This window comes from Enhydrobacter aerosaccus (assembly GCF_900167455.1).
Taxonomy (GTDB): Bacteria; Pseudomonadota; Alphaproteobacteria; order Reyranellales; family Reyranellaceae; genus Reyranella; species Reyranella aerosaccus.
Genome location: NZ_FUWJ01000011.1, coordinates 163593 through 217445 on the forward strand (window position 1 = coordinate 163593; position 53853 = coordinate 217445).

The 53853-nt window shown below is 65.1% G+C and carries 49 protein-coding genes (1 of these 49 cut by a window edge); 24 read left to right on the forward strand and 25 right to left on the reverse strand.

The window, feature by feature from the left end; genetic code table 11:
- Positions 1-748, forward strand: the 3' portion of a protein-coding gene (locus tag B5D62_RS27175) for an SGNH/GDSL hydrolase family protein (protein WP_085937198.1). The gene continues 353 nt to the left of window position 1, outside the view; 748 of the gene's 1101 nt are visible here — the last part of the coding sequence; its start codon lies off the left edge, out of view; the stop codon is at positions 746-748.
- Between the two features lie 66 nt (positions 749-814).
- On the opposite strand, the gene B5D62_RS27180 is transcribed toward B5D62_RS27175, so the two are convergent.
- From B5D62_RS27180 to B5D62_RS27195, 4 genes are all read right to left on the reverse strand, one after another.
- Positions 815-1576 carry a TorF family putative porin gene (locus tag B5D62_RS27180; RefSeq protein ID WP_170921164.1) on the reverse strand — a complete coding sequence of 254 codons (762 nt, stop codon included), beginning with the start codon at positions 1574-1576 and terminating at the stop codon, positions 815-817.
- 76 nt (positions 1577-1652) lie between these two features.
- Positions 1653-2618, reverse strand: a complete 966-nt coding sequence (dctP, locus tag B5D62_RS27185) for a TRAP transporter substrate-binding protein DctP (protein ID WP_085937200.1) — start codon at positions 2616-2618, stop codon at positions 1653-1655.
- 341 nt (positions 2619-2959) lie between these two features.
- Positions 2960-3955, reverse strand: coding sequence for a Bug family tripartite tricarboxylate transporter substrate binding protein (locus B5D62_RS27190; RefSeq protein ID WP_085937201.1), 996 nt, complete (start codon positions 3953-3955; stop codon positions 2960-2962).
- Between the two features lie 86 nt (positions 3956-4041).
- The gene (locus B5D62_RS27195; protein WP_085937202.1) at positions 4042-6882 is read right to left on the reverse strand and encodes an ATP-dependent DNA helicase; all 2841 of its coding nucleotides are present in this window, start codon (positions 6880-6882) and stop codon (positions 4042-4044) included.
- 69 nt (positions 6883-6951) lie between these two features.
- On the opposite strand from B5D62_RS27195, the gene B5D62_RS34100 reads away from it, so the two are divergent.
- A complete protein-coding gene (locus B5D62_RS34100) occupies positions 6952-8106 on the forward strand; it encodes a sterol desaturase family protein (protein ID WP_085937203.1) in 1155 nt (384 codons plus the stop codon).
- Positions 8107-8108: 2 nt separating this feature from the next.
- Positions 8109-9341 (forward strand): flavin monoamine oxidase family protein, encoded by a 1233-nt coding sequence (locus B5D62_RS27205; protein ID WP_085937204.1) that lies wholly within the window; start codon positions 8109-8111, stop codon positions 9339-9341.
- Here the strand turns inward: B5D62_RS27205 and B5D62_RS27210 are convergent.
- Positions 9338-10465 carry a YbfB/YjiJ family MFS transporter gene (locus tag B5D62_RS27210; RefSeq protein WP_085937205.1) on the reverse strand — a complete coding sequence of 376 codons (1128 nt, stop codon included), beginning with the start codon at positions 10463-10465 and terminating at the stop codon, positions 9338-9340. The two genes, B5D62_RS27205 and B5D62_RS27210, sit on opposite strands and share 4 nt — an antisense overlap.
- An 81-nt stretch (positions 10466-10546) precedes the next feature.
- On the opposite strand from B5D62_RS27210, the gene B5D62_RS27215 reads away from it, so the two are divergent.
- The 3 genes from B5D62_RS27215 (at position 10547) to B5D62_RS27225 (ending at position 15267) form a co-directional block, all read left to right on the forward strand.
- Entirely contained in the window at positions 10547-12148 is a 1602-nt protein-coding gene (locus B5D62_RS27215; protein ID WP_085937206.1) for a lysine--tRNA ligase, read from the forward strand.
- 19 nt (positions 12149-12167) lie between these two features.
- Positions 12168-12932 carry a hypothetical protein gene (locus B5D62_RS27220; RefSeq protein ID WP_218191343.1) on the forward strand — a complete coding sequence of 255 codons (765 nt, stop codon included), beginning with the start codon at positions 12168-12170 and terminating at the stop codon, positions 12930-12932.
- Between the two features lie 85 nt (positions 12933-13017).
- Positions 13018-15267, forward strand: coding sequence for a xanthine dehydrogenase family protein molybdopterin-binding subunit (locus B5D62_RS27225; protein WP_085937207.1), 2250 nt, complete (start codon positions 13018-13020; stop codon positions 15265-15267).
- On the opposite strand, the gene B5D62_RS27230 is transcribed toward B5D62_RS27225, so the two are convergent.
- The 8 genes from B5D62_RS27230 to B5D62_RS27265 all read right to left on the reverse strand — a co-directional run bounded on the left by B5D62_RS27230 (position 15264) and on the right by B5D62_RS27265 (position 23407).
- Positions 15264-16871 (reverse strand): ABC transporter substrate-binding protein, encoded by a 1608-nt coding sequence (locus B5D62_RS27230; RefSeq protein ID WP_419188822.1) that lies wholly within the window; start codon positions 16869-16871, stop codon positions 15264-15266. The two genes, B5D62_RS27225 and B5D62_RS27230, sit on opposite strands and share 4 nt — an antisense overlap.
- A 96-nt stretch (positions 16872-16967) precedes the next feature.
- On the reverse strand, positions 16968-17933 hold the full coding sequence (locus B5D62_RS27235) for a tripartite tricarboxylate transporter substrate binding protein (RefSeq protein ID WP_085937209.1): 966 nt from the start codon (positions 17931-17933) through the stop codon (positions 16968-16970).
- The gene (locus tag B5D62_RS27240) at positions 17902-19062 is read right to left on the reverse strand and encodes a CaiB/BaiF CoA transferase family protein (RefSeq protein ID WP_085937210.1); all 1161 of its coding nucleotides are present in this window, start codon (positions 19060-19062) and stop codon (positions 17902-17904) included. Before B5D62_RS27240 ends, B5D62_RS27235 begins: the two co-directional genes overlap by 32 nt.
- Complete coding sequence (locus tag B5D62_RS27245; RefSeq protein ID WP_085937211.1) at positions 19062-19799, reverse strand: FadR/GntR family transcriptional regulator; 738 nt, start codon at positions 19797-19799, stop codon at positions 19062-19064. The genes B5D62_RS27240 and B5D62_RS27245 overlap by 1 nt, the downstream gene beginning before the upstream one ends.
- Positions 19796-20683: a CoA transferase subunit A gene (locus B5D62_RS27250; protein WP_085937212.1), complete on the reverse strand. Its 888-nt coding sequence runs from the start codon at positions 20681-20683 to the stop codon at positions 19796-19798. Before B5D62_RS27250 ends, B5D62_RS27245 begins: the two co-directional genes overlap by 4 nt.
- A 3-nt stretch (positions 20684-20686) precedes the next feature.
- Positions 20687-21838, reverse strand: coding sequence for an acyl-CoA dehydrogenase family protein (locus tag B5D62_RS27255; protein ID WP_085937213.1), 1152 nt, complete (start codon positions 21836-21838; stop codon positions 20687-20689).
- Positions 21839-21848: 10 nt separating this feature from the next.
- Complete coding sequence (locus B5D62_RS27260) at positions 21849-22661, reverse strand: CoA-transferase subunit beta (protein WP_085937214.1); 813 nt, start codon at positions 22659-22661, stop codon at positions 21849-21851.
- Positions 22662-22750: 89 nt separating this feature from the next.
- The gene (locus B5D62_RS27265; RefSeq protein ID WP_085937215.1) at positions 22751-23407 is read right to left on the reverse strand and encodes a TetR/AcrR family transcriptional regulator; all 657 of its coding nucleotides are present in this window, start codon (positions 23405-23407) and stop codon (positions 22751-22753) included.
- Positions 23408-23492: 85 nt separating this feature from the next.
- Here B5D62_RS27265 and B5D62_RS27270 point away from each other — a divergent pair, with 85 nt between their 5' ends.
- The 3 genes from B5D62_RS27270 (at position 23493) to B5D62_RS27280 (ending at position 26395) form a co-directional block, all read left to right on the forward strand.
- Positions 23493-24404, forward strand: coding sequence for a sterol desaturase family protein (locus B5D62_RS27270; protein WP_218191344.1), 912 nt, complete (start codon positions 23493-23495; stop codon positions 24402-24404).
- 61 nt (positions 24405-24465) lie between these two features.
- Positions 24466-25191, forward strand: a complete 726-nt coding sequence (locus B5D62_RS27275; RefSeq protein WP_085937217.1) for an SDR family oxidoreductase — start codon at positions 24466-24468, stop codon at positions 25189-25191.
- A gap of 124 nt (positions 25192-25315) precedes the next feature.
- Positions 25316-26395 (forward strand): hemerythrin domain-containing protein, encoded by a 1080-nt coding sequence (locus B5D62_RS27280; protein WP_231714954.1) that lies wholly within the window; start codon positions 25316-25318, stop codon positions 26393-26395.
- A gap of 64 nt (positions 26396-26459) precedes the next feature.
- Here B5D62_RS27280 and B5D62_RS27285 read toward each other — a convergent pair whose 3' ends face one another.
- From B5D62_RS27285 to B5D62_RS27305, 5 genes are all read right to left on the reverse strand, one after another.
- Positions 26460-27266, reverse strand: coding sequence for a Crp/Fnr family transcriptional regulator (locus B5D62_RS27285; RefSeq protein ID WP_218191345.1), 807 nt, complete (start codon positions 27264-27266; stop codon positions 26460-26462).
- Between the two features lie 29 nt (positions 27267-27295).
- Positions 27296-28438 carry an L-dopachrome tautomerase-related protein gene (locus tag B5D62_RS27290; protein ID WP_085937219.1) on the reverse strand — a complete coding sequence of 381 codons (1143 nt, stop codon included), beginning with the start codon at positions 28436-28438 and terminating at the stop codon, positions 27296-27298.
- 146 nt (positions 28439-28584) lie between these two features.
- Positions 28585-28800 carry a YMGG-like glycine zipper-containing protein gene (locus tag B5D62_RS27295; RefSeq protein WP_085937220.1) on the reverse strand — a complete coding sequence of 72 codons (216 nt, stop codon included), beginning with the start codon at positions 28798-28800 and terminating at the stop codon, positions 28585-28587.
- A gap of 117 nt (positions 28801-28917) precedes the next feature.
- The gene (locus B5D62_RS27300) at positions 28918-29508 is read right to left on the reverse strand and encodes an NAD(P)H-dependent oxidoreductase (RefSeq protein ID WP_085937221.1); all 591 of its coding nucleotides are present in this window, start codon (positions 29506-29508) and stop codon (positions 28918-28920) included.
- A gap of 37 nt (positions 29509-29545) precedes the next feature.
- Positions 29546-30403, reverse strand: a complete 858-nt coding sequence (locus B5D62_RS27305; protein ID WP_085937222.1) for a branched-chain amino acid aminotransferase — start codon at positions 30401-30403, stop codon at positions 29546-29548.
- A gap of 251 nt (positions 30404-30654) precedes the next feature.
- Between B5D62_RS27305 and B5D62_RS27310 the strand changes: the two genes are divergently transcribed.
- The 10 genes from B5D62_RS27310 (at position 30655) to B5D62_RS27355 (ending at position 41739) form a co-directional block, all read left to right on the forward strand.
- Entirely contained in the window at positions 30655-31026 is a 372-nt protein-coding gene (locus B5D62_RS27310) for a YXWGXW repeat-containing protein (protein WP_085937223.1), read from the forward strand.
- A gap of 188 nt (positions 31027-31214) precedes the next feature.
- Positions 31215-32732, forward strand: coding sequence for a UxaA family hydrolase (locus B5D62_RS27315; RefSeq protein ID WP_085937224.1), 1518 nt, complete (start codon positions 31215-31217; stop codon positions 32730-32732).
- Between the two features lie 228 nt (positions 32733-32960).
- A complete protein-coding gene (locus B5D62_RS27320; RefSeq protein ID WP_085937225.1) occupies positions 32961-33167 on the forward strand; it encodes a cold-shock protein in 207 nt (68 codons plus the stop codon).
- A gap of 138 nt (positions 33168-33305) precedes the next feature.
- Positions 33306-34706, forward strand: coding sequence for an amidase (locus tag B5D62_RS27325; protein WP_085937226.1), 1401 nt, complete (start codon positions 33306-33308; stop codon positions 34704-34706).
- A gap of 92 nt (positions 34707-34798) precedes the next feature.
- Positions 34799-36874 (forward strand): adenylate/guanylate cyclase domain-containing protein, encoded by a 2076-nt coding sequence (locus B5D62_RS27330; protein ID WP_085937227.1) that lies wholly within the window; start codon positions 34799-34801, stop codon positions 36872-36874.
- On the forward strand, positions 36871-37578 hold the full coding sequence (locus B5D62_RS27335; protein ID WP_085937228.1) for a 50S ribosomal protein L11 methyltransferase: 708 nt from the start codon (positions 36871-36873) through the stop codon (positions 37576-37578). The genes B5D62_RS27330 and B5D62_RS27335 overlap by 4 nt, the downstream gene beginning before the upstream one ends.
- A 1-nt stretch (position 37579) precedes the next feature.
- Positions 37580-39265 carry a transporter substrate-binding domain-containing protein gene (locus tag B5D62_RS27340; RefSeq protein ID WP_170921165.1) on the forward strand — a complete coding sequence of 562 codons (1686 nt, stop codon included), beginning with the start codon at positions 37580-37582 and terminating at the stop codon, positions 39263-39265.
- Positions 39262-39885: a hypothetical protein gene (locus B5D62_RS27345; RefSeq protein WP_085937230.1), complete on the forward strand. Its 624-nt coding sequence runs from the start codon at positions 39262-39264 to the stop codon at positions 39883-39885. The genes B5D62_RS27340 and B5D62_RS27345 overlap by 4 nt, the downstream gene beginning before the upstream one ends.
- Positions 39882-40871: a tripartite tricarboxylate transporter substrate binding protein gene (locus B5D62_RS27350; protein ID WP_085937231.1), complete on the forward strand. Its 990-nt coding sequence runs from the start codon at positions 39882-39884 to the stop codon at positions 40869-40871. The genes B5D62_RS27345 and B5D62_RS27350 overlap by 4 nt, the downstream gene beginning before the upstream one ends.
- 4 nt (positions 40872-40875) lie before the next feature.
- The gene (locus B5D62_RS27355; protein ID WP_085937232.1) at positions 40876-41739 is read left to right on the forward strand and encodes an SDR family oxidoreductase; all 864 of its coding nucleotides are present in this window, start codon (positions 40876-40878) and stop codon (positions 41737-41739) included.
- A 59-nt stretch (positions 41740-41798) separates the two neighbouring features.
- Here the strand turns inward: B5D62_RS27355 and B5D62_RS27360 are convergent, their stop codons facing one another.
- Complete coding sequence (locus tag B5D62_RS27360; RefSeq protein ID WP_085937233.1) at positions 41799-42791, reverse strand: sugar-binding transcriptional regulator; 993 nt, start codon at positions 42789-42791, stop codon at positions 41799-41801.
- A gap of 125 nt (positions 42792-42916) precedes the next feature.
- Here B5D62_RS27360 and B5D62_RS27365 point away from each other — a divergent pair, with 125 nt between their 5' ends.
- Both B5D62_RS27365 and B5D62_RS27370 read left to right on the forward strand, forming a co-directional pair.
- Positions 42917-44140, forward strand: a complete 1224-nt coding sequence (locus B5D62_RS27365) for an ABC transporter substrate-binding protein (RefSeq protein ID WP_419188823.1) — start codon at positions 42917-42919, stop codon at positions 44138-44140.
- Positions 44141-44147: 7 nt separating this feature from the next.
- Positions 44148-45194 carry a uroporphyrinogen decarboxylase/cobalamine-independent methonine synthase family protein gene (locus B5D62_RS27370; protein WP_170921166.1) on the forward strand — a complete coding sequence of 349 codons (1047 nt, stop codon included), beginning with the start codon at positions 44148-44150 and terminating at the stop codon, positions 45192-45194.
- Between the two features lie 35 nt (positions 45195-45229).
- Here B5D62_RS27370 and B5D62_RS27375 read toward each other — a convergent pair whose 3' ends face one another.
- From B5D62_RS27375 to B5D62_RS27395, 5 genes are all read right to left on the reverse strand, one after another.
- Entirely contained in the window at positions 45230-46177 is a 948-nt protein-coding gene (locus B5D62_RS27375) for an alpha/beta hydrolase (protein WP_085937236.1), read from the reverse strand.
- Between the two features lie 56 nt (positions 46178-46233).
- Positions 46234-47205 (reverse strand): Bug family tripartite tricarboxylate transporter substrate binding protein, encoded by a 972-nt coding sequence (locus B5D62_RS27380; protein ID WP_085937237.1) that lies wholly within the window; start codon positions 47203-47205, stop codon positions 46234-46236.
- A gap of 67 nt (positions 47206-47272) precedes the next feature.
- Positions 47273-47800, reverse strand: a complete 528-nt coding sequence (locus B5D62_RS27385; RefSeq protein WP_085937238.1) for a chromate transporter — start codon at positions 47798-47800, stop codon at positions 47273-47275.
- Entirely contained in the window at positions 47797-48381 is a 585-nt protein-coding gene (locus tag B5D62_RS27390) for a chromate transporter (RefSeq protein ID WP_085937239.1), read from the reverse strand. The genes B5D62_RS27385 and B5D62_RS27390 overlap by 4 nt, the downstream gene beginning before the upstream one ends.
- Positions 48382-48461: 80 nt before the next feature.
- Positions 48462-49118 carry a glutathione S-transferase family protein gene (locus B5D62_RS27395; RefSeq protein ID WP_085937240.1) on the reverse strand — a complete coding sequence of 219 codons (657 nt, stop codon included), beginning with the start codon at positions 49116-49118 and terminating at the stop codon, positions 48462-48464.
- Positions 49119-49203: 85 nt separating this feature from the next.
- Between B5D62_RS27395 and B5D62_RS27400 the strand changes: the two genes are divergently transcribed.
- The 3 genes from B5D62_RS27400 to scpA all read left to right on the forward strand — a co-directional run bounded on the left by B5D62_RS27400 (position 49204) and on the right by scpA (position 53379).
- Entirely contained in the window at positions 49204-50415 is a 1212-nt protein-coding gene (locus tag B5D62_RS27400; RefSeq protein ID WP_085937241.1) for a polyhydroxyalkanoate depolymerase, read from the forward strand.
- 49 nt (positions 50416-50464) lie between these two features.
- Positions 50465-51115 carry a LysE family translocator gene (locus B5D62_RS27405; RefSeq protein WP_085937242.1) on the forward strand — a complete coding sequence of 217 codons (651 nt, stop codon included), beginning with the start codon at positions 50465-50467 and terminating at the stop codon, positions 51113-51115.
- A 107-nt stretch (positions 51116-51222) separates the two neighbouring features.
- Entirely contained in the window at positions 51223-53379 is a 2157-nt protein-coding gene (gene scpA, locus B5D62_RS27410; RefSeq protein ID WP_085937243.1) for a methylmalonyl-CoA mutase, read from the forward strand.
- Positions 53380-53485: 106 nt separating this feature from the next.
- On the opposite strand, the gene B5D62_RS27415 is transcribed toward scpA, so the two are convergent.
- Positions 53486-53853: autotransporter outer membrane beta-barrel domain-containing protein (locus tag B5D62_RS27415; protein WP_139374117.1), on the reverse strand; the 368-nt coding region annotated here is incomplete at its 5' end.

Here is a 53853-nt window from a genome sequence, read left to right on the forward strand (position 1 = left end):
CGGTTTGATGGCCTGCGCTATCCGCAAGCACGGGAAGGCACTGTGGAATCTCGGCGTCGCGTCCTACAGCCCGGTGATCTATTTCCGCAAGATCCGTGCGGCGGCCGAGAAGCTCGGCGTGCAGCCGCGGGAAATCTACGTCTTCCTCGATCTTTCCGACATCGACGACGAGGCCAATGTCTATCGCGTCTGGCCGGACGATACCGTCCACTTCGCCAACGAACCTGTTCCGCCCGATGGCCGCAGCCGCAACATTCCCTACAAGGGCCCGCCCTTCGATCTCGGGCGGTTTCTGCTCGCCAACTTTGCCAGCGTGCATTTCGTCTACGACCTGTTCCTGATGTCGCCCTTGAGCGAGCAGTTGTCCTTCGGCCGCAAGCGCGCGCGTTGGAGTCTCGATCCGCACCTGATGAAGGCCTGGGGCCAGCGCGGTCTCGACAGCGCTGCCCGCAATCTCGACCGGATCGTCGAGATGTGCCGAGACTGGCAGTGCCGCATGACTCTGGTCGTGTATCCGTGGCCGGACAACATTGCCGCCCATGATCGCGACAGCGTCCAGGTTCGTTACTGGCGCGACTGGGCCGCGCTGCGCGGCGTGCGCTTCATCGACGGCTTCGCGCCTTTCTTTGACGAGCCCGCCGAGTCGGCCCTGCGCCAATACTATATCCGAGGCGACGTCCACTTCAGCGAAGCCGGCAACCGCCTAGTTTACGAGACCGTGAAGAAGGCCGTGGGCGATGATTGGTAAAACGGCAGCCGCGCAAGAGTGTCGTCCCGAATGCGGCGAAGGACTCCGTCGACCCAACGCGCCGCTCTAGAAGACCTTCGTCACGGACACGAACACGCGGCTGTCGCAGTAGTTGGTGTTGTTGCAGGCGGCATATCCGAGATTGGTGCCGGTGTAGGCAATCATCATGTCGGGTCCGAAGGCCGAGGTGACGAAACCGATTTGCCAATACCAGTAGTCGTTGACGGAGATCCCGTAGGGCAAGGGATTCTGAACCTGGTAATTGCCCAGTGACACATAGCCTTTGAAGATGAAGCGGCCGTCGACGTTCAGGAACGGCAACGGCACCGACAGCATGCCGCGCTTGTTCCAGGTCTGGCCGCCATTGCCGAAGGAGTTGGGGCTGTAGAGCACGCGGCCGTTGAGCGTCGCCCAATCGATGTCGTAGTCGATATTGAGAACGACCGCGCCGTAGTTATAGCCCAGCGTGTCGGAGAAGCCCGGGTAGCTGACGCGCAGATAGCCGAGATCGAGCTTGACCTTCCTGTCCAACACCAGCGCCTTCACCCCTGCCGTCGTGTCGATCTCGACGCCTTGGCCGGCGATCAGAGTGGTGTTGCTGCCCCAGCCGGAAAGATAGATCCAGACCGGGAAGCGCTCGATCAGGTTGGGCGTCCGATAATCGAGCCCTGCCTGAACGGCGGGCCCGCGCCCGGACGCCGAGACGCCGGCATAGGAATAGTCGGAAGTGACCGTGAAGTTCGCGTTGAAGGTGCCGCCGAACGGTGCATGCCAGCGCTCGGCGTCCTCGGCGCAGGCGCTGGAAATATGGGCCGTCGCCAGAACCACGGCCGAAGCAGCCCTGAGCACAGTCCACACAGAAGAAGAATAGAGCGCGCCTCCACCCCGTGCCAGCGCGCGCCGGTCACGGTGTCATGCGGATGCGTCGGATCATGTCCTGCAGAGCGGGCGTGCTTGCCTCCTTGTCATAAATCGGTACGGCGGCCTTAACAAACGAGTCCCGGTCAATGTCCGAGACGAGCTCGACGCCCGTCACCCGCGCGATGCTGTCGCGCTGTGCTTCCTGTTCGTCCCAAAGCCTGCGGAAGACACCGACTGATTCTCTTGCGGTGGCGCGCAGGGCGGCCTTGTCGCCGTCCGACAGCTCTGCCCAGGTCCGCTTGGAGAAGATCAGCACGCTGGGTGTCGCCGTGTGCTGAGTCAGGCTGAAATACTTCGCCGTCTCGTAATGCCGTGACGCCACGAAAGCCGGCCAGTTATTTTCGGCGAGATCGATCGCGCCGGTCTGGAGGCCGAGTGCGATCTGCTCGTATGGCATCGGGATCGCGACCATGCCCGGGACTTTCATCAGAGAGACCCAGAGGCCGGCTTGCGGCACGCGTACCTTGAGCCCGGCCAGATCCGACGCCTTGCGGATCGGTTTGCTGCCGTAATAGGAGCGCGCGCCCGTGGGGTAGAAGCACAACCCGACGAGGTCGAAGCGATCGAGGGCCGCCAGCAGATCCTGGCCGACCGGCCCGTCGAGTACATGCTGCATGTGGTCGGTCGAACGGAACAGCGCGGGGAGTGCCGGCACGATGGCTTCGGGCATCAGGTTGCTGAGCGAGGCGAGATTCACGCGGGCCATGTCCAACGTGCCGTTGCGCACGGAGGCTATCGTGAACAGTTCGGAGCCGCGATTGTCGGCCCCAAGGGTGCGGATCGACTGTCGACCTCGTGTCCGTTCCTGCAAGCGCTCGCCGAGATAAGCCACTGCCTGCACCGTCGGATGATCCGCGGCGTAGACATCGGCCGAACGCAGATCCTTGGCCTCTGCGCTCGCACTCCATTGCAGAGTGGCGGCCGCAATCAACGCGAGACTCGAACGCATGACCTGGTCCTCGACGGGTACTCGGACGAACTCCGGAAACCTTAGGCCGACGGTCTGTGCAACGCGACGACCCAGTCACAATTTGCAGTCGCGGAAGTGTACCGATTGTAGTCGATGGTCGGCGGATTCCATAGGCCGGTGCGTCGCGCCTCTGGCACCCTTGCCGTTGGTGACCATAAGTCGTTGGCGACCATAATAGGTCCGATGCCAGCCCGCATTTAGAGTATCGGCATGATCTGCTTGCGGATGCTGCTCTCGTTTTTTTTCCGTTTATTTAACGGAAAGGACCCTCTGCGGGGGCGATGGCGATGTTCTTTCCAGTGAGGGAACGCCGCCGTGATTTACTCCACCTTGGCCCCGGAGGCCTTGATGATCGGGGCGAGCCGTTGCGCGTCCTCGGCGCGGTAAGCGGCGGTATCGGCGGGATTCATCCAGAAGGCCGTCGCACCTTGCTGATCGAACGCGGCCTTCACTGGGGTGCTGTCAAGTGCCTGCCGGGTGAGGGTGGCGCATTTCTCGACCATGGCGGCCGGCAGGCCGGCGGGGCCGCAGATGCCGCCCCACGAGGTGATCTCGAAGCCGGGCAGGAACTCGCCCATGGTCGGGATGTCGGGTACGGCGGGATGGCGCTGTCGCGAGGTCACGGCAAGGGCGCGTACCTTGCCGCCGCGCATCAGGCCGAGAGGGCCCGGGATGTTGTCGAACATCATGTCGACCTGGCCCGCCAGCAGGTCCTGGTAGGCAGGCGCGCTGCCGCGATAGGGCACGTGCAGCAGATTGACGTGAGCGAGCTGCTTGAAGATCTCGCCGGTGATGTGCGGCGTGGTGCCGGCGCCCGAGGAAGCGAAGGAGTACTTGCCCGGGCTCCTTTTCACGAGCTCGATCAGTTCCGGCACCGATTTGGCCGGCAGGTCGAGGCGCACCATCAGCATGTTGGGCACCGCCCACATCATGGCGATGGCGGTGAAGTCCTTCTCCACGTCGAACGGCAGCCGGGCATAGAGCGTGGGCGCGATCGATTGCGAGGCGATGGTGTAGAGGCCGATCGTGTAGCCGTCGGGTGGCGCCTGGGCGATCGCCTCGGTGCCGATATTGCCGCCCGAGCCCGCCTTGTTGTCGACGATGAACTGCTGACCCGTGAGTTCGGAGAGCTGGTTGCAGACGATGCGGGACAGCGTGTCGGTCGGTCCTCCAGGCGGGAAGACATTGATGTAGCGGACCGGCTTGTTGGGCCAGTCTTCGCCGGCACGGGCGAGGCCCGTCGCGAGCATCGGGGCGGCGAAGGCGCCGCCGGACAGAACGAGCGCACGACGGCGCCCGAGGTTGCGGGTCATCATGCTGGACGTGCCTCCCAGGGCTTATCGTTGGGAGGCATTTTATGCCTCGGCCGTGCGTCGCTCCAGCGTGCCCCGCGGCAAAGACCTTACGCATCGTCCAGGAATGCGCGGACAGCCGCAACCGCCTCGGCCAGGCCGACACGATCTATGGGCACACCCGATGGGAAGGCCGTCAGCAGGCGCGAGGGCAGGCGGGAGTCGAGCATCACGAACACGCCGCGATCGTCGGCGCGGCGGATCAGGCGGCCATAGGCCTGCTTCAACCGCAACCTGGCCAGCAGGTCGTCATAGGCGTTGGCGCCGGCGCCCGCCGCCTTCCAGGCGGCCTTGCGCGCGCGATGGAGGATGTCGGGCCGCGGCCACGGCACGCGGTCGAACACGATGAGGCGCAAGGAACGGCCCGGCACGTCGACGCCGTCGCGCACCGCATCGGTGCCGAGCAGGCAGGAATGCTCCTCGGCCCGGAAGATGTCGACCAGCGTCGCCGCATCCATCCCGCCGACATGCTGGGCGTAGAGCGGCAGGCCGGCTTCCTCGAGCGCCGGTGCAATGCGCTGATGCACGGCGCGCAGTCTGCCGATGGCGGTGAACAGGCCCAGCGCGCCGCCGCCGGCGGCCAGGAACAGCTCGCGGTAGGCCGAGGCTACCTGCTCGGCATCGTCGCGCTTCACGTCCTTCACGATCAGCACCCGCGTGGCGCTGGCATAATCGAACGGCGAAGCCATCGCGGCCCGCATCGCCGGCGCGAGCAGGTGCCGCGCGCCGGTGCGCGCCTCGGCTGCGAACCAGTCGGCGGGAGCCTCATGGGAGCGCGCAACTCCCATTGCGCTCATGCTTCCCAACGTCACTGGAAGGCCGCGCTCTGCCGAGTCGTCGTTTGCGGCGGCGGGCACGCCCAGCGAATCGCGCAGCGTCGCCGACGTGATGACGGCCCCGTGCGCGGGCTTCAGCACCGAATTCACGAACGGCTCGGTGGGATCGAGATAATGCCGGTACATGCCGACATCGGTCTCGCGGTTCTGGCTGCGCTCGATGGCGAACCAGTCGACGAAGGCGGGATCGGCGTCGTTGTGCAGGCCGCGCAGCATGGACCGCCAGGCCTCGAGCGTCAGCTCGCAGCGGTTGGTGAGCGAGCGGGCGACGCCCTCGATTCGTCCCCGCTGGCCGGAGTCGAGTTCGTCGGCCTTGGCCTCCAACTTGGCGCGCAGCGCCGCGCGCAGCTTGCGCACCGGGATCAGCATGTCCTCGAACAGCTTGGCCAGCGCGTCGGCCGCTTCGAGCAGGCCGGGATTGAGCGGGCGGATGTCGCATTCCATGCCGAAGCCCTGATCCTCCCCCGCCGCCCGGGCGCGTACCTGGATACGCACCAGCGCCAGGAACTCCTCGGCCGGCCCCAGCACCGTGCCGTCGGCGAGCCGCGTCTGCCAGTTGGGCGCGGGCAGGCGTCGTGCCAGGTCGAGCAGGCGGCGCAGCGCATTCTGCGCCTCCTCGTCCTCGCCCAGCAGGTCCTGGATGCGCCGCTCGAGGCCGCGCGCGCGGCTGCCGCGCCGGCCTTCGGCGCCCAGGATCCAGCGCCGCAGGTCGGAGCCCTCGACGCCGCTGAGATGCGCGCCGAAAGCGCCATCGGCAGCATCGAACAGGTGATGGCCCTCGTCGAACACGTAACGCAGCGGTCGCGTCGCATCGTCGAGCCCGCCCATCGCCGCCTGCACCATGACGAGCGCGTGATTGGCGATCACGATGTCGGCTTGTCGCGCGCGGCGGATGGTGCGCTCGACGAAGCACTTCTTGTAGTGCTCACAGGCCGAGTAGATGCATTCGCCCCGTCGGTCGGCCAGGCGCGAGATACGGCTGCGGCCCAGCAGGTCGAGCAGCCAGGACGGCAGATCGCCGCCGATCATGTCGCCGTCGCGCGAGGCCAGCGCCCAGCGCGCCAGCAGGCCGAGGCCGACCGCATTCTCGGGCACCAGGCCGGTGCGCAGCACGGCTTCCTGGAAGTTCAGCAGGCAAAGATAGTTCTCGCGGCCCTTGCGGATCACGACGCGCCGGCGCTTCTCGGCCGAATCGCGATGGAGCCGGTCGAGCTCGCTGTCGATCTGGCGCTGCAGGTTGCGGGTGTAGGTGGCGATCCAGACGGGCGCACCGTTCTTCTCTGCCCACAGCGAGGCCGGAGCGACATAGCCCAGTGTCTTCCCGACGCCCGTGCCGGCCTCGACCAGAACGACCTTGGGCTTGTCCTCTTCCTCGCGCGGCGCGAAGGCCTCGGAGGCGGCAGAGGCATAATCGCTCTGCGTCGGTCGCGCCTCGGCCATATTGGGCCCGGCGGCGATCATCTGTGCCAGCCTCAGCCGTGCTTCGCGCGGTTCGACCGGCTGCGAGCCGGGCGGCGTTGGCGGCGGCGGTTCCTCCCAGGCCGGCAGGCTCTTCCAGATATCGAGGCCGGCGCCGAGCCGCGGCTTCCTCGCCGGCTCCGGATCGAGACCCAGGGCCGCGAGCACCTGCTTACCCCAAGTCCAGTCGCCTCGCGCCATCGCCAGCGCCGTGTCCTTGAGATCGGGAGAAGCGAAGGCGGCCATGTCCTCCAGGGCGTCGAGCAGCGCCTTCGCTGCCTCGGGCAGGCGGGCGAGTTCATCTTCCGGCGTGACTGGAACCGCCAGATCGAGCGCCTCGCACAGGCCGCGCACCGTCGGCAGGCAGAAGGTGGCTGGATGGACGAAGGCGTAGAGTTCCAGCAGGTCGCGAGCGGCGAGGGAATCCAGGCCCAGCCGCGCCGCCGTCGCCGGAGCGTGGCAGACGAGCGGAAAGGTGCCACCCGCGCGCAGCCCTGCCTCCGGTCCGATGATGCGCTCGATCTCGCCGTCGTTCGACAGCCACAACGCCCCGCGCGCGGTCGCGAGCAGGGCGGGCGAGGGGAGGAATGGCGGCATTGCCCGGCTCAATACCACACCCTTTTTGTCCGATGCAGCGCGCGCCGGTTGCAACTACACTCACGCGTCATGAAGCCGCCGCCCCCGGTCCTTGGCAAGTCGACCGCCATCTTCCGCCAGTCCGGCGCCTTGCGGCCCGGCTATGGCAAGATCACCGGGGTGATCGCCTTCGCGCTGTCGGGCATGGCAGTCCTGGCGGTCCTCGCCTTTCACTTTCCCGAGTATCTGACGACACCGGACTTGCGGAAGAAGTACGACGTCAATGTGCTGCGCGAAATCATGCTGGTGGGCATGGTGATCGCTGGCGGCTTGGCGATCGCCAACCTGATCCGGTGGCGCAATCGCTGGCTGAACGGAACGGCGCTGGTGCTGCTGGCGATCGCCGTCGCCTTCGGAGGACATCGCGTACCGGTCGGCGACTTTCCCGACAACACACCCTACATCGGCCTCGATTGGTTCCTGCTGGATCTCCTGGGCTCCAGCATGGTGTTCATCCTGATCGAGAAGATGTTTCCCCTGCATCGGCAGCAGCCGGTGTTCCGACCGGGCTGGCAGATCGACTTCACGCATTTCATCGTCAACCACCTGCTGGTGGGTCTGGCGCTGGTGATCGTGAACTTCGCCATCCATCGCCTGTTCGGATGGCTGGTTTGGCCGCCGTTGCAGAAATGGGTCGGCGGGCTCCCCTTCTTCGCCGAGCTGTTCCTGGTGCTGCTGGTCGCCGACCTGGTGCAGTACTGGACCCACCGTGCCTACCACGAGATTCCCGTTCTGTGGCGCTTCCATGCCGTGCATCACAGTGCCGAGTACATGGACTGGATGGCAGGGTCGCGGCTGCACCTGTTCGAGCTGCTGACCACACGCGTCTCGATCCTGGGCGTGCTCTACGTGCTGGGCTTCACCGAAGCGTCGATGAACGTCTACATCGTGATCGTCGGCTTCCAGGCCGTCTTCAACCATGCCAACGTGGCCCTGCCCGCCGCCTTCGCCCGCGCGCCGCTCAAATGGCTGATCGTGACGCCCGACTTTCATCACTGGCACCACAGCTCCGAGCGCGAGGCGATCGATCGCAATTACGCGGCGCATTTCGCCTTTCTCGACTATCTCTTCGGGACGGCGGTGAAATCCGATCGGCGCTTCCCGGGCAAGTATGGCGTGCTCGGCGACTACATGCCGGCAAGCTATCTGCGCCAACAGCTCTTTCCCTTCACCTGGAAGCATTGACCGTGCGCCGCCGCGGGCTGCTGACGGCGGCGGCCCTTGCTTTTGCGCCAGGAGTTTCGCGCGCAGCCGGCCTCGACGTCGCGATCGTCGGCGCCGGCCTGGCCGGGCTCACGGCAGCCAAAGCGCTGATGGCGGCCGGCAAGAGCGTGCAGGTGGTGGAGGCGCGCGATCGCATCGGCGGCCGGACTTATACGGATGCCAGCCTCGGCTTCGCCTTCGACATGGGCGCGGCGGGACTCATTCCCAACAGCCCGCTGGCCCAGGCGCTGGGCGTCACGGCGGCGCCGCCGCCGGAGGCTGGTGCGATCCTGATCAACGGCAAGGAGCTCGGCCCCGAAGAGTATGCGCGCTACGAGAAGGTGGCCGCGGATCTCGCCAAGAAGGTCGAGGAGGTGCATAGGGCCCTACCGGGCGCCGATCCGCGCCAGATCCTGACGCCCAAGGAGCCGCTCGAGCAGGTCGCCTTGGCCGAGCTGCTACGCCGGCCGCCCTTCCTGGGTGAACAGGATGTGCCGCAGGGCGTTGGAGTGCTGGTCGCGCACTGGGGAGCGGCCGTCCCGGTCAAGCTCGGCGCGCGGGTCCTGCGGCTCGATTCGACCGGTCGACTGGTGAGCTTGGTCACACCGGCCGGCGAGATCGCGGCCCGGGCTGCCATCGTCACCGTGCCGGTAGGCGTGCTGGCGGTGGGCGATGTCGGCTTCGCGCCGCCGCTCAAGCCGGGCAAGCGGGCCGCGATCGCCGCCCTGTCGATGGCCCGTTATGACAAGGTGGCGGTCGGCTTCTCGCGGCGCGTGATCGACGCACCGGCCGACGCCCGCATCACGGCGCTCACGCCCAAGGGAAAGGTGGTGCGGGCGGAAGTGCGGCCGGGGGATCGCGAGGGGGCGATCGTGTTCGCCGCGGGGGACGAGGCGCAGGAGCTTGAAGGGCTTGGGCCCACGGCGGCCGGCGCCTGGGCATTGTCTTCGCTCGCCACTGTCTTCGGCAAGGAATTGCGCTCGACCTTCATTGGCGCGCGCTCGACGCGATGGAGCGAGGATCGCTATGCCCGCGGCGCCTGGTCGGTGGCACGCCCCGGCCCCGAGGGCCAACACGATCGTAGCGTGCTGGCGCAGCCGCACGAGGGACGCATCTTCTTCGCCGGCGAAGCAACCGATTCGGGTACGCTCGCCGGCGCACATGCCTCCGGCTTGCGGGCCGCCAATGAGGCCCTGGCTCTCCTCGACAAGCGCTAACGCTTGATCGCCACGCACAAGCCGGCTGCGACCACGAGTGCAGCGACGGCGCACCAGGACGGGCCGGCCAGGCTGCCGGTGAGGTCGTAGATATAGCCAGCGAAGGTCGGCCCCAGGATCTGGCCGGCGCTGAACGAGGCGGTCATCAAGGCGATGCGGCCGCGCGGATCGCCCTCGCCCTCGCGGGCGGCAATCAGACCCAGCGCGGTCAGGCCCATGAAGGTGCCGCCGACGAAAATGGACGAGAGGACGACCGTAGCCGCGGTGATCCACAGCGCCGAGGCCGCCACGCCGATCGCCTCGACGATCGCGGCCACGGCGAAGGTGGCGAGGATGCCCCAGCGCACGCCGAGCCGGGTCCACAGGGCGACCGAGGGTGCGGCACTCAGGCCGAACATCACCCAGATATAGGGTTCGAGGCCCGCGATTTCGGCCGTGCCGCGCACCATGGCGACGATGAAGGTCGCCGTGATGATGTAGCCGAAGCCAAACAATCCGTAAGCGGCGGCCAGCACGAGGAACCGTGTGCTCAGCCTGGCTGGCCGATGCGGTTCCGTCGATCCGGCGGCACGGGCAGGGTCCGCGGGCACCAGCGCCACGACAGCGAGGCTCGCCAGGAGGGCGAGCGCGGCGCTGGCGAACCACATCGCCCGCCAGTCGCTGGAGGTCGAGACCAGCGCCGCCGACAGGGCGATGCCGGTGCCGACGCCGGCAAAGTGCAGGGCGGAGAGGCCGCTGCGTCCCGCCACTGCCAGCCGGTCGAGCACCAGCGCCGAGGCGAAGATCAGGATGAACGCCGAGGCAAGGCCCGCGACCAGGCGCAGCAGCAGGAACAGCGACAGCGAGTCGGTGAGCCCCATGGCGGCGAGGCAGGCAACGTTCACGGCCAGTGCCGCCAGCAGCCAGGTCCGGCGGGTACCGGGCAGACGGAGCGCTGCCAGCAGGGCCCCTGCGAGGTATCCGACGAAGTTGGCTGAGGCGATCAGGCCGGCCTGGCTCTTTGTGAGCCCCAACGCGGCCACCATGGGCGGCAGGATCGGCGTATAGACGAAACGGCCGATGCCGATGCCCGCTGCCATCGCCAGCAGGCCGCCGAATGCGAGCAGGACAGGCGATTTCGTCATGCCACCCTTTCCGTGAGGCGGGCACTTTGCGGCGTCGCTTCGATTGACGCAATTGTCGCCGGAACCTAGTTTCGCCGCTCCATGTCACAGATTGAACGCACCATCGCCGAGGCCGCGCGCGCGTGGCCATTTGAAGAAGCCCGCAAGCTCGTCGCCCGGACCGGCGGCAAAGCGCCGGCCAAAGGCTATGTGCTGTTCGAGACCGGCTATGGCCCGTCTGGCCTGCCGCATATCGGCACCTTCGGGGAAGTGGTCCGGACCACCATGGTGCGCCAGGCGTTCCAGCGCCTGTCGGACGTCCCGACGCGGCTGTTCTGCTTCTCCGACGACATGGACGGGTTGCGCAAGGTGCCCGACAACGTGCCGAACAAGGAGATGCTGGCGCAGCATCTCGGCAAGCCGCTGACGGCGGTCCCCGATCCGTTCAGCAACGAGTATCCGAGCTTCGGCGCCGCCAACAACGCCCGCCTGCGCGCTTTCCTCGATTCGTTCGGCTTCGAGTACGAGTTCCAGTCGGCGACCGACTGGTACAAGTCGGGTCGCTTCGACAAGATGCTGCTCACCATGCTGCGCCACTACGACGAGGTGCAGGCGATCATGCTGCCGACGCTGGGCGAGGAGCGGCGCGCGACCTACTCGATCTTCCTGCCGATCTCGCCGAAGACCGGTCGCGTGCTGCAGGTGCCGGTCATCAAGACCGACGCCGATGCCGGCACCATCGTCTATCGTGACGAGGACGGCACGCTGGTCGAGACGCCGGTGACCGGCGGCAACGTCAAGCTGCAATGGAAGGCCGATTGGGCCGGGCGCTGGTTCGCGCTCGACGTCGACTACGAGATGTACGGCAAGGACCTGATCCCTTCCGCCGAGCTCAGCGCCAGGATCGTGCGCATCCTCGGCGGCAAGCCGCCCGAGGGCTTCAACTACGAACTCTTCCTCGACGAGGAAGGCAAGAAGATCTCCAAGTCGAAGGGTAACGGTCTCTCGGTCGAGGAATGGCTGCGCTACGCGCCGCCGGAATCGCTGGCGCTCTATATGTTCCAGGCGCCGCGGCGGGCCAAGCGGCTCTATTTCGACGTGATCCCGCGGGCCATCGACGACTATCTCTCGTTCATCGAGAAGATGCCGTCCGAGGAGCCGGCGAAGGCTGCCGACAATCCAGCCTGGCACATCCATAACGGCAAGCCGGTCGACCACCATGCTGCCGGCGTCAGCTTCGCGATGCTGCTCAACCTCGCCAGTGTCGCCCATACCGACGACAAGGACGTGCTGTGGCAGTACCTGCGCCGCTACGTGCCCGGCGCGACGCCCGAGAACGCGCCCTATCTCGACCGGCTGCTGCAGGGCGCCGTCGCCTACTACCAGGACTTCGTGAAGAGCACGAAGAAGTTCCGGCTGCCGACCGACAAGGAGCGCGCGGCGCTCAAGGATCTGGCCGATACGCTGCGCGCCATCCCTGAGAGCGAAAGCGCTGAGTTCATCCAGAACGAGGTCTACGAAGCCGGCAAGCGGCACTTCGCAAAGGAAGAGCTGCGCCAGTGGTTCAAGACGCTTTACGAGGTTCTGCTGGGCAGCGAGCAGGGACCGCGCATGGGCGCCTTCATCAAGCTCTTCGGCCGCGACAATGTCGTGAGACTGATTGAGCGTGCCCTGGCCGGCGAGGACCTCGGCAAGGCGGCCTAGTCGGCGCGGGGCGCTGCCCGTGGCGCTGCCGGCGTCCGACCTGCCCTTCTGCGGCGATGGCGAGCTCGGCTACGATGCGAGGCGCACGACCTTCGTCGATGGCGCAGGCCTCAGTCTCGACGAGGCCTACCGCCTCGCTCATCTGCCTCTGGTCGCGCCGCGCCATCCCGGCGTCATCGCGAGGAAAGCCGGGACGCCATACGAGTTCGGACGACATGAGCCGGTCGTCTCTCTGGTCTTGCCGGTACCGGCCGATCTCCTGCACGGGGCCGATGCCTACAGAGCGCTCGAAGCCGATCTCAAGGCCGCGCCCTTCGCGCACAAGATCGCATGGGATATCGTCGAACGACGGCGCGACAAGCTGCATGCCACCCTCTGCGGCTCGCTCGCGAGCGGGCAGAAGCTGCCCGCCACCGGCGTGGATCGGCGCGCCGCTCTGGCGCGTCTCGGCGGCATCAGCGTCGAACTGCGCGGCCTGTTCTCCGGCACCATCAATCGTGGACGCCTCTACCTGCGGGTCTATCCGGAGCGGCGCGATGGCATCGATGTTCTGCGTCAGGTGCAGCGACTCATGGGGTGCCGTGAAACCGGTTTCTATGTCGTCGGTCTGTTCAATCTCGTCGACGACCTCGATCCTCGCGAGGCCGCCGCATTGGCGCATCTGATCGACGTCTGGTGGAACAGGCCCATTCTGCGTTACCGGTCCGATGGACTATGGCTTCTTTCCGCCCGGGACGACCTCGTGCTCGATGCCGACATCCTCGAACTCATTCCGCTGACCTGACGATCGGTTTGCCTGCGATCCAGCCCTGACGCATGCTTGCGGCCGATTGGTGTGAGGACCGGAGTTCTTCGAAAGGCGGAGGCGCATGGCGAGGAGCGGAATCGGAGCACCCGTCCCAAGGCTGGAGGACGCCCGGCTGCTGACGGGCGGCGGCTGTTACAGCGACGATTTCCGGCTCGAAGGGCAGGCCTATGGCATCGTCGTCCGCTCGACGCACGCGCATGCGCGGCTGGACAGTGTCGATACCGACGTGGCGCGGCGGATGCCGGGTGTGCTGGCAATACTGACTGGCGCCGACGTGGTGGCTGACGGTCTGCAGCCTGTTCCGCACGTCCCGCAAGCCATGAGTCCGCCCGACATCAAGCTTCCCAATATCGACGGCTCGCCGCATACGGTGGTGCGGCCGCCTGTTCTGGCGATCGAGGCTGCGCGGTACGTCGGCGAGCCGGTGGCTTTCGTCGTGGCCGATACGATCTCGCACGCCAAGGACGCGGCCGAGGCCGTTCGCATCGACTACGAGACGCTCCCGCCGCTGAAGCAGGTTGTCGTCGATGCCCTGGTTGGCGAGGCGACGCGGACATCGGAAGCTTTTGCCGGCGCGGCGCATGTCGTGCGGCTCGAGACCGAGATCCAGCGCATTGCGGGCGTGCCGATGGAGCCGCGTGCCGCTCTCGGCGTCTACGACAGCGTGACCGGCCGCTACACCTTGTATGCCGGCGGAGGCGCGATCTTGCGACCGAAGAAGGAGGTCGCCATCATCCTGGGCATCGAGCCCGACAAGATGCGCGTGATCGCGAAGGAGGTCGGCGGCAACTTCGGCACGCGCAATTTCTTCTATCCCGAATTCGCCCTCGTCTGCTGGGCCGCGCGAAAGGTGGGAAGGCCCGTCAAATGGACCGCCGAACGGCAGGAGTGCTTTGCCTCGGACTATGCCGGCCGCGACTTTCGCATCGAGTCCGAACTCGCGCTGGACGAGGAGGGCACGTTCGTCGGGTTGCGTGCCACCAGCGTCAGCCATCTCGGCGCCTATACCGCATCATTCGTGCCGCTCACCAAGGGCACGCAGCTGATGACGAGCCTCTATCATCTGCCGGCGATAGCGCGGGCGCAGGGCGTTCTCACCAACACGGCCTGCACCGCTCCCTATCGCAGCGCCGGCCGGCCGGAGGTCATGTTCGTCATGGAGCGGTTGATCGATTTGGCGGCGCGTGCCCATGGCTTCGATCGCATCACGCTGCGCCGTCGCAATCTCATCCGCTCGACGCCGCATACCAACGCCTTTGGCGTGACTTACGACAGCGGCGACTATGTCTCCACGCTGGAGCAGATCCTGGCGCTGGCCGACTGGCAGGGCTTCGATGCCCGCCGAAATGCCACGGCGGCGCGCGGCCTGAAGCGCGGCATCGGTCTGGGCGGCTACGTCGAGGCGCAGAGTGGCGCTCCCAACGAGCGGGCGGAAGTGACCGTGTTGCCGGAAGGTATTCTCGAGATCGTCATCGGCACGCTGTCGTCCGGGCAGGGACACGCGACCAGCTTCGCCCAGCTCGCCAGCGAATGGCTCGGCGTCCCTGTCGGTACCGTCCGGCTGGTCAGCGACGACACCGACCGCGTGTCCGTCGGTGGCGGCTCGCATTCCGGCCGCTCGCTGCGGCTTGCTGCAACGACGATTCATCAGGCCTCGCTCGGCATCATCGCCAAGGCGAGGAAATTGGCGGCGCGAAGGCTCGAAGCCGCGGAAGCCGACATCACCTTCGCCGATGGCCGGTTCACGATCGCCGGTACCGACCGAGGCATCGGCCTGTACGAGCTCGCCGCGCGCGATGGCCCGATCGGCGAGGCGGCCGACGTTGACAGCCGCGTCGGCTCCTATCCGTACGGCTGGCATGTGTGCGAGGTCGAAGTCGACGCCGAAACGGGCGTCGTGCGCATCGATCGTTACACGGCGATCGACGATGTCGGTCGCGCCGTGAATCCGCTGATCCTGCACGGCCAGACCCATGGCGGCATCGTGCAGGGCGCCGGACAGGCGCTGATGGAGCGCTGTCATTACGAGCCGGAGAGCGGACAGCTCCTGACCGGCTCGTTCATGGATTATGCCCTGCCGCGCGCCGACGATTTCCCTTTCTTCACGACCTCATTGAGCGAGGTGCCCTCGGGGACTCATCCTCTCGGCTTCCGCGGCGGCGGAGAGGGTGGGATCACGCCGGCATTGGGCGTGATCGTCAATGCCATCGTCGATGCGCTGGCTGATCTCGGCGTCACCCATATCGACATGCCGGCGTCGCCGGAACGCGTCTGGTCGGCGATCCGAGCGGCCTCGACGGCGGCGCGCTAACCCCAGTTCGAGGCGCGGAAGTCGACCACGAAGGATTGGGCCGGCCGCCATTTGTAGTCGCGACGCTTGGCGGTGAAGGTCGCGTTCTGGTGGATCACGTTGTAGCAGGGATCCTCGCGCTCCAGGATCGTGAGGATCCGCCGGAAGTCGGCGCGACGCTGCTGCAGATCGGTGCCGCTTTGCAGCGCGGCGATGCGCTGGGCCGCTTCGTCGTTCTCCCACTGACCGGCTTCCCAGGTCTGACCACCCGGCGCATAGGCGGCCAGCGAGGCGACGGGATCGTTGAACCAGGAGGAGTTGGAGTTCTCGCAGATGCCGCGCTCCGGGAAACGACCGAGGATCTGGCCCCAGTTTTCCTTCATCTCGATGGCGACGTTCAGGCCGACGGCCCGCCACTGCTCGACCATGATCTGCGCTGTCTGCACCTGGTTGGTGTAGTAGTTGTTCAGCATCTGATAGGGAATCGGCGCGCCGTCATAACGTGCCTCCTTCAGCAGTCGGGCCGCCTCGGCCGGGTCGTAGGCCGGCGCGGCCCAGTCGCCGAGCAGCATCGGACCGAAGAAATCCCACTGCAGGCCCTTCGGCACCTTGGTGCGGCCGGCCCACAGCGCATCGACGATCGCCTGCCGGTCGATCGCCTGCGTCATTGCCCGGCGGACACGCGGATCCCTCAGCGTCGGGTGATGCTTGTCGAAGATGGTGAGCCGGATGTTCATGATCGGCCCGCCCACGACCTCGAGCTTGGGATTGGACTCGATGGTGGCGATCTGGTCCGGCGGCATGTCGCAGGCGAAGTCGAAATCGCCGGCACGGAGGCCATTCACGCGCGCGGCCACTTCCGGTACTTCGACGAAGCGCAGTCGTTTGATCGGCGGCCGGCCGCCCCAATAATCGTCGAACGCTTCCATCGTCAGAGTGGAGTCGGGCTTGTAGTCGACGATGCGATAGGGGCCCGTGCCGACCGGCTTGCGCGCCCAGTCGAGCCAGGTCGGCGCCTCGGCGAAGGCGCGTTGCGAGAAGATGGAGCCGGTGTTGCGTGTCAGGCGGCCTTCGAGTGTCGCGTCGGGCACGCGGTTGACGAACCGCACCGTATCCTTGGCGACGATCTCCATGCGCTCGAAACCGGGATAGGCGCCCATCGCGATCTTGGGGGCCTCGGGTGGCGGCACCTTGCTGGTGGCGCCCGGCGTCGTCGAGACCCACATGCCGCGTGTATCAACGGTGCTGCCGCTCCACATGCGTTCGGGACCGAAGCTGAAGGCCACGTCCTCTGCCGTCATGGCGTCGCCGTTGTGGAAACGCACGTCGCGACGCAGCTTGAGTTCGATCGTTCGCTCGTCGATGCGTCGGAAGCTCTCCGCGAGACCGGGCTGCAGCGACAGGTCGCCGGTCCAGGCATGGTCCGTCAGCGTCTCGGCGAAGGTGTAGAAGATGCGCTGACCGACATTCGATTGCTCGCGCATCGGCTCCAGCGTGTTGGAGGTCGATATCTTCTGCACCGCCACCGTGATGGTGGGGCGATTATCGCCTTGGGCGATCGCTGGACAGGGCAGGGCGGCGGTGCCGGCCAGGGTGAGGGCACGACGACGGGACAGAAGCATCAGGGATCTCCAGGCGGCGGACCATCCGCGCCGCCGGTGATCGATTGATGACAGCTTGGTTGTGGTTGCCTTACGGCATGTGGAGAGTGCGTCCTGGCGTCACTGGGTGGTGATGTGTCCCGTCTCGACGATTTCCCGCCATTTCGGCACCTCGGCACCGATCATGGCCGCGAATTCTTCCGGCGTGCTCGCCATCGCGATGCAGCCGAAGCCAACGAACTTCTTCTGCAGCTCCGGGTCGGCGAGGACAGTCCGAACCGCCTCGTTGAGGCGGGCGATAACCGGCTGCGGCGTGCCCGCGGGTGCGAGGATGCCGAACCAGACATTGACCTCGTAGCCCTTGAGCGACTGGCCGATTGTCGGCGCGCCGGGCATCAGCGGCGAGGGCTTGGCGGTCGAGACGCCGAGCAGCTTCAGCTTTCCCGCCTTGACGGCCGCATCCATGGTGTCGGACGAAGTCGTGAGCAGGATCTTCACCTCTCCGTTCAGCACCGCCATGGTCGTCGGCGCCTGTCCCTTGTAAGGGACATGGATCAGCTTGATGCCGGCTTCCTTGGCGAACAGCTCGGTCGCGAGGTGGCCGAGAGATCCGGCGCCGGCCGTGGCGTATTCGACGCCGTTGGGCTGGGTCTTTGCCCAGGCGATCAGTTCCGCGACATTGTTCGCGGGGACGCTCGGATGAACCACCAGGACCAGGGGCGCGATGGACACCAGCGATACGGGCGCGAAGTCCTTGACCGGATCGTAACCGGCATCCTTCTGGATCAGGGGAACGATGGCGCTGGGACCATTGTTGCCGAAGATCAGCGTATAGCCATCGGGCGCGGAATGGGCGACCTGCGACGTCGCGATTGCGCCAGCGGCGCCTGCCTTGTTGTCGACGACGACGGTCTGTCCCAAGGCCTTTGACAGGCCCTCCTGCATGGTACGGGCCATGATGTCGGTGGTGCCGCCCGGTGCGTAGGGCACGACCAGCCTGATCGGCTTCTCCGGAAACTGCGCGAAGGCCAGTCCCGGCAATGCCAGGGCGAGGCTAAGGCACAGCAGGCCTACCCGTCTCTTCATGTTGTTCCTCCCGCTTCGTTATTGATGTGATGGTGTCGTGTGCGCCGAGCTCCGGCACGGTCGAACCTACGCCGACCGAGCCATCGGCGAATCGGAATGGCGGGTTCGGCACCAGAAATTCACCGGCGCCGTCACGCACGCGCGCCAGTGCGCCACGAGCGGCCAGTTGCGGATCGGCGAGCGCCTCGGCAACGGTCAAATAGCGCGAGCACGGGACGCCAGCCGCCATCAGCGTCTCCTCGCAGGACCGTGCCGGTCTCGGCGCGGTCCATTCCTCGATGGCCGCCATGAGCGCATCCCAATGCGCGGTGCGGGCACTGACGGTCGCAAAGCGCGGATCCGACTTCCATTCGCTGTGGCCGACGGCATCGGCAAGCTGTTCGAAGTTGCGCTGGTTGACCGGAGCCACGATCACGAAGCCGTCGCGCGCGCGCATGGGCACATAGAGCGGCCGGCGCGTATCGGACGGGAACTGCGCTTCCTGGCATTCGAAGACCAGAAGGTTGAGCATGGAGTCCATCAGGGCAACGTCGATGAACTGACCATGGCCATGGCGCAGGCGGCCGATCAAAGCGGTCTGGATGGCGCCGAAGGCATAGACTGCGGCCAGAACGTCGGCGACGAAGATGCCGGTCTTGGCTGGCCGGTCCTGGCCGTCCTGATAGGTGAACTGGGTATGGTCGAAGCCGCTCGCGGCATGAATGACAGGGGCATAGGCCGGTTGTTGGGCGCGTGGTCCGGTCTGGCCGAAGCCGGAGATCGAGCAGTAGACAAGATCGCGCTTGATGCCGGCGAGGGCCGCATAGTCGAGACCGAGTCGCCTCATTACCCCGGGCCGGAAGTTCTCCAGCACGACATCGCTTCCCTTCACCAGCTCCAGAGCCGCCTTGCGTCCAGTATCGCTCTTGAGATCGAGGACAAGGCTCTTCTTGCCGGCGTTGAGATGCCCAAAATAAGCGCTGTGACCGTCACGCAGGGGCGGGCGGCTGCGCATGTGATCGCCGTGCGGCTCTTCGATCTTCAGGACCTCCGCCCCGCAATCCGCGAGCAGCCGCGCACAATAGGGACCAGCTATCATGCTCGTGAAATCGACGACCCGCATGCCGGCGAGAGGAGCGCGGACGGACATCAGTTGATCTTCTTCCTTGCACGCTGACGATGATGGGCACGGCCGCGATAGCGTTGATGGAGGTTGTCGAGATGCTCGGTCATGGATGCAACGGCGCCATCGGCATCGCGCCGGCGCAGGCAGTCGAGCAGGCGGCGGCGGGCCTTTATGGTAAGGTCGTTGCGTTCGCCGCCGACGGCATGCGCGAAGTCGCGCATCACTTCCATCAACGCCCCCATGACCATCATCATGACCGCGTTGTGCGTGGCGCGAGCGAGCAGATTGTGGAATTCGACATGGACGTCGATCTTGTCGTCGTAACGCTTGGCGATGAAAAGGCGTTCGGCCTCGTCCACGTTCGCAGTCAGGGCGGCGAGATCCTGCTCGGTCGCCCGCTCGGCAGCCACGCGTACGACGGCCGATTCGACCCACTGCCGCGCTTCCGTCAACTCCTCGAGCGAGACACTGCCAAGCTGATAGAGATTGCGGAAGCTGTCGCCGATCAGGCCGGGGTTTCCCTGGCCGATGAAGGCGCCGCCGCGCGAGCCGGCCTGCAAAGAGACAAGGCCGGTACGCTCAAGCGTGCGCAGGGCCTCGCGGACGGCGCCGCGACTGACGCCGAAGCGGGTGGCAAGCTCGCGCTCGGGCGGCAGTTTGTCGCCGCTGCGCAGCTCTCCCGATGCGATCCGGACCTGGATCTGGGCGGAGACTTCATCCGACAGGCGGCGGCGTTTGATAGGATCGAATCCAGGGTTCATGGCTTGCTTGTTCCCGACGACAGCGACGCAAGGGTGCCCGCGCCAATGTGGTCGAGATACGTCTGCTCGCCATTGGCGCCATGCACATGCTCGGCAAGATAGCCGTCGAACGACTTCTGGTCGCGGCTCGCCGTGACGTAGGCTTTCAGATGCGCCTCGTCCTGCTCGTACAGGCCGGAACTGGCGCCTGGATGTGCGCCGTAGGGTGCCACCACCACGGCATCGACGAACGCCGATGGGATTTTGGTGAGGCGCGCCGACTGGCGGACCGTGCTCGACGGCACGATGCGGTCGACTGAGCAGATGACGTGCCGTGCTGCCTGCGCCATCAGCAGGTCGAAGTAGGCGGCGCCGAAATACTGGATGTTACCTTCCTCATCGGCTTGCTGGCCGTGCAGGAACACGACGTCGGGCTTGATCGCCGGCACCTCAAGCAGAGGACGGCCGCCCTCCTGGATCCGCGCCCGGCGATAGCCTTCGGGATTGACCCTCGGCAAGTCCGTCCCGAGGTCGGGTATCAGCCCGTAGGGCAGATCACAGGCACCGGCGCGCAGGCCACCGGCGATGCCAGGTCCGTCCATCTCCATGACCTTCACATGGCCTGCCTGGGCGGCCCGGCGGAAGTTGGGAGCCAGCCCCAGATGCTCGAAGCTGATGAAGACGCAAGCAGTCGCCTTGGCGCAGCCGGCTCCGATCAATATGTCGGGTGCAACGCTGCCCGGCGACGGCACGAGAGTGAGATCGCGCACCCCTTTGCGGATCAGGCCGCGGACCAGCGCCATTGGCTGGCCGTGAAAGATCCAGCCGCCAATGCCGAGCGTCATGCCGTCCTGCACCGCGGATAGAGCGGTATCGAGGGAGACGATCTTTCTGGAGGAGGTCATGGCTCAGTGCCGCAACATGTGGCGAGCGATTACCAGACGCTGAATCTGATTCGTTCCCTCGAAGATCTGATTGATCTTGGCGTCGCGCATATAGCGTTCGACTGGATAGTCGCGCATGTAACCAGCACCGCCGAATATCTGGACGGCATCAGTGGTTACTTTCATGGCGACATCGCTGGCGAAGCACTTCACCATCGAAGCTTTGGCCGAGAAGCCGTCCCACTCTTGGCGGTCGGCCATGCGGCTGCAATCATAGAGCATGCAGCGTGCCGCTTCGGTCTGCATCTGCATGTCTGCGAGCATGAACTGGATAGCCTGGAATTCGGCGATCGGACGGCCGAACTGCTGGCGCTCGCGCGCATAGGCAGTGGCGTGGTCGATTGCGCCTTGTGCGAGTCCGACAGCCGTTGCCCCGACCGTCGGACGATTGAGATCGAGGATGCGCATGCAGGTCTTGAAGGCCTGGCCTTCCGGCCCGATCATGTTTTCCTCGGGCACGCGGACATTGTCGAAGAAGATCGGGACATTGGGCACGCCGCGTATGCCCATCTTGCGATCCTCCTTGCCGAAGGAGAAGCCCTTGCTCTTGGTATCGACCAGGAAAGCCGAGATGCCGTTGGCACCCTTGCCCTCGCTGGTGCGCGCGAACACCAGGATGAAGTGAGCAACGGAGCCGAAGGTGATGTAGATCTTGCTGCCGTTAAGCACCCAGCTCGAACCATCCTTCACCGCCCGCGTCTTCATCGAGGAGACATCGGAGCCGGTACCTGATTCGGTCATCGCGACCGCTGTGATCGTGCGCCCCTTGGCGGACAGACCGAGATAGTGGCGCTTTTGCTCTTCGGTCCCGAAGTTCAGGATCGGCAGAATGAGGCCAATGGAATTATTGGCAGCGATGAGAGCGGCGGACTCGGAGACCTTCGCGATCTCTTCCTTCACCAGGCAAACAGAAGTGAGGTCACCGCCGGGACCACCATATTCCTGCGGCACCCACAGCTGCAGCAGGCCCATGTCGCCGAATATCTCGACCAGCTCCGCGGGGAAGCGGTTGTTCTCGTCGATCTCGGAGGCGATCGGTGCCACATGCTTTTCCACCATCTTGCGCACTTGGTCGCGCAACAGGAGATGGTGTTCTTCGAAATGATAATTATGCATCGCAGGACCTTCAGTTCGCCTTGGGCCAGGGAAATTTGCGCGCCAACACGCCGGTCGTATCGACGGCGCGGCGCAGGATGAACAGCTCCTCGTCATCGGGAGAAACGGTACGCTCGATTGCCGCCGGCACGATGAGATCGAAGCCGGTGTTGTCGCGCACTTCTTCGATCGTCACGCCCTCATGCAGGGACTTGACGCGCATCGCCTTGCCCTCGGGTTCGAAATCGAAGACGCCGAGAGGTGTCACCACCAGACGCGGGCCGCCCTCCGGCAGGCCGCGATCGGTACGGGACGTGCCGCCATCGAGATGCCCCGCCCCACAGATGAAGTCGACCTTGGGCACGAAAGCGCCGCGATCATGTCGGGTCATCATGATGTAGAAGCGCCGCGACAATCCGCACAAAGCGCTGATGCCGACAGTGCCGGGGCCGCGCAGCTTCGGGCGTGCATGGTCGCCGATGCAGACCGTGTTGATGTTGCCGAAGCGGTCGGTCTGCAAGGCGCCAAGGATGGCGAAATCGAAGAAGTGAACTTGCCAGTCGATGAAGTCGATCATCTGCGGCAGATCCATCACTGCCTCGGCGACGGCAATGTTCTCGGCGTCGGCTGCCGGCCGAACGATGCCCTCTGTCGCGTTGGTCATCCCGCCGGGTCCCGATACCCACCACAGGTGAGGTGCCTGACGCTGTCGAGCGAGGTTGCAGGCCGCGACCTGGATATCGGAGTTCGTCCCGACAATGGCCTTCTCGCCGTCCGCCATATCGCGGGCCAGCAGGACGGCCAGCATCTCGCCCATGGAACAGGCGTCCGAGCGTACCGGCATTTCCTTCCCTTTCCTCTATTGGTCCGTTTAGTTATTGGTCGGACCAATAGGAGTCAAATAAAGCGCGAGCGGACATTTCGTCGGGCGGTTCAGTCGCCGGACGGCTGGTAGCCGCTGCCGCTGGCCGCGCGCAGATAGGCCAGGACCAGCCGCACCATCTCATCCTCGAAGCTGCGGGCCTTGAAGAAAGGTTGTTCCTCGAGCACGGCGGCGCGGATCGTCCCCATCAGGGCGCGGGAGACGACGAAGATCTGCTCGGGCGACAGCGTGGCGAAGACGGACTTCGGGCCGCGGCCGATATTCTCGCCGGCGTGCCGGATGAACGCGGCGACCGGAGACATCATCTCGCCGCCGTCTCCCTGCGAGAGGATGGCCTGCAGTACAGCCTTGCGCGCGCGCTGCCGGCCGCGAAAGGCGCCGATGATGGCGCGGATCATGGCCCGCACCCGGCCCTCGACCGTCGGCTCCGAGTCGCTGCGCAGCGCTTCGGCGACGCTCTGCAGCACGGCACGCAGTTCGCGCTCGGCCAGTGCATGCAGCACGGCATTCTTGTCGGCGAAGTACTGATAGAGCGTGCCGATGCTCACGCCGGCGCGCTCGGCCACGGCGTTGGTCGTGAACGCGGCTAGCCCGCCTCCCTCGAGAATCTGAGCCGCCGCCTCGAGGATTGCCGCGACGGTCTCCTCCGCACGCGCTTGCCTCGGCTTTCTTCTTTTATTTTCAGGGACTTGCGAGCTCCTTGCCATGCGTCCTCACAGCTTGCGGAAGGCGAGTATAAAACATGAGCCAACCTCATATATTGAGAGGCATCGAAAGGAAAGGAGCCTTCCTGTGGGAACGCTTGCCAAGCTTTACTTGATCCTGTTGCCGGTGGTGCTGGGAGCCGCGCTGATCGAAGGGCTGTGGTTGTCTCGCACCCGGCCTGCCGGCTACGACTGGAAGGCCTGGGGTACGTCGGTAGCCGATCTGGCCGTCCGTCGCCTGTTGGCATTGCTGCCGTACGGCCTTGCCATGCCGGTCTTCGCCTGGGCGTATGAGCACCGTCTCTTCACCTTCCATATCGACAATGTCGGCTCGGTGCTGCTGCTCTTCATCGGTCTCGAATTCTTCTATTACTGGTATCACCGCGCCAGCCACACCGTGCGCTGGTTCTGGAATACCCATGCCGTCCATCACTCGCCCAACCAGTTCAATCTGGCGGCCGCGTATCGCCTCGGCTGGTTCGGCAAGCTGACGGGAGCCACCGTCTTCTTCACGCCGCTGGCGCTGCTGGGTTTCGAGCCGCAGACGGTTCTGGCCGCGCTGTTCCTGAATCTGCTCTACCAGTTCTGGATCCATGCCGATTGGATTCCCAAGCTGGGCTGGCTGGAATATGTGCTGAACACGCCGTCCGCCCATCGCGTCCACCATGCGCGCAACCCCGAATATCTCGATGCCAACTACGGTGGCGTGCTGATCGTCTTCGACCGGCTGTTCGGAACCTATGTCGAGGAGCGTGAGGATCTGCCGTGCGAGTACGGCCTGGTCACGCGGGTGACCACATACAACCCCGTGCTCATCAACGCGCAGCCGTGGATCGGGCTGGCGAAGGACCTGGCGGGCGCGCGATCGTTCCGTGAAGCCTGGGGCTACCTGTTCGGCGCGCCGGGCTGGCGTCCCGATGGGCAGGGCCTGACCACGACGGAGCTGCGCGCTCGCGCGGCGGCCGCCCGGATGCAGCCGGCGCCGGTCGGGGTATCATGACTTAATCTCCTTTGAGCGCCCGCTGCTGCCTCGACAGACTGGCGTCGCGAAGGAGATCTGGATGGCCAAAGACAAGGTCTGCGTCGTGATCGGCGCAGGGGACGCGACGGGCGGAGCAATCGCCCGTCGTTTTGCGCGTGAGGGCTACACTGCCGTCGTTACACGCCGCAACGCCGACAAGCTGACGCCTTTGGTGGCGACGATCACCAAGGAGGGCGGCAAGGTCCATCCCTTCGGCTCCGATGCTCGCGAGGAGGCGCAGGTCGTCGACCTCTTCCAGCAGATCGAGACGGAGATCGGTCAGGTCGAGGTCTTCGTCTTCAATATTGGCGGCAATGTCCGGTTCGATATTCGCGACACGACCAGCCGCGTGTATCGCAAGGTGTGGGAGATGACGGCCTTCGCCGGTTTCCTGACCGCTCGCGAGGCGGCGAAGGTTATGGTGCCGCGGGGGCAGGGCACGATTCTATTCACCGGCGCGACGGCGAGCCTGCGTGGCGGGCGCGGCTTCTCCGCTTTTGCCGGCGGCAAGCATGCGGTGCGGGCTCTGGCGCAGTCGATGGCGCGCGAACTCGGGCCCCAGAACATCCACGTCGCCCATGTCGTGATCGACGGGGCCATTGATACAGAGTGGATCCGGACCAACTTTCCCGAGCGGTATAATGCCGGACCGGACGCCGTACTGAACCCCGACGACATCGCGGAGGCGTACTGGCAGCTTCACCGCCAGCCGCGATCGGCCTGGACCTTCGAGATGGATCTGCGACCGTGGAAGGAAAGTTGGTAGGCGCGCGGCTGGAGGACAAAGAGGTACGGAAGCGCACGGAGTTGGGCGAGGAGGAGGTCTCTCAGCAACAGGGGCATCGAGTCGGTCGTTTAGACGGTGCCACCCAAGCAAGGAGGAGAGGCCGATGGCGAGATCCACGAAGCAAGGTCAAGGTAACAAGAAGCAGCAAAGCGGCAGCGGCGTCTCCCAAGCCACCGACAATGCCGGCGCAGTCATGAGCGGTAGCGCTTCCAATAGCGCGATCGAGACCCTGAAACAGGACCACCGCCGCGTGGAAGGGCTGTTCCAGCAGTTCGAGCAGAGCGACGACGATCACCAGAAGGAAGAGCTCGTGAGGCGTATCTGCTCCGAGTTGATCGTCCATACCCGGCTCGAGGAGGAGATCTTCTATCCGGCATGCCGCGATGCCGATGTCGAGGACGATATCATGGACGAGGCGCAGGTCGAGCATGACGGCGCCAAGGTCCTCATCAACGATCTTCTCGACAGTGATTCCGATATGCCCTTCTGGGAAGCCAAGGTTTCCGTCCTGAAGGAAATGATCAAGCATCACGTGAGCGAGGAAGAGAAGCCGGACGGTGTCATGGCGCAGGCCGAGGAGAACGACATCGACGACGCCGGCCTCGTCGAGCGCCTCAGACGTCGCAAGCAGGAACTCCAGGAACGCGGCATCGGCCAGAGGCCGGCGCGACCCGTAGCCATTCACCTTGAAGCGCAAGAAGGGCCGCAGGGGCGGATGGGCCGTCGCGGCATGGGCGAGCGTAGCGAACGTGGACGCTACATGGGCGAGGACGAAGGCCGCTATGGCGGCGGGCGCGGACGCTATGAGGAATCAGGCCGCGGCCACGGCGGCTGGTATGGCGATTCGCAGGCTCATGCCGAGGCGGCGCGCGAGCGTTGGGGCGAGGGCCGTCGCGGCTCGCGCTACGAAGACGAATACGAGGACCGGTCCTCCGGCCGCGGCCGGTACGGCGAGGACTATGACGAGCGACGCGGCCATGGCGGGTGGTATGGCGACCCCCGCGGCCACTCGCAGGCCTCCCAGCGGGGCTGGGAGGAGCGCCGCGGTTCACGCGACGACGACGACCGCTATGCCCGGTCGCGACGCGATGAGGACGACGACGATCGGGACCATGGTGGCTGGTTCGGCGATTCGCGCGGCCACTCCGAGGCATCCCGACGCGGCTGGCAGCACCGCCGCTGAGCGGTATCCAGACGACTATAAGTGAGGAAGCGGGGCCCGGCGCGTCAGTCGCCGGGCTTTTGCGTCAGTCGGCGGCGGTTCGCCAATCGGGCCGGAACAGGCGATCATAGACCGTCTCCGCGGCGCCATAGGAGCCATTCGCCTGTCGCTTGAGGCCGGCCCGATCGAGGATGGTGATGAGGCTGCGGCGCGCCCGGATCAGCCGCTTGGATTCCAGGATCTGCAGCGCGATCGTCACGCCCGCCCGCCGAACGCCGAGCATTTGCGCCAGGAAGTCGTGGGTGAGCGCAAGCTCGTCGGAATGCACCCGATCGTGCGACATGAGCAGCCAGCGGGCGACGCGCTCTTCCAGCTTCGCGCTGCCATTGGCGAGCGCGGTTTGCATGCTCTGTGCCATGAAGGCGTGCACGTAGCGAAGAAGGGCCGACAGAAGGGTCGGGCTGCCGCGCGTTAGCTGAAGCAAGGCGGCTGTGGAGATGCGCCAGCCATCGCCGGCGACCTGCACGATCGTTTCGTTGATGGCGATATTGTCTCCCAGCAGGGCCGTGAAGCCGGTCATGCCGTCGAAGCCGACCAGCCCGACTTCGATCCGCCGGTCGCGCGGCGCTCGCGCCAGAATGGAAACGACTCCACTTTCCGGGAATACCACGTTCGAAATCGCGGCCCCCGGCGTCTCGAGCGCCAGTCGCCGCGTCAATGCGACAGGCTGGAGGTGCTTCGCGAGCTCCTTGAGATCGGCCTCCGGCAGGCTGCGCAGGAGAACGTTCCGGTAAGGCTGCTGCTTGCCCTTGTCGCTGTCTCGGGGGCGTAGTGCCGAAGTCGCCATAGTTGCATCGAGGCCCGGCGACGCGCGGACAATAGGACCGGTCATACGCAGCTCCGTTGCGATCGTCGAACGCCTCAACCGGAAGCGGACCGGACCATCCGGAACAGCTGCGTCGGGACCGCTCTGGGCGCCGATGCGTTGAACCAGGCGGAATCGGGAATGTGCGAGGCCGTGACATAGAGCGAACCGTCCGGCGCCTCGGACAGGCTGTCGGGCCATCGCAATCGCGGATCCTCGACGACGATCCGCGAGCGGTCGCCGTCCCAGATCCTGACGGAATTGTCTTCCAGAGACGTGAGGTAAAGGTGATTGTCCCGGGTCATGAGCAAGCCGTCGGCGACGTTGGATTGGCCCGCCTTGGAAACCTTTCTACCTGCCTCCTCCGGGTCCGCGGCCATCAACGTTGCGGTATCGATGCTGTACAGGGTCCGGCTCGTCAGGGGCTGCCAGTAGAGCGTTTTGCCGTCGTTGGAGACAGCGATCCCATCGGCGCCGACCGTGAAGCCCCGCCCGTCGGGCCGCTGGATCACCTGGCCATCGACATGGATCTGGACTGTCTTGTCCGGCTGGGTGCTTGGATGGCCGTCCAGTACCGGATGGGATTTGCCGCTTTCAAGATCCACGATGACGATGGCACCTCGTGCGCCGGAGTCGGTCACGAAGGCGGTGCGACCATCGGGATGGATGCGCACGTCGTTCAGATAGCTGCCTTGCAGCGCCACGTCTTCGCCGAAGCGAATGATCTGTGCGACCTTGTTTGATGAAAGCTCGATGCGGACCAATTTGGGCCCGTTGGCAATCACTTTCTCGTTGTCTGGCGCCGCCGCGTCGAGAACCCACAGGTTGCCGCCATCGGCAACCACCGACTGGACGCAGACGAAATGATCTCCGGGCTGCATCTTCGCGGCCTCGGCGTTGCGCCAGGCATTCCAGCTGTCGTCGGGGTAGGGTTTCAGCGAACCGTCGCGCATCAGCTCGGCCACCGAAATCGGCGCGTCTTCCGTCCAGCGCGGAAAGTTGACGAACAGGCGACCGTCCGAGGAAGCCGCGACACCGGTTACCTGGTGTTGGAAGCGGGCCACTTCCTGGAGATCGAATTTCGGTCGGCTCGGCCGGGCGGCGACATCCGGTGGTCCTTTCTGGGCTGCCGCAGGGCCCCCGAAGCCGAGAGCGGTGCCGGCAGCCAGGAACGAACGGCGTGTCAGAGCTGTGGCCATGTGCGCACAACGCCCCACCGCGCCCATGAGTTGCGGACCGTGGCGAGACGAAGCAGGCGCCGCAAAAGAAAACGCCGCGACCAGGGTCGCGGCGTCGGGTTGGTCAAACGACTCGGTTGTACAAGCCGGAGGGTTTGGCCTCCTAGCTAGTAGTAGCGCCGGGGCGTCGTCGCCGCGCCAGCGCCGGCGCCGACTGCGCCACCGATCAGCGCGCCCGGCAACACACCCAATCCGCTCACGCCGCCAATGACGGCGCCGGAGCCGGCACCAATGGCGCCGCCGGTCACGGCGCGCTGTCCCCAAGTGTCGCCGCAAGCCGTCGCGGTGAGAAGGATGGCGGCGAGAACGATGTAGTGACGCATAAATATCCCCGTTATCGAAGCAAAAGACGCATCAGTGCGCCTCCATGCATAAATACGAGGGAAATTAGGGCCGAAACCGGGCTTTCCCTGGTGACCGAGTTGTGACCGATGTCGACTTCAAAGACGGCCGACCGTGCGGCGGACTTTTTGCAGGAAAGCCTGCCGTGACTGCGGGGTCGAATGGTCCATGTCGTAATGCGCCATGTAGAAGGAGCGGACATCCTTCGCGCACAAGGGCTTCATTCCCCGCATCAGCACCTTGTGTCCGGCGTTGCCGGCAAAGAAGTGCACCACCCACCACGGCGAGCCATAGCTGGTGACCACACCGAACAGTTTGATGTTCTGTAGCGCCGGTTTGAGATGTCGGTCCTTACCATCATAGGTGAAGGCGACGCCTGGACCCCAGACCCTGTCGACCCAGCCCTTGAGCATCGCGGGCATGGAGAACCACCAGTGCGGAAAGCAGAGGATCACCCCGTCCATCTGCTTCAGGATCGCCGCGTAGTCGGCGACACCGCGCAGGTCGTAGTCGTTATCCATGTAGCTGCGCCGCTCGACCTCGGTCATCGCGGGATGGAAGTTCTCGCGATAGAGGTCGGTGGCTACGACACGATGGCCGGATGCTTCCAGCGTCTCGACGATCGCGCGGAACAGTGCATGGTCGAAACTGTCGGTCAGGGGATGGCAGTGAACGACCTGGATGCGCATGCTCGGGGCCAACGCCCCGCGCACGGCCGGAGTTCCGCTACAGGACCCGCTGGGTGTGCGAGTACGCCATGTAGAGTTCGTGTGCCTTCATGGCGATGGGGCCGGGCTGCAGGTCGCGGCTTTCGTACCGATTGACCGGCTGCACCTTGCCGGCATTGCCCGTGGTGAAAATCTCGTCGGCGTCATCGAGATCCGCCGGCGTCACCGTCCGTTCGTCGATCCGCATTCCGGCATCGCGCAGCAGCTTGATCGTGCGGAAGCGGGTGATGCCGGCGAGGAAGCTGCCGTTCGGGACCGGCGTCGCGACCACGCCGTCCTTGGCTAGGAAGATGTTCGAACTGCAGGTTTCGGCGACATTGCCGAGCGCATCCAGCACCACGCCGTTGTTGAAGCCACGCTTGGCCATCTCCGCCGCACCGCGCGAGGAGTTGGGATAGAGACAGCTGGCCTTGGCATCGGTCGGCGCGGTTTCCGGCGTCGGGCGCCGGATCGATCGGCAGAGGCCGAGGGACAGCGGCGTGCCGGCCCGCATCGGCGAGACGTAGATGCAAAGCAGGAACTCGGTCGACTCCGGATCAACCGAGATCGGACCCGGGCCGCCCTTGGTCGCCCAGAACATCGGGCGGACATAAAGCTCGGCCTTGGGGCCGAAGCGGCGCACCCCCTCGTGCATCAACGCCAATATCTCTTCGGGAGTCTTGGTGGGGGCCAGGCCCAGGGCACGGGCGGAGCGAACCACGCGCTGCGCATGGAGATCGAGATCCGGACCACAGCCGTCGAAAGCGCGTCCGCCGTCGAAGACCATCGACCCCAGCCAGAAGGCATGGTCGCGGGGGCCGAGAATTGCGGGATTGCCCTCGTGCCAAGCGCCCTTCCAGTAGGTCAGCGTGTCCATCTTGTCCTCGTCCTGAAGAAGGACGCGGGAATAGCAGATTTTTCCAAAGTGAAGCAGCCCTTCCGGCCCTATGGTTTTTCCGGTCTGGCCTGCAGCTTTCTAATCGATTGCCTGGGCCGACCGCGTGAGGGATGGCGCAAAAGAGGCAGCCGGATGGCGCAAATACCTTGATCGAAAAGGGCACAAGCCTCTCGGCGAGGCCGTATCTCCAATAGGCGCGGCAAGGCCGCGCATCCGTCTGGAGGCACACCATGTGGGCTCGTTCCCTGGTTTCTGTTCTCGCCACGGCCGCGATTTCGACGACAGCGGTATTGGCATCGGTGACGTTGACGCCGGCAGCGGCACAAGCAGGCATGACGTTGGGCTTGAGCATCGCCGTTCCGCCGCCGCCCCCGATCTACGAGCCGGTGCCGGCGCCGCGGCCGGGCTATGCCTGGGCGCCCGGGTTCTGGCGCTGGGAAGGGGGCCGCCACATCTGGGCGCCGGGCCGTTGGGTGGTGGCGCGTCCTGGTTATCATTGGGTGCCGGACCGATGGGCTGACGCCGGCCATGGCGGCTGGCGCCATGAGCCCGGCCATTGGGATCACGATGCGGAGCGACACAGCTTCAACAACTGGCGCTGAGCGTGGTGATCGACTGCGAAAGCGGGGCTCGAATGCCCCGCTTTTTTTGTGCCTATTGAGCCGCCGTATTCTCTTGGAGCAGCAAAGCGAAGGAGCGCTATCATGCCGCTCCGAAAACGAGCCGGTGCCGGAATACCATCTGTTCAAAAAAGTGCGCCGCAAGAATGGAAGAATCCGGAGGAACGTTCATGGCTGCTCCCATCGCCCTTCGTCTGCATCCCAACGACAACGTCGTCGTGGCGCGCATGGATGTCCTGCCAGGGACAGGCATCGAAGGCGATGTCGTTACAGCGACGCGCGTGCCGCCCGGGCACAAGATCCTCACGCGTGCCGTGAGGAAGGGAGAGCCGCTGCGCAAATACAATCAGATCATCGGCTTTGCGACGCAGGACCTTGCACCGGGCACGCATATTCATACGCACAATTGCGCAATGGGGGAGTTCGACCGGGATTACGCGTTCTGTGCCGATGCCCATCCGACCGATTTCGTGCCGGAGGCCGAGCGCGCCACGTTCCAGGGATATCGTCGCGCGGATGGTCGCGCCGCGACGCGCAATTACATCGGCATCGTCACGACGGTGAATTGTTCTGCCGCAACCAGCCGCATGATCTCGGCCAAGCTTCAGCCGCTGCTGGAAGCGTATCCGAATATCGATGGCGTCGTGCCGCTGACCCACGGCGGTGGGTGCGGCATGGCCGCTTCGGGCCTCGAAATGGACGTGCTGCGTCGCACGCTGGCAGGCTACATCCGGCACCCCAACATGGCCGCCGTGGTCGTGCTCGGGTTGGGATGCGAGGCGAACCAGGTCTCCGGTCTCATGGCCGCGGAAGGACTCGAGCAAGGATCGAAGCTCATTCCGATGACCATCCAGGACGAGGGTGGTGTTTCCAGGACCGTGATGCGGGCCGTCGGCTTCCTGAAGGAGCTCCTGCCCGACGCCAACAACGTGACCCGGGAAGCGCTTCCCTGCAGCGATCTCATCCTTGCGCTGCAGTGCGGTGGATCGGATGGCTACTCGGGAATTTCCGCCAACCCGGCGCTGGGTGCCGCCGTCGATCTGTTGGTTCGTCACGGTGGCACCGCGATCCTTTCGGAAACGCCCGAGATCTATGGTGCGGAGCATCTACTGACCCGACGCGCCGTCTCTCGGCCGGTCGGCGAGAAGATCGTCCACCGTATCAAATGGTGGGAAGACTATTGCGCCCGCACCGGCGGCGAGATGAACAACAATCCGTCGCCGGGCAACAAGGCCGGTGGCCTCACCACCATTCTCGAGAAGTCGTTGGGCGCCGTGGCGAAAGGCGGCACGACCAACCTCGTCGAGGTGTACGAATACGCCCAGCCCGTGACGGCAAAGGGTTTCGTCTACATGGATTCACCGGGCTACGATCCGGTCTCGGCAACCGGGCAGGTTGCCGGCGGCGCCAACATCCTCTGCTTCACAACCGGCCGTGGCAGCGTCTTCGGCTGCAAGCCGGCTCCATCGTTGAAGCTGGCTACGAACACCTCGCTCTATCGGCGGATGACCGACGACATGGACATCAACTGCGGCTCCATCGTCGACGGCGAGGAAACTATTCAGGAAAGCGGAAAGAAAATATTTGAAGCGATCCTGAAAACAGCTTCGGGCCAAAAGACAAAATCGGAATTGTTGGGAATCGGCGATGACGAGTTCGAACCGTGGAAAATCGGTGCAACGATGTGAGGCGTCGCGCGTTTGAATCCAGTCGACTTGACTTGGCGGCGTTCGACCACATATGCGATTCACGATTTACTCAATTGGCTGTGCTATTTGGCCATTATTCTGTGGACCACGGACCTGTCTTTCGAGGCGTTCCATCCAAAATCCCCTGAGTCGTCGCAGACCGAGGCAGCGAGGCCATGGTCTGCGCGTTCTGTTGTCTGCTTGCTAAGCTAGCCTAAGGAGAGAGTAATGCCGACAGGTACGGTCAAGTGGTTCAATGCCACCAAGGGCTTTGGGTTTATTCAGCCTGCGGAGGGCGGCAAGGACGTCTTCGTGCATATCAGTGCCGTCGAGCGCTCCGGATTGAATGGCCTGAATGAGGGCCAGAAGATCAGCTACGAGATCGCGACGGAGCGGGGCCGCGCCGCAGCCGTCAACTTGAAGAGTGCCGACTAAACCAGGCCTCTGACCGGTGACGGCGGCGCCACCCGGGGTCGCCGTCCCTGATTTTCGGTACGAGGCAGGGCTTGCGATGCCCTTGAGCATCGTGGCCGTTGCGGCGAAAACATCCCCATCGGAAGAAGGGATGAACGCATGACGCTGCCGGCCGACCTGCATTACCTTTCGCTCAACGAGATTGCTCGGCGCCTGAGGGATCGCACTGTTTCCTCGGTAGAGCTTACTCGCGCGATCCTCGAGCGTATCGAGAAGGTCGACTCCACACTCAAAAGCTACGCCGTCGTCACGCCGGATCGTGCCTTGGCCGATGCAGCCGCTCTCGACATCGAGGCCGCCGCCGGCCGGTGGCGTGGGCCTCTGCACGGCGTGCCCATTGCCGTGAAGGACCTTTGCAACACAGCCGGCATCCCGACGGCCGCCGGCATGGCGATTCACCGCGACCATGTTCCCATCGAGGACGCCACCGTCGTGACGCGCCTCAAGGCTGCCGGTGCGGTAATTCTGGGCAAGCTGCAGATGACGGAGGGCGCGTTCGGCGCTCACCATCCCAGCATCCCGACGCCGCTCAATCCCTGGAATGCCGCCTATTGGACCGGCGCATCCTCTTCCGGCTCCGGGGCTGCCACGGCGGCAGGGCTCTGTTACGGCTCGCTGGGTTCCGATACGGGCGGCTCGATTCGCTTTCCCTCGACCATGAACGGACTCTCGGGGCTCAAGCCGACATGGGGGCGCGTCAGCCGCGCTGGCGTCTTTCCCTTGGCAGAATCGCTCGACCATGTCGGTCCGATGGCTCGCAGCGCCCTCGATTGCGCCATGATACTTGGCGTGGTGGCGGGCCCCGACCCCGAGGATCCGACGGCAGTTCCGATTGCGGTGCCCGACTATGTCGCCGCGGCAGCCGTCGGCGTTGCCGGCCGGCGGATCGGGATTCCGGTCGGGCTGTCCGATCTCGATCCGGACAGTGCCCGCACTCTTGGCGATGCCGTTACCGTGTTCGAGAAGCAGGGCGCGCAGATCGTCGAAGTCCGGTTGCCGGCTGCTTTCCAGCAGGCTTCCCGCGACTGGCTCGGCCTATGCGCTGTCGAGACCGCGCTTGCTCACGAAAAGACCTATCCGTCCCGAGCGGCCGAGTACGGTCCCGTTCTGGCGGGCCTGATCGACATGGGACGCGGTCTTTCGGCGGTGGACTATGCGCGCCTGCAAGTGCGCCGGGCCGCGGTGACGGGCGGCCTCAACACCTTGCTGGCCTCGCTCGATCTGCTGCTGATGCCGGTGATGGGCACGGCCGTTTGGTCACTCGATCGGCTGGCCGTCACTGGCCGTGATCCCGAGGCGGTCGCGGCGCGGCTGCGCTATACGGCGCCTTTCGATCTGAGCGGCCATCCGACACTGACCTTGCCCGGCGGCAAAACGGTCGACGGCATGCCGACTGGCTTTCAGATCGTCGGCCGTTCTTTCGACGAAGCGGGCGTATTGGCCGGCGGCCACGCCTTCCAGCAGGCGACAGACTGGCACCTCAGGCGGCCGCCTCTATAGGAACTCCCGGTCCATAGCTGCATGGACGCTGAATCGCGGTTGCGGTAAAATTAGTTCCGCGCGATTGCGGATGCGACTCGAACAGCCGGTAGATGATCTCCTTCTTTAAGCGCGATTGGCGGCTGAAGCCGAGCATCCTTGCCCTGTTCGTGGTCCTGACCGTGCCGGTCTCCGTCACGATCGTGGCGGTGACGTTCCTGTCCAACGAATCGATCGCGCGCATTGATGCCGAGACCCTGGTCGACCGGTTTCGGGTCACGAGCACGAAAGACGCAGAAAGCGACTTCGACGGCATCAAGGCCATGGCGAGGACGGCGGCAGTCCTCGGCAGCGAACAGCCGGACTTCTATTTCAATGACCGTTCGCTGGGGTACCTCGACAGTATCCTGCTTTCGAACGACAAGATCGTCAGCGCCTATGTCGGCCTCAACGACGGCACCTTCCGGCAGGCCCGGCGCATCGATCCCCAGGTCAAGATCCAGGGCAAGCTGCCGCCAGCCGGCGCGCGCTTCGCCTATCGCTGGATCGTGAAGGGCAATGACGGGATCTTGCTGGACCGATACGAGTTTCGCAATGCCGAGGGAGTCGTCCTCGGGACCTCACAAGAGGAGACGAGTTACGATCCGCGGCAGCGGGTCTGGTACCGCTTTACCGTACAGGCAGGCTCGACATTCACGACCGAGCCCGATGTCTTCGCTGCGCTGGGATTGATCGGCTTCACCATCGCCGCGCCATTTTCCGCCGACGGCAGGACACTCGGCGTCGCCGCCATAGACATGACGCTCGACGGGCTGTCGGCGTATCTCGCCGAGCGCAAGATCAGCGCAGGCACGCGGAGCTACATCCTGGATTCGCGCGGGCTGGTAATCGCCAACTCGGACATGTCCAAGACCTACACGAACAACGATGGCCAGGTCGAATTGCGGCATCTGACCGAAGTCGGAGGCGAGCTGGTGGCGGCCGCCTTTACCGAGCGTCCCGAAGGGCGGGAGAAGCTGTACACCTTCTTCCACGACGGCGACGAGTATGTCGCCAGCCTGACTGCCCTGCCTCCGGCATTCGGCAAGCGCTGGCAACTGTTCGTGCTCACGCCGCTTTCGGATTTCACCCGGCCGTTCGAGAAGAACAACCATCGCATGCTGCTGTTCGGGCTGGTGGCCACCGCCCTGCAGCTCGTGATCATCTACCTGCTGTCGGGCATCGTCTCAGCGCCCCTCGAGCGGCTGGCGCGCAAGGTCGATCGCATCCAGGAATTCGAAGGGGAGAGCCTGCCCAGCCCGCAATCGGCCATTCGCGAGATCTCCGTCCTGTCGCGTGCGATCGACACGCTCGATTCGGCAGCCAAGGCCTTCGCCGCCTTCGTGCCGGTGGGGCTCGTGAAGCAGCTGCTGCAGTCGGATCAGAAGCTCGAGCTCGGCGGGCACAGCCGTTTCCTGACCATCTTCTTCTCCGATCTGGAGGCCTTCTCCACACTCTCCGAGGAGGTGCCGTCCCAGGAGCTGCTGCTCCGCATTTCTGCCTACTTCGCGCTCGTCACGCGGATCGTGAATGCCGAGCACGGCACGATCGACAAATTCCTCGGCGACGGCGTCATGGCCTTCTGGGGCGCGCCTGCGCTGCTGGAAGATCATGCCTGGCTCGCCTGTGTGGCCGCCCTCAGGATCCAGCGCGGCATGGAAGAGCTGAACACGCAGTGGCGCGAGCAGGGGTTGAAGCCGCTCAATCTCCGCATCGGCATTCACAGCGATGCGGTCCTCGTCGGCAATGTCGGGTCGCGCGAGCGCATGAGCTACACGGTGATCGGCGACGGTGTGAACGTCGCGGCGCGCCTCGAGGGCATCAACAAGGAATACGGCACGCGGGTCTGCATCAGCCATAGCGTGTTCAAGGAAGCGGGCGAACGGCTGTGCGTGCGCCCGATCGAGGAGGTCGTGGTCAAGGGCCGACGCGCCAGGATCCCGATCTACGAGCTGCTGGGAGTCTACGGCGCCGGACCCGAACTGGAGCCTGATCCGGCGCTGCAGCGGCTTGGCGAACTGAGCAGAGACGCCTATGCCGCCTGGTCGGCGCAAAAGCCGGAGGCGCTCGACCTCTACAAGAAGATCCTTTGCGAGTTTCCGACCGATGGCCTTGCCAAGGCCTTCGTTGCCCGGCTCGGTTCGGCATGACGAACACGGTGCCTCTCCTGTCGTCGCGAACGATCAGTACGTTGCGGCCCAGCGAGTATACGGGTGCTCTGATCCAGGCGCTGCGCACGGCGCCCGAACGAATTGCTGGCGCGGCGGTGATCGAGATCGGATCGGGGAGCGGGGTGATCCTGGCGGCCATGGCTTCCCTCGGTGCCGCTTCCCTGTGCGGCGTCGATATCGAACATGAAGCGGTGCTGGCCGGCGCCGAGCTGCTGGCAAGCCTCGGCTACGGCGATGTGTCCCGCTTCCATCACGGCAACCTGTGGGAGCCGGTGCAGGGACAGCGTTTCGACCTCGTCGTCGCCAACCTGCCCCATTTTCCGATGGCCCGCGGCAAGGTGCCGGGGCGGCGTCCGAGCTGGAGTTCCGGCGGCATCGACGGTCGACGACTGCTCGACCCGTTCCTCGATGGATTGGGTGACCACCTGGCCGGGCGCGGCCGCGCCATCATCACCCACAACGGTTTCGTCTGTCTCGATCGGTCGCGTGAGATCCTGAGGCGGCATGGCCTTGGAGCCGAGGTGATCTTCACGACGTTGGTGCATCTTCCTCCCGAGAAGATGGAGTTGATGACCGATAGCGTCCTCGCGGCGGAGGAGGGGCGAACCATCCTGCGGTATGGTCCCTATGCCTTCGGCGAGATGCATATCGTCGAAATCGCCGCCCTGCAGACACCAGGCTGAGATGCGCCTGCTGCGACGTTGCGCGCTCGCTCTCCGTACCGCCCTGGCTGTGTTGGTCCTGCTCGGTGGGTCGGTCGCGGCGCGCGAAGACGATTCTCCCGATGCCCGATTGGCGCGCCTACTCGAGGAGGCACGCGATGCTGCCGACACCGCAGCCTGCAGCTCACCGGACACCGATCGCCTGGTGCGGATCTTCTGTGCCGGCCATATCCGCGTTGGCATCCGTGAATACTATCCTTTGTTCGCGACGCGGGTCGGCAATGTCCGCGACGGCTACGAAGTCGATGTCGCGCAGGCGCTGGCGAAGAAGCTCGGTGTCGATGTCGAGTTTCTCAGGGTGAATGCCGCCAGCCGCATTCCCCTGCTTGCCGAGGACCGCATCGATCTCATCATCGCCACCATGGGGCACAACACGCAGCGGGACACCCAGGTCCGCTTCATTCGGCCTCATTACTATCGCTCGGAGACGATCGTCGTCGGTCCGAAGCCGCTGGCGATAACCGGTTGGGATGACATTCCCGGCCGCACGGTTTGCGTTACGATCGGCAACGGCTCGAACGCCGATCTGGTCGCGCACGATGCCCGCCTGCTGCTGTTCGACGAGGCGGGCGTGCTGCCGGATCGGCTGCTGGACGGCACCTGCACGCTGGCGGCCCAGGACGACAGCTTCTTCGCCGATGCCTTCACCGAGCCAGGCTTCGCCGCGCGCTTCGACACCAAATTCGGCTTCGCCCAGGTGCCGTGGGGGATGGCGGTCGCGCGCGAGCACAGCGACCGGTTGGCAACCGCGCTGGATCTCATCAGCCAGATCTTCCACCGCGACGGCGTCTTTCTCGAGATTGCGCGCAAGCATCATATCGCCACGGGTTTCCTCCAGGAGCAGCGCAAGCTCTGGTCCAGCCCGACCTGCAACACGGCCACCGGTTTCACGAACCGGGCATGTCTGTTGCCGGCGTTCGACGCCGAACTCGAGCCGACGCCCTTCGCGGGAGCGGTGACCGATTTCGAGGACTGGTTCTCGGCGCTGACGGGCGTCGAGCTGTCCCTGCCGATGCTGAAGACGATGCCGGCCTGGTCATTGTTTCTGAGCGGCATCGCCAACACGCTCGTGCTGATTGCCGGGGCGCTGTCGGGCACGCTGCTGTTCGCCCTGCTGATCGGGCTGGCCCTCAGTTCGACGCATCGCCTGCCGCGATGGCTGGCGCGCGGCCTGGTGGTCGTCCTCCAGTCCTCGCCGATCGTTCTCACGCTCGTGGTCGCTTCGGCCGTTACGCATGCGCTTTTGCCCTACTCGGCGGCGACGGCGCTCGGCGCGGCCATTGTCGCGCTCGGCCTCGTGAATGGCAGCAATGCCGGCCAGGCGATCGGCGAGGCGATGGCATCGCTGCGCGCCGAAGAGGCGGCATCGGGGCGACATGTAGACCAATTGTTCGTGCGAGCAGTCGGTCGTGCGGCGACACAGATCGTGGCGTTTCTCATCAATGCGGCGAAGGGAACGCCCATTGCCAGCTTCATCGGCGCGCCCGAGCTTCTAAGCGCCCTGACCGATATCACGTCCTTCTCCAGCGGTCGGGCCACCACCTACACGCTGCTGCTGGTCTTCTACACCCTGGTCGTCATCGTCGTCGTCGCCCTGTGCCGCCGTCTGCAGGTGGCGCTCGAAGGTCGGCAGGTGCCAGCCCGATGATCTCCTTCGATCAGATCGTATCGAGCTTCCTGCCGTCGTTGCTGGAAGGCATGGCGGTGAACTTCGAGATCGCGGGCATCGCCATCGCCCTCGGCCTGGCGCTCGGCCTGATCCTGGCGCTTGCGCGGTTGCGCGGCGGCGCCGGCGGTGCGGTGGCGGCCTCGGCCATCACCCTGATGCGCGCCGCTCCGACCTTCGTCGTCATGTTCTTCCTGCTGAACGCCCTGCCGCGCGGCGCCGCCGTCTCCGGCGTGATGGCGGTGGCGTTGTCGTTGCTGCCCTATTCGGCGGCGTTCGTCGCCGACAGCGGCGTCGATGCCTTACGCCATGTCCGCGCCGGTTCCATGCTGGGAGCGCTCCTGTTCCTGCCGAATGTCATGCGCGCCTTCTTCGTGCTGGTGATGTCCTCCAGCGCCGGGGCGGCGATCGGCGTTGGCGAAGGCATCGCCGCGATCCTGCACGAGGCCGAGCGGCTTTCGTCCCTGGATGACCGGCTGATCCTGTTCGCGATCGGCGTCGCCGCGTTCGGGGTGCCGCTGCAGTTTGGTTTCGCCCTTCTCCGGTTCGTGCAGAAGTGGCTCGGTATTCACCTGACGCGCAACCGCCAAGAGGCAACATGATCAACAAGGCCCGCCATCCAGTTCTCGCTCGCCGCTCCCTGCTGCTGGGGGCAGGGCTGTCGGCTCTCGCCGGCGCCGCCCGCGGCCAGGCCTATCCCAACCGGCCGATTCGCATTGTCGTGCCTTATTCGGCAGGTGGCGGCGCCGATACCACGGCGAGGCTGATCGCGCCGAAGCTGCAGGAGGCGCTGGGCGAGACGATCGTGATCGACAACCGGCCGGGCGCCGGCGGGGTGATCGGCGACGACGTCGTGGCGAAGTCGCCGCCGGACGGCTACACGCTGCTGATCGGCGCCTTTGCCCACGCGGTGAACCCGTCGCTCCTGCCGAAAATGCCATTCAAGACGCCAGACGATTTCGCGCCCATCTCGCTCCTGGTGACGGTGCCGGAGTTGCTGGTGATCACGCCGTCGCATCCCGCAAAGACGGTGGCCGATCTCGTCGCGATGGCCAAGGCGCAGCCCGGCAAGCTGTTTTATGCCTCCTCGGGCAACGGCAGCGCTCAGCATCTCGCGGCCGAGCTGTTCAAGATGCGCACCGGCACCGATATCGGGCACGTCCCCTACAAGGGCGGTGGACTTGCCGTGGCCGATGTGGCTGCCGGCCACGTGCCCTTCTATTTCGGCAACATGTCGAGTGCGCTGCCGCAAGCGCGGGCCGGGCGGGTGCGGGCGCTCGCCGTCACCAGCCCGCAGCGCTCGCCGGCAGCCCCGGAGATTCCGACCATGGCCGAGGCGGGCGTGCCGGGCTGCGAGATCTCCGAATGGAATGCCTTGATGGCGCCGGCTGGCACGTCACCCGAGGTGATCGAGCGGCTGCATGTCGAGGTGGCAAAGATCATGCGCATGCCCGACATCAAGGAGAAGTTCGCCGATCTCGGTGCCGACACGATCGGCTCGACGCCACAGGAACTCGCGACATTCCTGGCGGCCGAGATGGCCAAGTGGGCCGAAGTCGTGAAGGCCGCCAACATCAAGATCGAATAGGTCCATGTCCTACCGTTCCATCTTCCGTCCCGGCCTGTTTGCCGGACAGACCATCGTGGTGACCGGAGGCGGCTCCGGCATCGGCCGATGCACCGCTCACGAACTGAAGTCGCTCGGGGCGCGTCTCGCCCTGATCGGACGCACGGCCGAGAAGCTGGAGCACGTGAAAGAGGAACTGGGGGATCCCGATACCTTCACTTTTGCCGCCGATCTGCGGAAGGAAGATCAAGTCAAGGCAGCGATCGACGGCGTAATGGCCTGGAGCGGCCGCATCGATGGACTCGTCAACAATGCGGGCGGGCAGTTTCCGGCGCAGCTCAAGGACATCTCCTTGAACGGCTGGAACGCCGTCGTCGCCAACAATCTGACGGCGACGTTTCTCGTCTCGAAGGAAGTCTATCTGCGCTGGATGGAGAAGAATGGCGGCGCGATCGTCAATGTCGGTGCCGACTGGGACCTCGGCAACCCGGGCATGGGCCATAATGGAGCGGCGCGAGCGGGGCAGGTGAACTTCACCTTCACGGCCTCGATCGAGTGGGCCCATTCGGGTGTGCGCGTGAACTCGGTGATTCCGGGCTTCATCGCGTCCTCGGGGCTCGATCGCTATCCCGAACGTGCGCACGAGGCGCTGCGCTCCGTGCGCTCACGCATTCCGCTGAAGCGCCATGGTACCGAGTCCGAGATCGCAGGTGCCATCGTTTACCTGCTGAGCGACGCCGCCGCCTATGTGACGGGGGCGACGCTGCGCGTCGATGGCGGCCTGCACAACAACGGCAAGGCCACCTTCTACGAGGTGCCGGATCACGACAGGTCCAAGTCCTTCAACGGCTTTCCGCTGTACCGCGCCCCGGATGTGCTGAAACGCTGAAGCGCGATGGCCGTTGCTTCAGCCGTCGTCCCCTGTTCAGGCACTATAGCCCCCCGGCATCACCGCCCGCCGGCAGGCGTCCTCTGGCGTTGAGGCGGTTTCTCTTCGTCGAGTAGCGCGGTTGCAGCGGCTTCGTCGGTGATCAGAACATGCACTAATCCGGCTCGGATGCCGGCGCGAATTATAGGTGCCTTGTGCGCTCCGCCCGCCGCAAGCACGAGTTCCTTGATCGCGCGGAGCTGGTCGAGTTTCGCCGCGATCACACGCTCGACAATCGGATGCTCGACCGGCCTTCCCGCGCCGTCGAGATACTGGCCGGCAATGTCGCCGACCGCGCCCGCATCCCGCAGCGACCGCCAGGTGCTCCTGGAGATGACACCATACTCCAATGCTTTCGACTGATCCGTAAGATCGATGGCGCTAAGCAAGGCGCGGTCGATATCGCGCACACGGCCGAGCACCTCCGCCACCGGTGCGCTTCTCAGCAGGGCATCGCGCAGCTCCTTCGAGTCGGCGATCATCGGGGCGGTCACGTATCGGCATGGGGCGCCGAGCGCTCGGGCGAACAGGGCCGCCGCATCATACGGATTGACCGGTCCGCTGGAGGCGAGGCCGCCGGTCAGGGAAACCACGGTGTTGCCGCCCTCGCGCCGCCGCAGATTTTGGCCGGCGGCCCTGATCGTTCCGCCCCATGTGACACCGAGCGACTCAGAGTGGCCCAGCGTCTCCGACAGGAATTGGCCAGCGGCCGCTCCCACGACCGATCGAACATCCATTCCTTCCATGGGAGACGGGACGACCTTGACGGAGCGCAGCCCGTATCGGGCCTTGAGCTGCGATTCCAATTCCGGACAGGCTGAACGCCGGCTGTCGATGGTGATCTGGACCAGTCCCGTCGCGAGAGCCTGTCGGATGATGCGGTTCACACGCTTGCGCGTGAGATTGAGGAACCCGCCGATTTCCTCCTGGGTGCGACCTTCCTTGTAATAGTGCCAGCACACACGGGTCGCGAGATCGATGTCGAAATTCTCGTCTTCGTCCAGGATCTCCATCGCCTCGTCCTCCACACCGCCGACATCTCATAACGGGGACGAATGAGCAATCTCCGTCACATCTGTGCAACGAGCCGAGGATATATGTGCCCAAAGCGGCCCATTTGTGCCCGGAGGTGCGGATGATGGGAATTCTCGTACGACGGTCGATCGCTGTTTTGTGCGGCTTGGGTCTCCTGTTCCCATCCATTGCCGGGGCCGATTCGAACAAGGTCGTGATCGGCGTGCTGGGCGACCAGAGCGGCGTGGTGGCCGATGTCGGCGGCAAGGGCTCCGTTCTCGCTGCGCGGCTTGCCGTGGAGGACTTCGGCGGCACCGTTCTCGGCAAGCCGATCGAAATCCTCGATGCCGATCATCAGGAAAAGGTCGACATCGCCTCTTCGATTGCGCGTCAATGGTTCGACGAAAAGGGTGTCGATGCGATTGCGGACCTGCCCAATACCGGCGTGGTGCTGGCCCTGCAGGCGATTGCCAGAACCAAGCGGAAGATCCTGCTGGTGTCGGGCGCCGCGAGCACGGAAATCACCGGCAAGTCCTGTTCACCCTTCACGACCCATTGGACCGACGACACCTATGCCCTCGCCAACGGTACGGCGCGCGCCATGGTGAAGCAGCCCGGTGACAGCTGGTACTTCCTGACGGCGGATTACAGCTTCGGCTACGATCTCGAAGCCAGTGCTGCGACGACGGTTCGGTCGCTCGGCGGACGCGTGCTGGGCAGCGTGCGGCATCCTCTCGGCACCAACGACTTTTCCTCCTACCTTCTCCAGGCGCAGGCGAGTGGTGCCAAGGTGATCGGCCTCGCCAGCGCCGGCTCCGACACCGTCAACGCCATCAAGCAGGCGCGGGAGTTCGGCATTGAAAGAAGCGGACAGCGGCTCGCCGCGCTCCATGCTTTCGTGACCGATGTGAACAGCATCGGGTTGGCGACCGCTCAAGGTCTTACGGTGACGACCGGCTTCTACTGGAATGAGAACGACGGCACGCGGCAATGGTCGCAGCGCTTCTTCGCCGTCCACGGTCGCATGCCGACGCGCGAGCAGGCTGGCGTCTATGTCTCCGTGAAGCACTATCTCGCCGCCGTCAAAGCGGCAGGCACCACGGAGGCCCAGGCTGTTGCCACGATGATGCGTGAGCTTCCGGTGCAGCGCTTCGGCAACACCGCGACCGTCCGTCCCGATGGCCGGGTCGTCTACGACATCGGCGTGTACGAAGTGGTTGCGCCGGAGAAGAGCAAGGGCCCGTGGGACTTCTATCGCAAGATCGCCGACATTCCGGGAAGTCAGGCCTTCCGGCCGCTGGAGGCTGGCGGCTGCAGCCTGGCGGGACAGGCGGATGCGAAGCAGTAGGACCGCCATGACCAGCGCCATCCGCTCGACCATCGTCGGCAGCCTGCCGAAGCCTACTTGGCTGGCCGAACCCGGCATCCTCTATGCACCCTGGCGGGTGGCGCCGGAACAGCTCGACGAGGCGCAACGCGATGCGACCCGTCTCTGCGTGGCCGATCAACTGGCCGCCGGGCTCGACGTGATCACCGACGGCGAGCAGCGGCGTCGACATTACGTCTGGGGATTTCTCGGCGGCGTGGCCGGCGTCGATACGCAGAACCTGACGATGAAGCCGACGCGCGGTCAGCGCTTCAAATCGGAGTCGCCGGCGGCGCGCCTGATCGGCGAGCCGACCTATGTCGGATCACAGGCAATCGAGACGCTGCAAGCGGTCAAGGCGCTGACGGACCGGCCGGTCAAGGTCACGTTGCCGGGACCCATGACCATCGTCGACAGTCTATCCGATCAGACCGGCCGGCATTCCGACGATGATCTGGCCATGATCTTCGCGAAGCTGTTGAATCGGGAGGCGCGGGAGCTCGCGGCGGCCGGCGCGGCCGTCGTGCAGTTCGACGAGCCCTGCTTCAATATCTACCTCGCGCAGACGCGCGAATGGGGGATCGAGGCGCTGAAACGGGCGATCGATGGCGTCGAGGCCAAAACGGCGGTCCATATCTGCTACGGCTACGGCGGCAGCGAAGTCGCCGCCTGGAAGGATACCAACCACGATTGGAGCCATTACGAGCAAACATTGCCGCTGGTCGCGCAAACGGCGATCGATCAGGTCTCGATCGAGACGGCAGCCTCGACGGTCGATCTCGGCGTCCTCGAAACCTTGCAGGGAAAGGACGTGCTGCTGGGGTTGGTCAATGTCGGCAGCGAGCGGATCGAAACGCCGGATGAGATTGCCATCGGCCTGCGCAAGGCATTGGCTTACGTTCCATCCGGGTCCCTGCATGCCTGTACGGACTGCGGGCTGGTGCTGCGAAGCCGTCACGCCGCTTTCGGCAAGATGCGCGCTCTGTCGAACGCAGTCGCCATCGTCAATGCGGAGATCGGGCAGGCCGATAGCTGATTGGCCTGCCCGCGACTGTTGAGCCGTCGCCGCCTTCAGACGCCGAAATGCGCCGCCATCACCGCGGCGGCTTCGTCGTTGGCCTTCAGCCCCTGCTGCAGGAAACGCGTCAGGGAAAAGAAGCCATGGATGGTGCCGGGATAGTTGACGTAGGTCGTCTTCACGCCGGCATCGATCAGGCGGTCGGCGTAGGCGCGACCTTCGTCGCGCAGGGGATCGTGACCGGCCGTCAGCACGAACGCCGGCGGCAACCCCTTGAAGTCGCGCGCCAGCAACGGCGACAGGCGGATGTCGAACAGGTCCGTTCCGGCCGGGACATAGGCTTTCCAGAACCAGTCCATGAGGTCCTTGGTCAGGAAGTAACCCTCGGCGAACTCGCGGCGCGAGCGGCTCTCCTTGCTCGAGTCGGTAGCGGGATAGATCAGCATCTGGAAGGCGGGCATCGGACCGCCAGCATCGCGGCAGGCCTGGCTGACGACGGCCGCGATGGCGCCGCCTGCCGAGTCGCCGCCGACGGCAAGGCGGGTCGCATCCGCCTTGAACGATGCCGCATGCTCGTGGATATGGCGGAAGGCGGCGACGCCATCGTCGATCGGAGCCGGAAACGGATATTCCGGCGACAGGCGATAATCGATGGCGACGACCTGGCAGCGGCTCTTGTTGGCAAGCCGCCGGCAGGTCGAATCGTGCGTCCCGAGATTGCCGATGACGAAGCCGCCGCCGTGATAATAGATCAGTGTCGGCAGTAGCCCGTCGGGCACGCCGAGCGGCCGATAGTGGCGGAAGCGGATCTCGCCGCCGGGACCGGCGAAGGCGCCGTCGGTGACCTCGCTCACGGCGAGCGGGTCTGCCTCGCTGTCCTCGGACATCTTGTCGACTGCGGCCCGCCCGACGTTGTAGGGCAGGGTGTGCAGAAGCGGGCGCCCTTCCTTGTTCGCTTTGTCCATCAGGTCGAGCAGGGCGCGGGCTTCGGCGTCGAGCATTTCCGTGTCTCCAAGTTTGTCGAACGACTACAGGCGAAGGACAGCCGGCGCGCCGGCTATTCGAGCCTTATATTGGCCCGTCTGATAACCTCCGCCCACTTCTCTATTTCGCGGCGCTGGAGGTTGGCGAAGTCTTCCGAGGTCCCGCCACCGACGATGCCGCCGACGGCAGTGTAGGCTTCGATCAGATCCTTCGCTTTCAGCGCTTCTGCTGCGGCATCGTGCAGGCGATCGCGGTTGGCCCGCGTCGCGCCGTGGGGAGACTGCAGGCCATACCAGTTGTCCGAGTTCACGCGGCCATAGCCGAGTTCGCGCATGGTCGGGACATCGGGCAGAAGCGGCGCGCGGACATCGGAGGTCACGGCGATGGCCTTCAGGGCACCTGACTTTATGTGCGGCAGCACGACCGGAACATCGAGGATCGTGAGTTGCACCAGGCCCGCGACCAGATCGTTGGTCGCCGGAGCTGCTCCGCGATAGGGGACATGGACTGCGTCCGTGCCCGTCTCGCGCTTGAACAATTCCATGGCGAGATGGGTGATGCCGCCGGTGCCGGCACTGCCATAGGAGAATTTTCCGGGCTCGGCCTTGAGACGCTCGATCAGTGTCTTGAGGTCCGAAATTCCAAGCTTGGCATCGACCACCAGCACTTCCTGCACGCGCACGACCAGGATGACGGCGGCCAGGTCGCGCAAGGCATTGTACGGCATGTTCGTCATCAGGGTCGGCATGATCGCGCCGGCCGACGCGCTCGTCAGGCCCATCACATGGGCATCGCCGACGGCCTTGGCGACGAAGTCCATGCCGGCGACGCCCGCCACGCCGCTCTTGTTCTCGACCACGACGGGTTTGCCGAGATTTTCCGACATGCCTTTGGCGAGATAGCGCCCGAAGATGTCGGCAGGACCGCCGGGCGGGAAGGGCACGATCATCGTGAGGGGCTTGGCGGGAAAGGTCGGCTGCTGCGCGAGGGCGGACACGGCCGGCAATGCGGCCACCCCCGCGAGCGTCGCTCGGCGGGTGAGCATAACGGTTTCCTCCACTTCAGTTGGACGACTGTGCGCGGCACCGCGCGGATCGGCAAGCGTGTCGGATCTACTGTCCGAGGCCGGTCCAGCCGACGGCCGCACCGGCGGCCAGCAGCCACAAGGGATGCAAGCGTGTCCTTACGGCGACGATGGCACAACCGGCGGTGATGGCGGCCAGCACCCATTCATGATCGGACGCCTGCACGATCAGGACGGCGCTGGCGGCCACCAATCCGATCGAAATCGGCACCAGGCCGGTCTGAATGGCACGCCGCCAGGTTTGATCCTTGAAGCGGCGCCACAGTCGTAAAGCGACGCAAGTGACGATCGACGACGGGCCGAACATACCCAACGTCGCCACGGCCAGACCGCTCCATCCGGCGACCTGCCAGCCGATCAGGGGAGCGACCATCATGTTGGGCCCGGGCGCCGCCTGCGCAAGGGCGAACAAGGCGGCAAATTCCGGGTCGCTCATCCAGTGATAGACGTTGACCGCCTGACGATGCATCTCGGGCAGGATGGTGTTCCCACCGCCGAAGGCCAGAAGCGAGAGCTGGGAGAAGAGCAGGGCGATGGAGACCAGGGTCGAGTTCATGTCCCGGTCTTCCTGATGGCGGCGATGCTGAGCGGCGCCAGAACCAGCATGGTCGGCAGAAGCGGAAAATGAAACACCGCGATGGCGGCGAAGCAGATCACCGCAAAGGCGATGGCGACCGGTTTCTTGCGAAGCGGCAGAGCGAGCTTCACGGCCATCGACACCAGCAGGCCGGCGGCCGCGGCGGCAAGGCCGGCAAACATGTGCACGACGTGCGGATCGGACTGGAAGCGCGCATAGATCGCCCCCAGCACGACGACGATCGCCGTTGGAGCGGCGATCAAGCCGGCCAGCGCCGCAAGCGCGCCGGGTACGCCGCGAAAGTGCAGGCCCAGCGCCGCGGCGACGTTGATCACGTTGCCGCCAGGCAGGAACTGGCACAGGCCAAGCAGCTCGGTGAATTCCTTGCCGCTCAGCCAGCGGCGTTCATCGACGATGATGTGGCGCGACAGCGGCAGGACGCCGCCGAAGCCCATCAGCCCCATCATCAGGAAGCCGCGAAACAGCTCGCCGACCGTCGGCGCATCCGTCGGCGCGGTCGGAGAATCGAAGCGTCGCTCGTCGCTGTCGCTGAGAGCCATGACCGAGAGCTAAGGACGGGTGCCCGGAATGTCCAATATATGTTTTAGCGGCGATCCATATGGATAGGGTCTTTGCGTCGCTAGAACTCGACGTCGAGTTCCTCGACTTCCTCCGGTTCGGTCTTGGCGGCGGCCGTCCAGTCGACCATCGGCGCCCAGCGCAGGATCAGATCGCGATAGGCGGCCGAGGCCGGGTCGAGCTTGACGTCATACGTGGCGAACCGGGTGCAGACCGGCGCATACATGGCATCCGCGATGGTCGGCTTTGCCCCGAACAGATAAGGTCCCCCATAGCGCTGCAAACAGTCGCGCCAGATGGCCGTGACGCGGTCGATATCGGCTTGCGCGCCGGCCCATACCTTGAAGCCGTCGTGATGGACCTTGAGATTCATCGGCAGGGCCGAGCGCAGGTTGGCGAAGCCGGAATGCATCTCGCCACAGACCGCGCGGCAGTGAGCCCGGGCCACTGGATCTGTGGGCAAGAGTTCAGCCTCGGGCTTGATCTCGTTGAGATATTCGCCGATAGCCAGCGTGTCCCACACTTTGACAGGGCCGTGCTCCAGGCAGGGCACCAGGAATGAGGGCGAAAGCAGCAGCAGTTCGGCCCGGGTCGCCGGATCGTCGATCGGCGCCACCCGTTCTGCGAAATCCAGCCCGGCCATCCGGCAGAGCAGCCAGCCGCGAAGCGACCAGGAGGAATAGTTCTTGCTACTGACAGTTAGAGAAGCCTCGGCCATAGGCGCCAACCCTCCCGGTCCGGCGTGTATCGTCTGTGTTTCGAGCGTTTCCTAAGGATGCAATTTCCGAGCCGGTCGCCCCTCGATGCTTTACGCTTTTTACCAGACCGCCACTGACATCACACTGCCCATGCGGATCTGGGCAACCGCGGCGGGCCAAGGCCTCGGCCTGGGCGGAGAAGCCAGTGTGCAGAGATGGCGGGCCGCCTCTGCCCTGTGCGAGATGATGAGCCGGGCGGTGCTCAGCCACCGCCGGCCGGCCTTCGGCATCGAAGAGGTCAAGGTCGGCAAGCAGACGGTGCCGGTGCGCGAAGAAGAGGTCATGGCCACGCCCTTCGGCACGCTGCTGCGTTTCGTCAAGGAAGGCGTTGCTCCCCAGCCCAAGGTCCTCGTGGTGGCGCCGCTTTCCGGTCATTTCGCTACCTTGCTGCGCGATACCGTGCGTGTCCTGCTGCCCGAACATGACGTCCATATTACCGATTGGGCGAATGCGCGCGATGTCGCCATCTGGAGTGGCCGCTTCGGCTTCGACGAATATGTCGAACATCTGATTTTGTTCCTGGAAGCCATGGGCCCCGCTTCGCATGTCGTGGCCGTGTGCCAGCCCTGCGTGCAGGCTCTGGCCGCGGCGGCGATCATGGCCGAGGATGACCATCCGGCCCAGCCGCACAGCCTGACCTTGATGGCCGGTCCCATCGACACGCGCATCAATCCGACCAAGGTGAACGAACTCGCGACCGGGCGGCCGATCTCCTGGTTCGAACAGAACCTGATCGCGCGTGTGCCCTTGCGCTATCCGGGCGCCACGCGGCGGGTCTATCCCGGCTTTCTGCAGCTCACGGCGTTCATGAGCATGAATCTCGAACGCCATCTGAAGGCGCATGTCGATCTCTACAATGCCCTGGCGCGGGGGGATGAGGTCCAGGCCAACACGATCAAGACTTTCTATGACGAATATTTTGCCGTTCTCGACATGACGGCGGAGTTCTACCTCGAGACCGTGCAGTGGGTGTTCCAGGAGTTTCGTCTCGCCAAGGGCGAACTCGACTGGAAAGGCCGCCGCGTCGACCCCAAGGCGATCCGGCGCACCGCGCTCTTCACGGTCGAGGGCGAACGCGACGACATCTGCGCGATCGGGCAGACCGTCGCGGCGCACGATCTGTGCGCCAGCCTGCGACCCTATCGCAAGAAGCACTATATGCAGGCGGGCGTTGGCCATTATGGCGTCTTTGCCGGCAAGCGGTGGGCGAGCCAGATCTATCCCCTGGTGCGGAATACCATTCTCGCGAATGAGTAGCCCTGGCTGAGCTACGCGCGGATGCCATGCTTTATAGTGGCAGGCAGCCATGCTCGATCTGACCCAATTTGCCTTTTATGGCGCAGCAGCCCTGGTGTTGGCGATTACGCCGGGGCCCGGCCTCTTCTACGTTGCGGCGCGCACGCTTGCCGGTGGTCGCGCCGAGGGCATGGCCTCCAGTTTCGGGACCGGGATCGGCGGGTTCGTGCATGTCCTGGCCGGCAGCGTCGGCGTTTCAGCGATGGTGCTGGCGAGCGCGGAACTATTTGCGGCGCTCAAGCTGATCGGTGCCGCCTATCTGGTGTGGCTGGGGATTCGGACCATCCGGTCCGCCCGGCAGCAGTCGTCGGCGGGACTTGAAAACGGCTTGGCGCCGTCGGCTGTCGGGCCACTGCGAGCGTTTCGCGAAGGGGTGCTGGTCGAAGCGCTCAATCCGAAGACCGCGGCCTTCTTTCTCGCTTTCATTCCGCAATTCGTGGACGCGGGCAGCGGCCGCGTTGGCTTGCAGTTTCTGCTCCTGGGCTGCGTCTCGGTTTCGTTGAACACCTTTGCCGATGTCGCGGTTGCCCTGGTTGCCGACCGGATTCGCAACAGGACAGTGGCGCGGCCGGCGCTGATCCGACGCCTGCGGGAGGCATCCGGCGGCGCCATGATCACGCTGGGTATCGGACTGGCCCTTGCGAGGCGTCCTGCCACCTGAGGGGCCATCGAATGGTCCGCCGCTGGTGCGGGACACCATACTGGCTGCTGAAACCGGCCTCTGAATAGCGGGCTTTTCTCTCGGGAAATCCGCAGTACATTGGGGTTATGGCTGATTTTCCGAACAAGACCCTGACCGACTGGGAAACGCTCGCGACCAAGGAGCTGCGCGACAAGCCGCTCTCGTCGCTCGATTGGACGACACCCGAGGGCATCGTCGTGAAGCCGCTCTATACGGCGGCCGATCTCGAGACGCTCGAGACGCTGGGTTCGCTGCCGGGCTTCCCGCCCTTCACGCGCGGGCCGAAGGCGACGATGTATGCCGGCCGGCCGTGGACCGTCCGTCAGTATGCCGGCTTCTCGACCGCCGAGGAGAGCAACAAGTTCTATCGGGCGAACCTCGCTGCCGGTCAGATGGGTCTGTCGGTGGCGTTCGATCTCGCCACCCATCGTGGCTACGATTCCGATCATCCGCGCGTCGTCGGCGACGTGGGCAAGGCCGGCGTGGCGATCGATTCCGTCGAGGACATGAAGATCCTGTTCGACGGCATTCCGCTCGACAAGATGAGCGTGTCGATGACCATGAACGGCGCCGTGCTGCCGGTGCTGGCCGGCTACATCGTGGCCGCGGAGGAGCAGGGCGTGCCGCAGGAGAAGCTCTCCGGCACGATCCAGAACGACATCCTCAAGGAGTTCATGGTCCGGAACACCTATATCTATCCGCCCGGACCTTCTATGCGCATCGTGGCCGACATCATCGAGCACACGGCCAAGCACATGCCGAAGTTCAATTCGATCTCGATCTCCGGCTATCACATGCAGGAGGCGGGGGCGACGCTGGTGCAGGAGCTCGCCTTCACGCTGGCCGACGGTCTCGAATATGTCCGCGCCGCCAAGGCCAAGGGTCTCGATATCGACGCCTTCGCACCGCGCCTGTCGTTCTTCTTCTGCATCGGCATGAACTTCTTCATGGAAGTGGCGAAGCTGCGCGCGGCCCGCTTCCTGTGGGCCGAGCTGGTCAAGCCCTTCAACCCGAAGAAGGCCGATTCGCTGTCGCTGCGCACGCATTGCCAGACCTCGGGCGTGTCGCTGACGGAGAAGGACCCGTACAACAACATCATCCGCACCGCCTACGAGGCGATGGCGGCGGTGCTGGGCGGCACGCAATCGCTGCACACCAATTCGTTCGACGAGGCGATCGCGCTGCCGACGGTGCAGTCGGCCCGCATCGCGCGCAACACCCAGCTCATCCTGCAGCATGAGACCGGCGTGACCAAGGTGGTCGACCCTCTGGCCGGCAGCTACTACGTCGAGTCGCTGACGGCGAGCCTCATCGCCGAGGCGCGCAAGCTGATCGGCGAGGTCGAGGCGCTGGGCGGCATGACCAAGGCGGTCGAGGCCGGCATGCCGAAGATGCGCATCGAGGAGGCCGCCGCGCGCAAACAGGCCCGCATCGACCGCGGCGAGGAGATCGTGGTCGGCGTCAACAAGTTCCAGCTCAAGGAAGAGCCACCGATCGAGATCCTCGAGGTCGACAACGACCAGGTGCGCAACGCTCAGCTCGCGCGGCTGGAGAAGATCCGCACCACGCGCGACGAGGCCAAGTGCGTGGCCGCGCTCAAGGCGCTGGGCGAGGCCGCCCGTACCGGCACCGGCAATCTGCTGACGCTCAGCATCGAGGCCACCCGCGCGCGCGCGACGGTGGGCGAGATCTCGTCGGCACTCGAAGGCGTCTATGGCCGCTATCAGGCGACCATCCGCTCGATCTCCGGTGTCTATGCCGGCGAGTGGGAGGGCGACGAAGGGCTGGCGCGCATCCGCACCGACGTCTCGTCGTTCGCGGAGGAGGAGGGGCGCCGTCCGCGCCTGATGGTCGTGAAGATGGGCCAGGATGGCCACGATCGTGGTGCCAAGGTGATCGCCACCGCCTTTGCCGATCTTGGCTTCGACGTCGATATCGGACCGCTATTCCAGACTCCGGCGGAGGCCGCGCGCGCGGCGATCGAGAACGACGTCCATGTCATCGGCGTGTCGAGCCAGGCCGCCGGCCACAAGACGCTGGTACCGCAGCTCATCGACGAACTCGCCAAGCAGGGCGGTTCCGAAGTGCTGGTCGTGGTGGGCGGCGTGATCCCGGCGCAGGACTACGATTTCCTGAAGAAGGCTGGCGTGGCCGCGATCTACGGACCCGGTACCAACATCCCGGCAGCCGCTGCCGAGATCCTGTCCATCCTGCGCCATCGCAACCAGAAGCGCGCGGCGTAGGCCGCGCCTCAAGGGAGCGCGCAACTCCAGTTGCGCTCATGAAGACGCTCGTCCGCGCGGAGTAACCTCCGCGCTTTTGTAGCGCGCTCCTATGAACGGCGGCGCCTCACCACGTCATCCTGACGCCTGCGGTGAAGGCGTGGCTGGAGTCGGAGCCGGAGAGCAGGCCCTCGTAGCGGGCGTAGAGCGAGGTGGCCCGGGCGATGGCGGTGCTGGCGCCCATGCCCACCAGCAGCCCGTCGCGCTGGGGCGAGAGGCCGTAGGTCGTGAACGAGGTCGACGGCGCTCCCGCCAGCGTCGCCGACACCGGCAGCGAGGTGGAGGCATATTCGTGGCTCCAGCCCAGCTTGACCTGCAGCGCCAGCGGCTCGCCCCAGCCCAGCTGCGCCGTCCCCGCCAGCTGCGCCCCCAGCACCGAGCGCAGCGAGTTGGTCGTCTGCGGCGCCACCGTCAGGTCGAGCGACTGCGCCCCCG

Coding starts and splice junctions, on each gene's coding strand:
- B5D62_RS27295 (WP_085937220.1), bottom strand. CDS start 28,800: ATGCGTCACTACATCGTTCTCGCCGCCATCCTTCTCACCGCGACGGCT.
- B5D62_RS27305 (WP_085937222.1), bottom strand. CDS start 30,403: ATGGACACGCTGACCTACTGGAAGGGCGCTTGGCACGAGGGCAATCCC.
- B5D62_RS27195 (WP_085937202.1), bottom strand. CDS start 6,882: ATGCCGCCATTCCTCCCCTCGCCCGCCCTGCTCGCGACCGCGCGCGGG.
- scpA (WP_085937243.1), top strand. CDS start 51,223: ATGGCTGATTTTCCGAACAAGACCCTGACCGACTGGGAAACGCTCGCG.
- B5D62_RS27290 (WP_085937219.1), bottom strand. CDS start 28,438: ATGGCCACAGCTCTGACACGCCGTTCGTTCCTGGCTGCCGGCACCGCT.
- B5D62_RS27255 (WP_085937213.1), bottom strand. CDS start 21,838: ATGCATAATTATCATTTCGAAGAACACCATCTCCTGTTGCGCGACCAA.
- B5D62_RS27310 (WP_085937223.1), top strand. CDS start 30,655: ATGTGGGCTCGTTCCCTGGTTTCTGTTCTCGCCACGGCCGCGATTTCG.
- B5D62_RS27360 (WP_085937233.1), bottom strand. CDS start 42,791: ATGGAGATCCTGGACGAAGACGAGAATTTCGACATCGATCTCGCGACC.
- B5D62_RS27370 (WP_170921166.1), top strand. CDS start 44,148: ATGACCAGCGCCATCCGCTCGACCATCGTCGGCAGCCTGCCGAAGCCT.
- B5D62_RS27235 (WP_085937209.1), bottom strand. CDS start 17,933: ATGAAGAGACGGGTAGGCCTGCTGTGCCTTAGCCTCGCCCTGGCATTG.
- B5D62_RS27190 (WP_085937201.1), bottom strand. CDS start 3,955: ATGATGACCCGCAACCTCGGGCGCCGTCGTGCGCTCGTTCTGTCCGGC.
- B5D62_RS27400 (WP_085937241.1), top strand. CDS start 49,204: ATGCTTTACGCTTTTTACCAGACCGCCACTGACATCACACTGCCCATG.
- B5D62_RS27260 (WP_085937214.1), bottom strand. CDS start 22,661: ATGCCGGTACGCTCGGACGCCTGTTCCATGGGCGAGATGCTGGCCGTC.
- B5D62_RS27405 (WP_085937242.1), top strand. CDS start 50,465: ATGCTCGATCTGACCCAATTTGCCTTTTATGGCGCAGCAGCCCTGGTG.
- B5D62_RS27345 (WP_085937230.1), top strand. CDS start 39,262: ATGATCTCCTTCGATCAGATCGTATCGAGCTTCCTGCCGTCGTTGCTG.
- B5D62_RS27240 (WP_085937210.1), bottom strand. CDS start 19,062: ATGTCCGTCCGCGCTCCTCTCGCCGGCATGCGGGTCGTCGATTTCACG.
- B5D62_RS27215 (WP_085937206.1), top strand. CDS start 10,547: ATGTCACAGATTGAACGCACCATCGCCGAGGCCGCGCGCGCGTGGCCA.
- B5D62_RS27225 (WP_085937207.1), top strand. CDS start 13,018: ATGGCGAGGAGCGGAATCGGAGCACCCGTCCCAAGGCTGGAGGACGCC.
- B5D62_RS27335 (WP_085937228.1), top strand. CDS start 36,871: ATGACGAACACGGTGCCTCTCCTGTCGTCGCGAACGATCAGTACGTTG.
- dctP (WP_085937200.1), bottom strand. CDS start 2,618: ATGCGTTCGAGTCTCGCGTTGATTGCGGCCGCCACTCTGCAATGGAGT.
- B5D62_RS27325 (WP_085937226.1), top strand. CDS start 33,306: ATGACGCTGCCGGCCGACCTGCATTACCTTTCGCTCAACGAGATTGCT.
- B5D62_RS27280 (WP_231714954.1), top strand. CDS start 25,316: ATGGCGAGATCCACGAAGCAAGGTCAAGGTAACAAGAAGCAGCAAAGC.
- B5D62_RS27385 (WP_085937238.1), bottom strand. CDS start 47,800: ATGAACTCGACCCTGGTCTCCATCGCCCTGCTCTTCTCCCAGCTCTCG.
- B5D62_RS27380 (WP_085937237.1), bottom strand. CDS start 47,205: ATGCTCACCCGCCGAGCGACGCTCGCGGGGGTGGCCGCATTGCCGGCC.
- B5D62_RS27275 (WP_085937217.1), top strand. CDS start 24,466: ATGGCCAAAGACAAGGTCTGCGTCGTGATCGGCGCAGGGGACGCGACG.
- B5D62_RS27375 (WP_085937236.1), bottom strand. CDS start 46,177: ATGCTCGACGCCGAAGCCCGCGCCCTGCTCGACCTGATGGACAAAGCG.
- B5D62_RS27315 (WP_085937224.1), top strand. CDS start 31,215: ATGGCTGCTCCCATCGCCCTTCGTCTGCATCCCAACGACAACGTCGTC.
- B5D62_RS27250 (WP_085937212.1), bottom strand. CDS start 20,683: ATGACCTCCTCCAGAAAGATCGTCTCCCTCGATACCGCTCTATCCGCG.
- B5D62_RS27330 (WP_085937227.1), top strand. CDS start 34,799: ATGATCTCCTTCTTTAAGCGCGATTGGCGGCTGAAGCCGAGCATCCTT.
- B5D62_RS27365 (WP_419188823.1), top strand. CDS start 42,917: ATGGGAATTCTCGTACGACGGTCGATCGCTGTTTTGTGCGGCTTGGGT.
- B5D62_RS34100 (WP_085937203.1), top strand. CDS start 6,952: ATGAAGCCGCCGCCCCCGGTCCTTGGCAAGTCGACCGCCATCTTCCGC.
- B5D62_RS27320 (WP_085937225.1), top strand. CDS start 32,961: ATGCCGACAGGTACGGTCAAGTGGTTCAATGCCACCAAGGGCTTTGGG.
- B5D62_RS27340 (WP_170921165.1), top strand. CDS start 37,580: ATGCGCCTGCTGCGACGTTGCGCGCTCGCTCTCCGTACCGCCCTGGCT.
- B5D62_RS27285 (WP_218191345.1), bottom strand. CDS start 27,266: ATGACCGGTCCTATTGTCCGCGCGTCGCCGGGCCTCGATGCAACTATG.
- B5D62_RS27300 (WP_085937221.1), bottom strand. CDS start 29,508: ATGCGCATCCAGGTCGTTCACTGCCATCCCCTGACCGACAGTTTCGAC.
- B5D62_RS27390 (WP_085937239.1), bottom strand. CDS start 48,381: ATGGCTCTCAGCGACAGCGACGAGCGACGCTTCGATTCTCCGACCGCG.
- B5D62_RS27265 (WP_085937215.1), bottom strand. CDS start 23,407: ATGGCAAGGAGCTCGCAAGTCCCTGAAAATAAAAGAAGAAAGCCGAGG.
- B5D62_RS27395 (WP_085937240.1), bottom strand. CDS start 49,118: ATGGCCGAGGCTTCTCTAACTGTCAGTAGCAAGAACTATTCCTCCTGG.
- B5D62_RS27210 (WP_085937205.1), bottom strand. CDS start 10,465: ATGACGAAATCGCCTGTCCTGCTCGCATTCGGCGGCCTGCTGGCGATG.
- B5D62_RS27245 (WP_085937211.1), bottom strand. CDS start 19,799: ATGAACCCTGGATTCGATCCTATCAAACGCCGCCGCCTGTCGGATGAA.
- B5D62_RS27355 (WP_085937232.1), top strand. CDS start 40,876: ATGTCCTACCGTTCCATCTTCCGTCCCGGCCTGTTTGCCGGACAGACC.
- B5D62_RS27350 (WP_085937231.1), top strand. CDS start 39,882: ATGATCAACAAGGCCCGCCATCCAGTTCTCGCTCGCCGCTCCCTGCTG.